Genomic DNA, 57,671 nt, shown 5'->3' with positions numbered 1-57,671 from the left:
CCAACGGCATTAAGCTTTGCCGAAGTTAATAGCACCAATACTGGTGCATGGTCTGTCCATAATCGATTATTAGGTTTAATAAATTGCTGGAAGGTTAAAAGCTGCTCTTCCGAAGCAGCAATATAAAAACGCCATGGCTGCAGGTTGCTTGCTGAAGGAGCCCAACGTGCCGCTTCCAGAATACGGTTTAAATCCGCTTTTGTAACCTTCTGCTCTGTATAAGAGCGCGGTGACCAGCGGTTCAAAAACAGCGGGCTAACAGCATGCTCCGATTTGCGATTCAATTCAACAATCTCAAAAAGCTTTTCTGTTGGATCAAATGTTTGATATGAGGAATTACTCATTACTATCTCCTACCTTCCTAATGACTGAAAGGCCTCCCATAAGCAGGAAAGCCTCTATTATTTAAATCAAATTACTTTAAAATCCAAGCATTTAAATCAAAATCATTTTCTGCTAATTTTTCTTCAATTAGAAATTTCTTAGTGCCCTCGAGCAATTGAATCCCAGCATCTGAAAAGGGTTCTTCGGCAATTGAGCTTATCGGGCTTGCTTGTCTGACAGTTTCCTCTGGCAGTTTGCCTAAGCTTGTAGCAAATTTATAATAGTCGTCTTCTTTTGTTTTTAAATCGGCTAATGACTGCTTGCGTAGATCATTCCACAGCTTAGGGAATCCTGGGAATTTGCTTAAATAATCTTCCGTTACGACCGTTGTACTGGTTCCGACAAGATTAGCATGATCCGCTTCATGGTCCAGAACAGGGTAGCCTTGTGCAATAAGCTTGACTGCATTCGCTGATGCAACTGTCGTTGCTTCAATATCACCTTTAACTAGAGCTGCTTCAGCATCTGGAGCCAGCAAATGAATTAATTTCACATCAACATTTTGTTCCTTTAGTAATCCTGCAGCATAACGGTGCATATAAGAGCCTTTTTGTGTTGCTACTTTTTTGCCTTTTAACTCAGCAATGGTTTTTACGCCACCTTTTTTACCTATAATATAAGCGTCTAAGACCACAACTTGCTGTGCAATTAGCCTTGTTTTGGCTCCATTTGAACGAGCAAGTATGGCTGGCGTATCACCTAATAATCCAACATCCAGTCTGCCGCTAATCAAGGATTCCGTTAAATCCGGGCCATTCGGAAAGCCTGTAAAGGTAATCTCGGTAATGCCTTGTTTTTTTAATTCATCGGAAATAATACCACTTTTAAAGCCCCAGCCTTCAGCTAAGCTTGGCAAGTTAACTGAGCTTGCGCCAATATAACCAATGTGTAAAGCTTTTGGTATGTCCGTTTTTGCAGGTGCAGCAGAATCTTGTGTTGCTGCTGATGCCGCTGGTGCAGCCGAATCAGCCGAATCAGCCGTATCCGTAGTATCTTTGTTGCCGCAAGCTTGAATAAGCAATAAAGCTACTAATCCGATTGATAAACTAAGAATTTTAAACCGACTTACCCCTTTTTTTGCTTGAACATGTTTCATTTTAAATTACCCCTCTCATGGTGTATCCCATTTTTTACTATTACATTAACTTGGCTAATTTGTAGAAATCATCGGAAATCGAAACGGGCTTTCTACCGCGTCCCCAGCCTACTTTTTCTCTATAGCCGCCTAATAGCCCTAGCTCTTCTAAATCGGTTTCGTTTAATTCCACATTACTTTCCAGATTAGGCGCTACATAAAGTGCATCTGCTGGACAATATAATTCACACATAAAACAGGTTTGGCAATCCGATTGACGAGCAATTACCGGAATGCCGCCCTCTATGCGGTCAAACACATTTGTTGGACAGACCGATACACAAATGTTGCATTCGATACATTTGGTTTCGCTGACGAGTTGAATCATTGGGTAACAGCCTCCTTCTGGGCTGGAATAGGTTTAACCCAAACCTTGTCTAAACCTCCACTCAGCAAACGGCTCTTCTGCTGTCCATCCTGCTGCGGAAAATCCTCGCGTTTATGCATGCCTCTGGTTTCTGTACGCGCAAGCGCAGAGCTATACATCCAACGGGCAGTTGCCGTCATTGCAGCAGCTTCGCGAGATTTAACAGCTTCAGCTTGCGTAGGTGCAGCATCATTGCGGATATCCTGCCAAACCTGATCCAGCCGTTGAAGCGAGATTTTTAATTTCTCTTCCGTGCGGAACAAATTAATTTCATAGGGTGTCGCTTCATCTTGGACAGCACGTGTATATTCGGCTGCTTTCGACGGAGCTTCCTGCGCGCCTGATTTACCTAGATTAGTAGATGAAAGTCCTTTTACATTTCTAGTTGCCGCTTGTTCACCAAGCTTACGGGCATAATTAGCTGCCGCTTCGCCAGACCATGAGCCTGAAGACATCGCCCATGCAGCATTATGACTGCCGCCACCTGTAAAACCACCACAAATCATTTCGCGAGTAGCCGCATCGCCTGCTGCATACAAGCCAGGAACCTTAGTAGCGCAGGTTTCGTCTGTAATATGGATACCACCTGTACCTCTAACCGTCCCCTCTAAACGCAAAGTTACTGGAAACATTTGAGTGAATGGATCAATCCCTAGTCTATCAAAAGGTAAAAAGAAATTCGTTTGCGCTGTTCGCAATAAAGGTTTCAGCTCATCTGTTGCTTTATCCAGTTTGCAATAAACGGGCTCCGACAATAACGTTCTTGCAATCACGGAACGGCCTTTCGTTGAACCCGCCCCCTCGATAACCGTTCCATCCTTATAATAAAAGGAAGCATATCGATAATAGGCTGTTTTTGTAACCGATGAGAAGGTTGGCGCAATAGCATAGGCATTAGAAAATTCCATACCTGACATATCTGCACCAGCTTCAGCCGCCATCAAGTAGCCATCACCTGTTAATACATTGCAGCCGAGCGCTTTACTTAAGAAGGCACAGCCGCCGGTAGCAATTATTACGGCTCCTGCTGTAACCCTCCACGTATTACCGGTTTGGGTTTGCACCCCTGACGCTCCTCCAACTCCATGATCATCTGCCAGCAATTCCAATGCAGGACTGTGATCCAGAATCGTAACCCCGGCTTTTTTAACCAATTGACGCATCAGCTTCATATATTCGGGTCCTTGAAGGCCACGACGATATTGGTTCCCTTCATCATCTAATGGAAATGGATACCCCCAATCAGCAAGCTTATTCATATTGCCATAGGTACGATCCAGCACACGATCCATCCACGCTTTATCGGCCAATTGCCCGCCTAAATCATAACGGCTATTCTTAGCTTCATCCCGCTCTTGCTTATCCGGCTTCACATACCATACCCCTGTTCCGGATGGTGCAGTAGCACCGCTTGAGCCACAATATCCTTTATCAACTAATACAACCTTGGTGCCTGAAGCTGCAGCTGTAATAGCCGCCCATGTACCCGCAGGTCCTCCCCCAATAATCAATACATCTGCCTCAAGTTGAATGCTGGTTCCTAATAAATGACTCATTTAAATGACCTCCTAGTGATTTACTTTAGCCTTGAAAGCTATCCTGCCATTTAAGAAATCTACGCTCTGCTACTCGGACAATCCAATCTGTCAATCCACCGACAACTGCAAAAATCAAGATCCCTACGAAAATAATAGGTACATCCGAATCTTGTTTGGCCTGGAGGATAAGAAAGCCTACACCCGATTGCGAGCCTATTAGTTCAGCAACAACTAAACCGATCCATGCGATTCCCATGGATATCCGTACTCCCAAGAAGATATTGGGCAACGAAGCGGGCAGAATCAAACGAGTGATTTGTTTAAAGCGATTGAACTGCAGCACCTTAGCTACCTCAAACAGCTTATTATCCACATTTCGGATCCCCAAGAATGCATTCACGTATAAAGGGAAAAAGCATCCATTTGCAATAATCACTACCTTTGAGGTTTCATCAAAACCAAACCAGAGGATAATTAGCGGCGCAGTGGCCAGATACGGAATTAATCTCAGGACTTGAATGGTTGGATCGAGAATTCTTTCCGTTTGACGGAATAAGCCGACTAGAAGCCCAAACAACAAACCAAGGCTGCCCCCAACTAAAAATCCACTACCAGCACGAATTAAACTAATTCGCACATGAATCCACAGCTCCCCGCTCAAGAGCAATTTTTTAAATGCTGCAGCTATTACTAGCGGTGTTGGCAGGAATAGCTCCGAAATTAAACCGAATTCACCTAAAACCTGCCACACCACCAAGACGAAAAGGGGTAAAATAGCACCGACCAATAAAGAAGAAATGTGATTATTTAACTTAAACTTTGTTAAAACTCGCTTCGAAGCTTTTGTGGAATGCAGCCGCTGTGCAATAGCTTCCGTTTGGATACTCATCGAATCTCACTCCTTACTAAATTCCCGAGCTGTCTATCAATTCAAGCTCTTCAATTTTCTCGAATTCGTTCAAAATCTTAAATCTGAATTCCTGAAAAGACACATTTGACCTTTTGCGCGGATAAGGCAAATCAATTGGAAATATACGTCGTATCGAGCCAGGTCTAGGCTTTAGCACCACCACACGATTAGCTAGATAAATAGCTTCATCGATATCATGTGTTACAAAAATCATCGTCGTTTTGTTCTTCTGCCAAATATCCAATAATACATCCTGCATATGCGATCTTGTGAATGCATCAAGGGCGCCAAAAGGCTCGTCGAGCAGCAGCACCTTCGGGTTTCTCAATAATGCACGTGCAATGGCAACTCGCTGAGCCATCCCGCCAGAGAGCTCTCGGGGATAAGATTTTTCAAAGCCTTTCAGCTTAACCAGCTCTATCAACTCATCGACTTTTTGCCGAATCTGCGGATTTCTTAACGATAAATCTGCTGCTATATTCTTTTCTACAGTCAACCATGGGAATAACCGCGGCTCTTGAAATATAAAGCCTTTATCAATCCCAGGTCCTGCCACTTGTTGATTCTCCAATTTGACACTGCCGCTATGCTGTATATCTAAACCTGCAATTATTTTTAGGAGCGTGCTTTTCCCACATCCACTAGGTCCAATCACCGTAATAAACTCGCCTGCATTAATGTTTAGATTTATTCCTTCTAAGGCTTGCACATTTCCATTTGAGGTTTCAAATTTTCGATTTAATTGGCTGATTTCTAATAATAAAGCGCTCATGAATATCCCCCCAGCTTGTATTTATTGGCCTCGGTAATTATCCTGCCAGCTTAATAATTTTCTTTCTAATAAGCGAACCGCAGTATCCGTAATAATTCCAACGATTGCAAACATCAGAATCCCCACAAAAACCACAGGTGTTTTACCAAACTGCCTTGCGTCTGACATTAGATAACCAATTCCTTCAGAAGCACCAATCAGCTCAGCAACGACTAAACCCAGCCAAGCGACACCCAATGAAATTCGTACACCTAACAGAATATTAGGTAAAGCTGCCGGAATTATTAAGCGGATAATTTGCTTGAACTTACTGAACTCTAGAATTTTTGCAACTTCAAAGAATTTATTATCTACATTACGGATGCCAATAAAGGTATTAATGTACAGGGGGAAAAAGGCGCCTTTTGCAATCAGATAAATTTTTGAAGCTTCTCCAAATCCAAACCAGAGGATAAACAATGGAGCTACAGCCATCGCTGGAATCATTCGGATCATTTGGATCGAAGGATTTAGCGACTTTTCAGTTCTTTTAAACAAACCAACAAATAATCCAAAGGCAAGACCCAAACTGCCGCCTAACGCAAACCCTCCAATAACTCGAATTACACTAATTTGCAAATGTTCGAATAATTCCCCTGAAACGATCAGCTTTTTCAAAGCTTTAAAGATTGTATACGGTGTTGGAAACAATAAATTTGAAATATACCCCAAATCCCCCAGCACTTGCCACGTTAGCAGAACAGCGAATGGAAAGATCGCACCTAAGATCCATGGCATAAATAGCTTTTTAAAAATAGAGTTCTTGTTCAAAAGCATTTTTCCAACTTGGGCTGTTTGTATTTCGGATGATTGAATACTCATTTGCTTAAGCTCCCCCTTCTAACCCATCAAAAAGAGACATTCTCTTAGTAACAGAAAATGTCTCCGTTCAAACGGTCGACTGTTGTCTTTATGCAATTTTCCCTGTAAAAAAAGGATCAGATTCCAGCTTAAATGCTGAAATCCAATCCTCTAGTTATCTAGTCGGTTAATGGCGCGTTATCATACTATTTAATTCCAATAAGTTTACTTGGTTATTATATTAACTCGACTAGTGTGATCTTGTCAATCTATATTTGCCAAAAAATTATAGGTTTTCGCTAAAGCGTCTTCTAGATATGGAGTTGTTCCCGCAAAAGGATGTACAGCACCGAAAGTGTGCGTACCACCTGGAATGCTTAGGTGTGTTTGCTGAGGCGCAGCTTCACGCAATTTACTTGCGCCGTATAACAAGCGATTGAAATCCTTATCTCCTTGAAGAATTAGCGCAGGAATAGCCAAATTTGCAAAACGGCCAATGATATCAAAGCGTTGGCGATTCTCTGCTAAATCATTGAAAAAGGCTGCGGTTATCGGCATTTGTTGCTTGGTTCGGGCATTCTCCGTATACGCAATTCCTTTCTCTCTGACCTCAGCCTCGAAGACATCATCGAATAAATTCGGATTGGCACTGCCATTCCAAGTCACGACTGCTTTAATTTCAGGATGGTCTAACGCATAAATTAAGCTGTTTGCACCGCCTCGACTATGTCCCAGCAAATAAATGCATTGCTTATCTGCACCAGCCGATTGTGGTAAGCTCCCCTCAGTAATCTGCTCCACGATCGCATCTATGTCCCGCTGATCTTGTGAATATGTATTGTCGGCAAACTTAGCTAACTCATCAAAATCCGTTACGTTTACTCCATTGCGCGAGAAATTAAAATGAACCGTATAAAAACCACGCTCTGCAAACCAATCGGTAATATAGGGAAAAAAGCCCCAATCTTTAAAAGCCTTGAAGCCATGACTGACGAGCAAGATTGGTTTTTGCTGATTATCCTGTAAGGCTTTCGTTTCTCCACGAACCGTTAAATCATCTCCAAGCTTAATTTCAAAATGCTCCGTTATCACGTTTATTAGGCTCATTTGCGAAAACTCCCCTTTAATTTAGTATGGTAGTTATATACTAAACTTACCAAGGGAATCGTGCAACTCATCCAAATTTATCAATAAATTTCTAACGAGAATCCGCTAATTTTTCCGCTATATCCTGAGCAATTAATCTGCCATGAAAACGACCGGTTTCAATAAACACTTCATTCGCATTTTCACCTGAGGCTATAACGCCAGCAATGTATAATCCCTTGACATTGGTTTCCATAGTTTCCGGATTATGCTCAGGCTTGTCTCCCCCAGGCTGCATGCGGACTCCCGCCTCTTCCAAGAGCTTTCGGTTAGGACGAAAGCCTGTGAGCGCCAGCACAAAATCATTTTCAAGGGTTACTGTTTCAGTATCCGTTTGGATGGTTATACTGCGAGGGTCGATTTGCTTGACGTTGGCTTGAAACAACATTCGGATTGTGCCTTTTTTCACCAAGCTTTCATAATGGGGTCGTACCCATGGCTTAATGCTAGTAGAAATACCTTCTCCGCGATAGATGACCGTCACTTCCGCCCCCACCCGATTAAGCTCTAAAGCTGCATCTACAGCAGAGTTGCTCCCGCCAATAATCGCAACCTTCATCCCTGTATAGGGATGGGCTTCACGGAAGTAATGAGTCACCTTACTAAGACTTTCTCCGGGTATATTCAATAAATTCGGCTGTTCAAAATACCCTAAGGCTATCACAACATGACGAGCTTCATAGCTGCTGGTTTCTTGAAAACGATTAAGGGTTTGCACCTCAAAATGGTCACCGAGCTGATTAATCGCGATTACCGCTTCATAAGGTTGAATGGCAAGCTTATAATGTTTAGCAACATTGCGATAATAAACCAAGGCTTCAGTGCGTGTTGGCTTCTCATTAGGTGTAGTAAACGGGATATTCCCAATCTCCAGTAATTCAGGCGTACTGAAAAAGGACATATAGGTCGGATACATATAAATCGAGTGAACGATCGAGTTCTTCTCAATAATCAGCGATTGGAGCTGTATTAACTGCAATTCAATAGCGGCGGATATCCCACACGGACCCGCCCCGACAATGATAACGTCCCTCATGATAGACTCCTATACTCGTACTTGTTGAAATGTTAGTTTATTATATATTAATACTAGTCAATCGGGTTTAAATCATAATTGGGCTTGGATTGGGTATTAACATGATTATGCGCTAGCCTTGCACAGCTTGCCGAAACTAAGGCACAAACGGTATCATCCATAAATGTATTGCATTTGCCGTTTGAGTGATCGCGATCAAGCTCACCAATGATGCCAGGCTTGGATTTATCCAAATAACCAAAATTCGTAATGGCAATCATCCCATACATCATTGAAATTGATATGTTCACGGCCTCGTCTACACCGTATAAGCCCTCATCATTAGCAACTATTGCTTGAAATTGCGCACCAAACTCGTTTTGCTCCACGCCTTCATCGATTTGTGCACAAAGCTGAATTGTATGAAAGGTTTGCTGTTTGCGAAGCACGCCTAATACATGACCTTTACAATCCTCAAAAGTCAGCTCCGAATTATAAGGCTTTTGGAGAATGAAAACCATATCAACAAGATGATTCAAGGTCACACCGCGACGTAATAGAATAGCGAGGTTCTCTTCAGTATAATCTTGAACGATGCCAGTTACCAAGACCTCTGCGGTACAAGCAATTAATGCACAAACCCCTTTGGCAATAAAGCTTTTTGGGTGCTTTTGCGGGAAAAAGCTGCGAAAGGTGCAATCCACATAACCAAAAAAACTAACAGCGCCAGAGCTATACATATGACAGATATTCAATGCAATCGTCCGATGCTGGTTATAGGAAGGATGTTTCATGCTTTCCTGTAAAACCTCATCCACTTCTGCTTTCTTTTCCAGCTCCATTAAGGTTAATAATACCGAATATGTCTCGGTTTTTTTAAGCACAGCATTCAAGGCTAGTTCAACATCGGTTAATTCTACAGGGATTGTTTTGACACTATGCAGCAATTGAATGACCGCCAGCATGATCTCTTGTTTGGGGTAAAACGTATATAATTCCGCAAGTAAATCGGAAAAAGTATGCTCTTTGTCAGCTAAAAATGATTTCATTTCCTTCAGCTCCTCTAGGGGTTCTTCCTAACACCTTTCATTATAGCACAAAGGATATCCGCGCTAAATGTCGAAGAAAGTAGTATACTTACAAATCCATCATTGATTTTTAGGAGGTTTTTATATTGCGTAAAATGGCTCGAGTCAAGCATTTAACAATTGGTTTTGTCTGCGGTGCGCTCTTTTTCTCTGGAATGACCTATGCAGCAACTTCAGTTGGAATTGACGTTTATTTTCGTCCTGTTCAATATTTCTTCGATGGCGTGAAGAAAACGCCGACCGATGGCACACAAGGCTTCCTATACAAGGATAAGCTATATGTTCCTCTACGATTTCTTTCTGAATCATTGGATAAGCCAGTCTACTGGGACGAGCCCAATACCTCTGTCTATGTTGGCTTAAAGCCTGAGAACACAGGGGCATCGAAACCACAAACACCCATGGGTAATATTCAAGTCTTCCCAGCCAATAATCCATGGAATACAGATATCTCTAAGCTGCCTGTTCATACTAAATCTGTTGATTACCTCGGCTCCATCGGCTTAACAACAGGACTGCATGCCGATTTCGGAACGGTCTGGGATGGTGCGCCAATTGGTATTCCTTATACAATCGTCGGCAAAGATCAGCCCAAAGTCAAAATCCAATTTACCGATTATGGGGACGAAAGTGATCCTGGCCCCTATCCGATTCCGTTGAATGCCCCAATTGAAGGCGGACCTAATGGGGATGGCGACAGGCATGTGATTGTTGTTGATCGCGATAATCAATTGCTATATGAGCTCTATAATGCTCACCCGACAGCAACAGGATGGACAGCGTCTAATGGAGCTAAATGGGATTTGAAGTCGAATGCTTTAAGGACCAAATATTGGACCTCCGCAGATGCAGCAGGCTTGCCCATCTTCCCTGGACTCGTACGTTATGATGAGGCTGCATCAGGCGAAATCAATCATGCTATTCGCTTTACAGTTAGCAAAACCCAGAAAGCATTTATCCTGCCAGCGACACATTATGCATCCAGTGATACTAAAGCAAGCCTGCCGCCAATGGGTCTAAGAATACGCTTGAAAGCAGATTTCGATATCACGAAATATTCCAAAATCAATCAAGCTATCCTCCGTGCCATGAAAACCTATGGGATGATTGTCGCAGATAATGGCAGCAATTGGTATGTAAGCGGCGCACCCGATAAACGTTGGGATGATGATGACCTTCACGAGCTGGGCAAAGTAAAAGGCTCCGATTTCGAAGCCGTGCTTACTGGAGAAATTGTGAAATGAGCTTTATTCGATGCTTAATAGAGCACGGTAAAGGATTGGATCCCAGGTAACCTTGGCTCCCAAGGTTTCTGCAACAAATCGCAGTGGAATATATATATGCCCTTCGCGAATTGTCGGTGCCACATCCAAGGTTACAGGCAAGCCATTTACTTCCGCTATTCGATCATCTGGGCGAAGCACGAGTGTTGTTTCGCCCTTTTTAGCGGTTAGCACGCGTTTAGCTTCATCCCATTTGAATTCTGCTTGAATGCGTTCAAAAATCCCGCGAAACGGTACCATCGTTTTTTCCTTATATACATAGCCGCGAAATTCGTCAATGAATTGGCCATTTACCGTAACTTGAACCTGCGGCTCCTTATAACGCCTAACAACCAAAGCATTACTTAACAAGCGACTTGGCGTGCGCTTCATCGAACCTTCGTAATAAAGCGCAGAGCTTGCGCCTCCGTCCATATTCATCGCATCTGTTAAGCCTAGCTTCAATAACACATTCGCCATATCTGAAGCAGTTGCTGCTGAAATTGTACCTAGCACAAGTTTTTTACTTTTATCTACTCCTACAAAGCTGCGCGCGTTGGCGTTTGTGGTTATCTTAGGATCGGTAAAACCATCTCGTTTATAATCGATATCGACTTTTCCATTGGTTAAAAGCTTAGGTCCCACGCCAATAGCAGCCTCCCAGTTTTCGCTGCTGAGTGTTTCATTGGCTTTTTTTACAGTAGCTTCGAGCTCAGCCTTATCACCAACATGGAGCTTCGATACAATATATTTAAGATTGGAGTCCGTATTCCCGACGAATATAACTTGCCCATTGGTAGGAATTGCAGCTGTATTAGTCGTAATTTGCTTGATCACTTGATCCGCAATCACGATTTTGGTTCCTTTGGTGAAAGCTACTGACTTGCCGAATTCAGTTGTATATAAATTGACTTGATCCAATACAGCAGCACCGTAATATTTATTCACTCCCCATGGAGAAAATGTATATTGGGTTCCATCTGAATGTGTGATATGGATCTTCATCTCTGTTTTGAGATATTCAATTTGTGGAAGCTTGTCTATCCCAACTGATAATGATTGATTCGCACCAGAATGAATAATCTCACCCGAGCCAACCAATAAACCATTGGGATATCTAATTGTCGCATTCTCTTCATATGCGTCAAAAAATGTACCGTTTATCCCTGCAACTGCATCATTGCTACTAAGCATTGAAGCGAAATCCTCGACATGCCCGACTCCAGCATCAGCAACAACTGGCATCACACGTAAATAAGGATCTTTAAGATCGACTGTAACCATTTGAACCGTAAAAGCCTTACCTTGATAGGTAACAGACTGAGATTTATAACTAACTGAACTGCTGGCGCTGATGGTGGTTGGTATGGAAGCTCCAAGCCCGACAGAAAACCCAAGGATCGTTATGCCAACAATCCGTTTAGCACCCCTGATCCTCGTATTGAGCTGCATGATGCTTACCTCCCCATTTCTTGCTCTATCAGCTCGCTTGTTGTTTTCAATTTAGCAAACCGTCCGCCAATAATAGCATTATGATGCTGAATAATTTGACCGGCTGTGAGGATCCTGCCATCAAAAGTACTATGCGCATCTTGGACCAGAACATTCTGATAGCCCATACTAAAAGCTCTTCTGCAGCTAGTATCCAGACAAAATTCGGTTTGCATGCCTGCTATTATTAAATGCTCAATCTCAAGCTTCTGCAGCTCTTCATGTAATGGAGTGAGATGAAACGCATCCCAGGTTGTTTTCTGAATAATAAGCTCATCTGCTCTCGGCGACAGCATTGGGTAGATCTCCCAGGTTGAACTCCCTCGATAGAATTCATCGGTTTCATCGGAGCTTGTATGTTGAATAAAAATCACTGGGATTTGGGATGAACGAGCTTTCTCTACAAGCTGCAATAAATTGGCCAGAATTTGTTGCTCATTGAATAGCTTGAAATTCTCGTACGTAAACATTGCCGTTTGGACATCAATAATTAATAAAGCGGTTTTCTGCATCACGCTATCATCTCCTTACATCACAATTTCTTTAATATCGGTATAAATTTTCGCAAAAAGATCGGCGTCCTTGGATTTCATCTGACGAATTAAGCGCAGATTTGGACAGACTATACCAACCATACCACCGGCTGCTTTAATAGCAAGGATATAATCTGTAAAGCTCTTTAATTCTAAATCGGTTAAAGTTTCCAGTTCAAAATGAAACACGACCTTTAAAGGTTTAATGAATAAAAAGCCCTGCATCGCTGTATTAATCGAACTCATTGAAACCTCATCCAAATTAGGATATACGGTAATGATAAAAATCCCATTTTTATTATCAATCACAAACGGCTGATCGAACTTGCTGGCTGCCAAGAGCTTCCCGTCCTCGATTGAATCTCCTTCGCGTTTATCCTGAGGCAAATCAAGTACAGTATTAATAGTCATCAGCATTTTCTCCAAAGTGATTGGCTTGAGGATATAATGCATGGCGCCATTCTGAATAGCTTCGAAAACCATACTTTTCTGATCCAAGGCGCTGATCATGACGACTTTGGCATTGGGATAGGTAGCAATAATCTTCTTCAGCGAATCCAAGCCGCTCATAATCGGCATCGTAATATCCATCGTTACTAAATCGGGTAAATGCTTGGCATATTCCCGGTAGCCTTCCATTCCATTAGAAGCCTCCGCAACCACTTCATGTCCCGCTTCAGCCAAGAGCACTCTTAAATTTCTCCGCATAAGAATTGAATCATCTACAATAAGAATAGTAGCCATTAGTTAACCTCTTTTCATAATTACAAAGCTGATTTGCATGCTCCCAAATTCACATTCCATTATACATGACCAAATTTCTGCATCTGTATATTTAATCGATGCGCCTTCCGTATAAATCGTAACAGGTGGATCCATGATCATAAAATCAGAGAAATATTGAAACAGCTTAATCGAATTGCCCAGTATTATATTCGAGGTTTCAGCAAGCGCATCCTCCACATAGGTATCTAGCTCATCCCCAGTTAATGGATCCAGTACAATACCTCTAACCATCTCTCTGGATAACGCTTCATCAACAGTCATCACGAAGATACCTTCAACTGCTCCTTTGAACCCGACAAAGGAAGTTACCTTTTTCAGGGATAGCTTCTCCCCAGTTAGACGATCAAAGCTAGGTTGTGACTTTAGGCTCAAATGTGCGAATTGCTCAAAATATTGCAAAGTGGTCTCAATACAAGGCTGCAGCGTTTGCGGAAAATCAATTTCCTGAACGGAGCTAAGCTCCTCATAAGGCACATAAAAACGGAAGCTTGTCCCTTTACCTACCTCTGTAATAACCTCGATACTTCCACCAAGCTTTAATACTTCTGCTTTCACAGAAGATAATCCGATGCCTCTTCCTGAGATATCACTAACTAAATCCTTGGTCGAAAATTGATCGTGAAAAATAATTTCAATGATTTGCTTTTCGCTCATAGCTTCCATTTCTTCAAGTGTATAAATCGCCTTTTCTAAAGCTCTAAGACGAATAACCTCAGGATCAATCCCTTTACCATCATCAGAAAGCTCTATACAAACTTGACTTTGCTCAATCTGGATAATGCAACGAATGCTGCCGCTTTCTGCCTTGCCTAACTCAACCCGCTCTTCTGGTTCTTCAATCGCATGATCGATCATATTACGGAAAACATGAATCAAGCTGCGGCTGAAATCATAATAGAGCTCTGTGTCCGCGAAAAACTCGCCACCGACAATTTCTATGGGCTCAACGAATTTCTCCATCCGCTCTGCAAGGCCACCGATGTATTCGGGATAAGTTTTTAATAAATCGCGGAATGATTTAAATCTGAGCTTGCGCAGATCAGGAATAAGGATTTTGCATTCATTGGGTGAAAGAATCGTCAGCATTTTGCGTTCGATTTCCATAATCTTCGATTTATCAACCATTAATAAATCGTCCTGATGGAAGAACGATTCTCCAAGGATGGAGTGCAAGATTGCCATATCAGCTTCCAACCATCCACTGATGCCAATTCCTTGAATTTCTGCTTCGAGACCAGCTTGACTTAAATCGTCCGAAATTTTGAGCAGCTCTGAGAAATGAGATTCCGCTTCATGCAATTTTTGGACTACGTTGGTTAAGCCAAACTGTGAAAAACTGCCTTTATAGGTGTGAATATCGCGATAAATGGCCAGCAGCTTAGACTTCACAGCTTCATTCTTAAACAGAATATCCTGAAGCTCTATCTCTGTGAACAGCTTGAAATTACGTACACAATCCGTGAAATCACCATAGCTGACAATAACTTTAACGACCATTTTGAGAATATTGCGCTCTGCTTCCATTTGGCTTTGCAGTTCACGTTTTTCCGAGATATCGGTTAGGATGACCATTATGGATTCAGAAGCTAGCATGTCATTACTGGCGATCATTTTAAAATCCAAGCGGATATGCTTCTGTCCTAATACTATTTCTTCTGGCAACAACGGAAAATAAATGTTGCGTTTGGCTTTATCTGTTTCACTAAACAGCTTATGCAGCAAATTATCAATGAAACGTTTTTGCTCCACATCCCCTTCAGTAATTAGACTTGCAAAAGATAAACCCTCAATCTCTTGCTCAAAAAGATGTTTGCACTCCCGGCTATACTCTGGATCTACCAGTAAACTGCTGCTGAAAGTAAGAAAACCTTGTCCCGCATTATCCAGCAGATTACGAATCGAATTCCCGCTTCTAATCAACTGCTGCTGAGCTTCCTGCAGCTTCAACTTAGATTGGTTTAACTCTTCATTCTGAGCTTCAAGCTCTTCATTCTGGTCTTCCAATTCATTCTTCTGATCCTGCAGCTTTTCGCTGTAGTCCTTCATTTTGTTCATAATTAAATTAGAGGTATCTGCTAAGGTTTCAATTTCACGCAAAGGTTTAACTAAGACAATTTGACTGTCCATCGAAGTTGATTCATTAGCTATTTCGATCATTCTTCCGGTCAATTGCTCCAAAGGCTTTAATAAAGGCTTTGACATTAGCTTACTAATAAACCGCGAGATAATTAAACATACCACCATGAGAATAAGGAAAAGTATCGAAAGGCCAATAAATATAATAACCATAAATTGAGGTGCGATCATAGAAGAAACCTGGCCAACTTCCAGCTTATTTTGATCATATAATGGATTTGTGGATTTAATTGTAAAGCGCTTGAGCAGCCAGTCAAATATAAAATTACTTTCCATATCACTTAGCTTTTCATCATTTGCATACAATACTCGATCACCCATTTGAATACGAAGCAGGATAAAGTCAAGATCAAAATCGAGGCTGGTTGAAATTGATTTTTTGGCTTCTGCATCTTTATTTTCCACCATTTTATTCAGCGCTTCAACCGGGATATAGCTCTCCAGCTTAGTAATATGATCCATGCTTTGCACCCACGCTTTAGCTTGTGCCGCTTGCGGGTTAAATTCCACTAAACTAGCAATTTGCTGTTCATGAAGGAAGCTCTCTGAATTCATTTCCCGTGTTATCGTATTGCTAATAATATTGGAGAAGAAGCCTGAAACCGGCTGTAAGAAAATGTTGAGCCCAATTACAATGGTAATGCTAAATAAAAAAATACTGAGAAATGATGCAGCATACACGGTACGTGAAATCCGTTTCTTCAAAGTACGTTTATTTACTCTGTGACTCATCCTATTCACCTGCCTTTAGATTTCTCAGCGCTTCTTGACATCGATCTATATAGAGATTGACTAGTATATCTTCAGGACAAAGGTCTTTAAGCTCGATTAACTTAGCTTGTGCCTCTGAAATTCTCTGCTCATGATAGCAAGCAACTGCTTGTTCGAATAACACCTTATGTATTTGTTTATAGTATCTTGTGTCAGGTGCGTCGGCTTCAAAAACCTCATAAACGTTAAGCGGTTGAGCTTTACCTTTAACCTCGACTTTATCTATCCAGCGAACCGTCTTTCGATTGGCTTCTCGCAGCTGATTGTAGGTAGATTCACTTATGAGAATGGATGTGTTATAGACTTTATTCAAATCTTCGATTCGCGAGGCAACATTCACGGCATCACTGATGACGGTCCCCTCCATGCGGTTTACTCCACCTACAATACCCAACATTAAACTGCCAGTATTAATCCCAACACCAATTCGGATCGAATCAAATCCAGCGAGCTCTCGACTTGTATTATAGAGCTTTAACTCAGCTATCATCTCGCCTGCCGCTTTAATGGAAGCATCCGGATCTTGATGAAACAAGGCCATAATGCCATCTCCGATAAATTTATCAATAAAGCCATAGTTCCGTTGAATGATAGGCTCCATACGCATAAAATAGGAATTCAACAATTGGAAATTTTCCTCTGGGGATATGCTTTCAGACAAGGTTGTGAAGCTGCGAATATCGGCGAACATCACAGACATTTCCGTTTTTACGTGATCACCGTGCTGAACTTGGATAATACTCTGCTTCTGTAAAAAACGAATGAAATCATGCGGCACGAAGCGCTCATAAGCTTGGGTTAATTTAATTTGTTGGAGCTTGGCGAAACGTTCCTCTTCAAAGCCTTTTTCGAGATGATCGACATTCTTAAGCATTTGGTGGTTAATCTGCAGTACTTTGTCAAAAGCAGCAGAAATACTAGGTTCAGCTTTGAGGAATATAGGCTGGGGCACATTATCTACGATAAAGCCTTCTGAAATATCCTCTAAAGTTGCCAGGAAATGCTGCAGAGGTTGCTCGATTCTTTGTTGATAGATCCGATAGACAACAACAGCATAGATACCTGCCAACCCTATCCAAACAAGTCCCCCGATTATTAATCGAACGGATAATTCAGCTAAGGTAACCATGCTGTTTAATAGGTAATAATTAATTAACAAGGCTGGAATTAACACCATAACAACTAGTAAAATCAATAAAAACCGCAGCAGCTGTAGCTTCGGTTTATTCATAGGTAATCGTTATCCCACTGAAATGTTGAGTTAAGCTAACTTGCAGCTCTTGGCTTCGCGCGATTAATTGCACGACTCCTTCAGCTTGGCGAATTGTTTTGATAATTTCTGTTAATTCAGCAAGTATCGATTGCTCGAGGAATGGAGCTTCATTGAAGTCAAAAGCAATATGTAAGGGTTTAATAAATAGCAAGCCCTGCAGTGCTGATTTAATCGGCTGTAATCCTTCGGCAGACAGCTTCTGCGGGATGGCAACTACAAACATCCCATTGCGATTGGATATCGAGACAGGCTGATCTGGATTAGCACTTGGCATTGGTTCAGACGTGGATTCTGCTGCTAAGACCTTTTCTACTACATTCAATAGCTTGTCCGCAGTGATTGGCTTAATAATATAATGCTTCGCCCCATGCTCCAGTGCTTCAAACAACATGCTTCGTTGGTCAAACGCAGAGATTACAATGATACAAGCATCCGCATAATCGGCTCTAATTTTCTTTACTGCTTCTAAACCATTCATAATGGGCATGGTTACATCCATAGTTACTAGATCAGGAAGCAATCGCACATAGGTTTGGTAAGCTTCTTCTCCGTTAACCGCTTCAGCTATAACCTCATAACCAGCTTGGGTGAGAATCGAACGTAAATTCTTGCGCATTACCGTGGAATCATCCACTATCATTATTCGCTTCATTGCTTAATTGATTCTCCCTATTTCAGACTATATATACGTTTAAACAACTCTAGCAGAAGCTAATATTATAGCATTTAATGCCAAAAAAGGCACTTCATAAGAAGTGCCTTTTCGACAAATTACACTAAATTTCTCGCTTTATTTTGTAACTTCAACCTTAATCGAGAGAATCTTCACATCATAAGTTGGATCACTCATCTCACCATATGCGCTTTCTTGGACAGGTGTTTTTGCAATGGTTTGCAGAACATCCATTCCTTTAGAAACCTTGCCAAAAATCGAGTAATTGGGCAACTCATTTAGCTGTGCACAATCTGCTCCCGTACAAATGAAGAATTGACTGCCATTCGTATCTGGTCCGGCGTTAGCCATTGCAAGGGTACCAGGCTCATATTTATGTCCATTCTTCAATTCATCTTTAAATGTATACCCAGGTCCTCCTGCTCCCGTACCTTCAGGATCCCCGGCTTGCACCATAAAGCTCTCCATAATCCGATGAAACAGAATATCATTATAAAAACCACTATTGGACAGTACAAAGAAATTATTAACCGTTAATGGAGCATCCTTGGCGAATAGATCAATTGTAATCGTGCCTTTTGATGTAATCATTGTCGCTTTGTATTTTTTTTTCGGATCAATCACCATAGCTGGTGCTTCCGTATAGGTTGGTCTACCCACGTAAACCGTTTCTGATTTACTGTCATAGCTAACTGGTTTACCCATTGATTCACCAACAAATCTAAGTGGAACATATGTTGTCCCTTCATAGATAAAACCTTTGCCTACTGTAGGCGCTTGTTCAACCCCATCAATTATGTATTTAAGATTATTATAGAAAACCTCAATTTTCGTACCTGCCGCTGCATATACCACAGATGAACAAGCCAATACCCCAATCAGTAACCCAATTACTAAACCTTTTAATTTATCTTTCACAATACTCCGCCTCCACTATCTATTATGATGTACACGTATTATTTCGTCATTCCCTACACAAATGTTAATAGTTTTTCGAATATCTCATAGATTTTAAACATATATTCCTCTAAAAGGAGGTCGTAGCCTGATGATTATTAAAGCAAGTGTTGCTATTATCGCCATAGCATTCGTTGTATTGGTTGTTTATCTAATTCGTATTCTTATTAAAGGCATGGGTTCGCTCGAAGAAACGAATAAAACCTTGTCCGAGGTCAGGAACGCCATTCATGGACTTACCCAAGAATCCAAGCAGCTTATTCATACTGCCAATCAAATCACAACCGATGTGAAGGGTAAAATAAAAACCGTTGAACCTATCTTTGAATCCGCTCATGAGGTTGGAGAAGCGCTACATAGTGTTACGAGAACAGTTAAACAAGCTGCTTCCGTAATTGGTGATGCCCTCCATCCCACGATTGAAAGCGAGCCAAGAAGACCCTTGCAAATAAAATTAAAATAAGAGCAGGAGGTGAAAAAAATTGCCAACTATACTCGTGCAAATTGCTTATCTGATTATCTTTATCTGGTCAGTCATGATGCTGGTTCAGGATTTACAGGTATCTCGCAAGGCTTGGATCACTGTTTTACTTCATGCGGCTGTAGCTATTGTATCGCTTGATTTCTTTCTGGCCATAACTGACTTCTAGATGAAGTTTGGCACAATAAACAAGCTGAAGCCTAATCTTCAGCTTGTTTTCTTTTTTTTGCAGCTTTGTTGATAGAGGTTAAGCCAATGATCCATCTCAATGGATGCCGTAATCACTTCCGTGTTCAAAAAATTATATTGATGTTTTTCCACGATGCGAATTAATTCCATTCGCTGTTTTTCTATTGTATACTCTATTAATCCAATAGACGCATGACTTAATTTATTTAAGCTCATATCGATAAATCCTCCTAAGCAAAGAATATTAATAACCAAATTCAACTATTATATATCATTCGTAGGTAGTAGTAGAATTATGTCGTAGAGTTGTCGATTTGTGTCATATAAATTCCAAATCTTAAGATTCAGGTACAAATTGAATGACAATCTCGATAATTTCGGATCGACTTCCTAATCGAATAGGTGGTCCCCAGCTTCCAAATCCGGAAGAAACTATCGTATGCATATTTCCTTTTTTTAAGTAACCCCAATCAAGCTCGTACAATCTTTTCGTAATCCAATGAAAAGGCGTCATTTGCCCCCGATGAGTATGGCCGGATAACTGTAAATCGATTCCTTGTGCTGCTGCCTGATCCAGATGATAGGGCTGATGATCCATCATAATTAAAGGAAAGGCTTTATCTACTCCTTCAAGCAATTTATCCACCCCATCTCGACCATAGGCAGAACGATCCTTTCTCCCAATCACATAGAAGCTATCCGCTATCATTACAGAACGATCCATTAAAACTTCAATGTCGATCGCCTTCATTTGTTTAACGAACTCTTCAATTTTACCACCGATATACTCATGATTCCCGAGAATAGCATAAGTGCCAAGCGGAGCTTTCAGCTCTTGCATTTGTTCGGACATGCGATGTCTAATAAACGGTTCAATGTCGTCATCCAATATATCACCAGGCAAAAGAATTAGATCTGGCTTTAATGCCTTTACCTGATCAACCAAACGCTGCAAATGTTTATTCCGCACAATAGAGCCCAAATGTAAATCGGAGGCTGCAGCAATTCTGAGCTGCTTCATCTCTCCAGCTGCTTTGGGAATCAAAATTTCATATTTACGAACAATTGGATTCCATGCATTCCAGGAGCCGCGGAGAATAATCAGCGTGATTACTACTAATAGGCTAATACCTAACCAAGGGATATAAGTATCAACTTCAACACCGCCTAAATGTAAAATCCAAGCGATAAGATCAACTAGCGGCAGGAGAAGCAGACTATATGTCATGATGGCAAACCAATAAGAACCCATAACCTTGAGCAGCTGGGAAAAGGCCTTAGGCATCCCTCTTGCCCCTAATCTGGCAATGATATAGGAATAGGCAATAAACCAGAAACAAAGCCAATAAATCCAGCTTAAATGAACATCGAACAACTGATTGATAAATAACCTGCTTTGCGAGCCAATATAATAATTAATCGCTGTAAAAATAACTAAAATCGTAAGAATAATCCCGATAATACGCGGTTTCATTTAAACACTCCTAATCGGAAGAATAATAGTAAAGGTCGTTCCTACGCCAGGAGTTGATTTAAACTGGATTTTGCCATTATGATTCTCAACAATCCGATAACAAATCGACAATCCCAAGCCTAACCCATTGTCTTTAGTCGTAAAAAACGGTGTGAAAATATCTTTCATTTGCTCATCCGTTATCCCCGTCCCAATATCACTAATACTTATTACAATAATATTGGGATCAAGAGAATCATAGGAAAGGCCAATCTCAACCTCTCCTCCGCTAGGCATAGCTTCAAAGGCATTTTGAATCAAATTAATCAACACTTGCTTCATTTGAACAGCATCGATATAAATCATGATTAGCGGATTGCATAGATTGACAGTAAGGAGCATATTCTTCAAATTGCCTTGAATCGTCATAAACTGTACAGTATCTAGAATAAATGCTTGCAGCTGAATGACTTTCTTTTCAGGAAAGCTTGGTTTAGCCATCAGCACAAAATCAGACACCATTTTATTCAAATCACGCAATTCACTAAATACAATTTCTAAATACTGTGAATCCTGAATTTGAGTTGATTTCCTTTCCCTAATAAGCTGGATAAATCCCATTATGGTTGTAAGCGGATTGCGAATTTCATGGGCAATTCCTGCTGCCAGCTTACCAACTGCCGAGAATTTCTCGTAGGTTATGATCTGCTTTTCAAGCTCAAAACGCTCTGTAATGTCCCTAATCTGCAAATAAGCTCCTTTAATCTCTGCTCGATCATTGCGGATGGGGATCGCGTCCAGTAAACAAATCATTCGTTCATTATCTACTAAAGTAAACGTACATTCGACATTCGCCAAGTGGCATCCTGAGCTTAAAACCTTCTGCATATATTCTGCAAATATTTCAAAAATCAAAATGGAGCTGCCTATAACTTCTTCCCGCTTAGCACCTGTAATTCGTTCAATTAAAGGGTTGAACTCAATAATAATCCCTTTGTCATCTGAAATAATAATGCCATTATTAACCGAGTTGATCAGAATTTCATTCAATAAATCCTGATGTCTATTCTTACGCCTTAGAACTATCTCACGCTCCATTGAATCTACCATATTGGATAACAGCGGCAATACGAATTGACTATGAAATTCCAGCAAAGTTAATATATTAACCGTGCCGCCTAATTGATCTATATTATCAAAAGAAAAGGGAATGCTGTAGCAAGCCGACAAATGCAGATGTTCGTGAAAATGATTTTCACCTAGCAGCTCTACGGGCTTTTTCTGCTCCAATGCCAAATAAGTTGAATTCGTACCCATATCAATCTCATTCATTTGAATGCCTTCTTGGATCCCTAAATGATGAATCATCTCTCTAATCGCTTTATTTCCGACAAAGCAAATGACATATCCACGATCATCCGTTAATGCGATAAGTATCGGGGTTTTTTCGAGAAGCTTGGTTGTTTTTGCACCAAAATAATCCAAAACCGAGATAACCTCACTATAATCCTGCTGCATTTTCTGTAATTCACTTGCGCTTAAGCGGTTTTTGATAGTTGGGATTACATGGGGCTGCAGGCCATTTTCGAAACATCTTTTTTTCGAATCTATGATGTATTGTGCTTCCATATTGAATTTCCTCACTTTTGATTAAATCGCTTTTATACGCTTAACATGCCATTTGTACCTTTTTAACAGTAATATTAGCATACCACAAGAAAGCAAAAAAAGCCTTGAAGGCGTGTAATCCTCCAAGGCTGTCTCCCTATTACTTTAAGCGCCAAGCAATCTCATTCCATCTTAACTCGTTCCGGAAGGAATGCAGCTTAGTATCCTTATCGATGATGATACATTCAATCCCAGCCATTTCAGACCAATCGACCAATTGTTCAACTGAAACCACATAAGAGAATACCGTGTGATGGGCACCACCTGCATAAATCCAAGCTTCAGCGGAATCACGCAAAGAAGGCTGCGGCCTCCAAAGCACACGAGCGACCGGAAGCTTCGGCATATCCTGCTGAGGCTCTACTGCATCGACAACATTAACTATCAAGCGGAAACGGTTGCCCATATCCACTAACGAAGCAACTACTGCAGCGCCAGCACCACAATCAAACACCATTCTTGCTGGATCCGCTTTACCGCCGATTCCTAACGGATGAACTTCAATTTTCGGTTTGTTCGAAGCAATCGTCGGGCAAATCTCAAGCATATGCGCTCCAAGCACTAATTCATTGCCAGGCTCAAGATGGTAAGTGTAATCCTCCATGAAAGAAGTCCCTTTGCCGCCTGCGAGAATTTTCATTACCCTTGTAAAAGCAGCTGTTTTCCAATCCCCTTCGCCGCCAAAGCCGTAGCCCGCTTCCATTAAACGTTGTACAGCTAAGCCAGGAAGCTGTTTAATCCCATGAAGATCCTCGAATGTCGTTGTAAAAGCACCAAAATCTCCCGCTTCTAGGAAAGCTCTCATCCCAAGCTCAATCCGTGCTTGTTCTTTAATCGAGTCCTGAACGGAACCCGCTTTAAGACCTTCAGCTGTAATTTCATATTGGACCGCATATTCGGCGAACAATTGATCGACCTCAGCCTCTGTGACTTTAGCGATATATTCAACTAAATCTCCTACACCATAACCATTGATTTCCCAACCAAATTTAATTTGCGCTTCCACTTTATCGCCTTCGGTTACAGCAACCTGACGCATGTTATCGCCAAAACGCGCTACTTTCAGCTGACGCCCTTCTGTAAAAGCAATTGCGGTGCTCATCCAATCTGCTATACGTTTACGAGTGGCTTGATCCTCCCAGTAGCCTGTGATTACTTTACGAGCAACACCCATTCTTGCTCCAATAAACCCATGCTCTCTATCACCATGAGCGGATTGATTAGTATTCATGAAATCCATATCGATTGTTTCCCAAGGAATATCGCGATTAAATTGGGTGTGAAAGTGTAGCAACGGTTTGTTCAATATCGATAAACCAGCAATCCACATTTTGGAGGGTGAGAAAGTGTGCATCCAAGTAATAATTCCTGCGCATGAATCATCCGAATTAGCTTCAATTACAAGCTTGCGAATAGCATCAGGACCCGTTAAAACAGGCTTAAATATAACGGAAAAAGGAATTATAGCATCTTGATTTAAGCCATTTGTGATAAGTGTAGAATGCTGAGCTACTTCTTCTAAAGTTTCGGGGCCATACAAATGCTGACTACCGGTAACGAACCAAAACTGATACGGTTTAATGGCTAACATGAAATTTCCTCCTAATGTTGGTTTTTCTGATATTTTAAGAAAGCGCAGCTTCTTTAATGGCTTTAAGTCGTTTCATAACATCGTTTTCACCACGGCCAAAATAATCATGCAGCTTGCTGTATTCTTGATATAGCTTTTCATAAACAGCTACATTCTCAGGGATTGGCTTGAAGGATTCATCACGCACACGAGCCATTTTCTCAGCGGCCTCGACGATTGAAGCAAACCCGCCTTGCTTCGCCCCTGCGGCAACCGCACCGAACATTGCGGCTCCAAGTGCTGGCGTTTGTGTAGAATCTGCGATTTTAATTTCACGATTGGTTACATCCGCATAAATTTGCATCAACAAGCGGTTGCGCTGCGGCAAGCCTCCGCATGCATATAATTCATTAACCTCGACACCATTTCCGTGAAAAGCATCCACAATTTTGCGTGTCCCGAAAGCTGTTGCTTCAAGTAAAGTACGATAGATTTGTTCAGGCTTAGTCAATAAAGTGAACCCAACCATTAAGCCAGTAAGATCTGTATCAACAAGTACGGAACGGTTTCCGTTCCACCAATCCAGCGCTAGCAATCCTGTTTCGCCTGGTTTGTAGGCTGCTGCTTTCTGCTCTAGCCATTCATGAACACCGATACCTGCTGTTGCCGCTGCTTCCGTTACATAAGCAGGAACAGCTTCATCCACATACCATGCAAAAATATCACCAACTGCGGATTGTCCAGCTTCATATCCCAGGTAACCTGGAATAATCCCATCTTCGACAACACCGCACATACCTTCGACTTGTTTCTCTTCTGAGCCTAAGAGCATATGACAGATTGACGTGCCCATAGCCATAACCAGTTTACCTGGTGTTACAACGCCAACCGCTGGAACAGCAGCATGTGCATCTACATTCCCAACTGCAATGGCCGTTCCTTCCTTAAGCCCAAGAATCGCAGCCATTTCTGCTGTCAATCCGCCTGCTTTCGTGCCTAGAGGAACAACATCCCCACGCAATTTAGTCGTTGTTAAATTTTCTAAACGCGGATCCAAAGCCTTGAAAAATTCTTGGCTTGGGTAGCCTTTTTGCTTATGCCAAATCGCTTTATAGCCTGCGGTACAGCTATTGCGCAGCTTAGCGCCGGTTAGCGAGAATATAACCCAGTCCGTTGCTTCAAGAAACATATCTGTCCGATCGTATATGTCCGGTGCTTCATTTAAAATCTGCCATATCTTAGCGATCATCCACTCTGAAGAGATTTTACCGCCATACATCGGCAAGAAAGCTTCTCCACGTTTAGCCGCAATTTCATTGATCATATTAGCTTCGTCTTGGGCAGCATGATGCTTCCAGAGCTTTACCCAAGCATGTGGGTTATCTTTAAGCTCCTCGTCAAAGCATAATGGAGCCCCATTTGCATCAATCGGCAGCATGGTACAAGCTGTAAAATCAATCCCAAGTCCAATAACATCCGCTGGATCGATGCCTGCTTCTTTAATAACAGCGGGTACGGAGCGCCTCAGTACTTCAATGTAATCGGCTGGATGCTGCAAAGCCCAATCCGGTTCTAATTTGCGGCCTGAACCTGGCAAGGTTTCATCGATAACATTATGGGGATAAGGTGTCACATGTGTAGCAACCTCATCTCCATTAGATAAATCCACTAACAAGGCACGTCCAGATTCCGTTCCATAATCCACACCTATTGCATATTTTTTAGCCATTCGGTTTACTTCCCTTCTGATCATTTATTTTAAATCAATTAATTCTGTCCGTAATAAGCTGTAGCACCGTGTTTTCTTAAGAAATGCCGATCTAATAATGTTTGATCCATGGCTTCAACTGTGGGCTGCAAAGCGAACGTACGGTAAGCTATCTTGGCAACTTCCTCGAGTACTACGGCATTATGCAAGGCATTATGCGGATCCACTCCCCAGCTGAATGGAGCATGGCAATTCACCAATACGCCAGGAACCTGAGCTGGATTCAGCTCCTTAAAGGTTTCAATGATCACATTTCCTGTTTCCAATTCATAAGCGCCTTTAATTTCTGCTTCTGTCATTAATCGTGTACAAGGCACTTCCCCATAAAAGTAATCCGCATGCGTCGTTCCTAATGCAGGAATAGCTCTGCCTGCTTGTGCCCAGCTTGTAGCCCACGGAGAATGTGTATGTACAATTCCGCCAATACTTGGAAAAGCTTTATAAAGTGCAAGATGAGTGGGTGTATCCGATGAGGGTTTAAGCTTGCCTTCAACAATGTTGCCTTCAAGATCGACTACGACTAAATCCTCTAATTTCAGCTCCTCATAAGGGACTCCGCTTGGCTTGATCACAACTAAATTCTTCTCACGATCAATTCCACTAACATTTCCCCATGTAAACGTCACCAACCGATACTTCGGCAAATCCAGGTTGGCTTCCAATACCGCTTGTTTTAGTTTCTTTAACATTAGTTATCCTCTCTTTTCCTTGAATTGAGATCCTATCTAAACAACATTATACACATGTACGTACAAGTTTTCTATAATCAATTATATTTTCTAGTTGAGCTGCGAATTACGAGCTCTGGGACGAATATACGTTGCAATGGAGAACGATTCATCGGCTTTTGTTCAATCATCGCAATTAATAAATCTGCTGCAGCAACACCCATCTCTGTTTTGGGATGTGTCAGAGTCGTCAACTTAACTTCTGTTGCTGTTGCAAGTGCAGAGTCATCGAAACCAACCATCGAGAGATCTTCCGGCACACTTAAACCAAGCTTGCGAACCACCTCTAATAGGTTTACGGCAAGCCCGTCGTTATAACAGACTAAAGCAGTCGGCCTATCTTCAAGCTGACCCAATAATTGCATGGCTGCATCATGGGTTTTGGTTTGCTTCTCTTCGGTAGAATAACCAATTACCATTTCCGGTAAAAGTGGGATTTGATATTGATGATGCGCCCGGATAAACCCTTTAAGGCGATTGACACCTTGCAAATCATCGGTTTTAAAAAACCCGGCAATTCGGCTATGGCCAAGCTGGATTAAATGCTCAGCAGCAAGAAACCCGCCATTCTCATCATCGATTCGCACATAGGCACAATCCATCTCAGGATAACGCTCGTTGATCATTATATAAGGGATTTTCTGATAATCCAACGATAAATAGTAGCTTAAATTAGGGTTGCCTTCTGCGCTTTTGGTGGGCTCAATGATAAGGCCGCTTAGCGGCTGACTCATCATCGAAATGAGACATTCCTTCTCCTTCTGCTTATCATTATCCGTGCTGGAGAGGACCAAACGGTAGCCTTTATCACGCAATACCGCCTCAGCTCCACGCACAATTAACGGAAAAATATAATCGGAAATATACGTGGTCACTACGCCAATAGTTTGGATCGACTGAGTCTTCTGTGTTTGGGGATTGGAGACAAAGGTGCCTTTACCCTGCATGCGAAACAACCAGCCATCCTGCTCCAGCTCGCCAAAGGTTTGACGAACCGTTTGCCTGCTCATCCCGAACTGTTCGGCAATTTCATTCTCGGAAGGCATTTGTTCATTAGGCTTTAACTGACCAGAATGCAACCAAGAAAGAATTTCTTGTTTCAGCTGCAGGTATTTGGGCATCTGTTTATCTTTCATGGTTCACCTCAATCCAATTTTGCTTGCAATAGTCTGTTTATTATAGCATTCCCCAAACTTGTATGTACATATATTCTATTTCAACAAAAAGAACCCCTTGCGGAGTTCGATTTGGTCCATATCCGATTAACAGACACACATTTACTCTTAAACACTCTGTTCCTAATAAGTTACTCTTCTAAAGCTGCTTTTGCCGCGTCAACCAACTGATCGAAAAACTCATCGCTCTCATCGAGCTGTTCTTCTACCGCAAAAATCTCTTCCTCGCTGCCTGATGCATTCAAGAAATGCAGCCCATAGCTCCACTCCTTGGTATTCTTGCTATAAAGTGTGATTTCATAAGCTTCTTTATGAGATTCAACTAGAAACTCGACATTACCCACAAACCCATTTTCCTTGCTATGCGTCATTGCAGCCTTTTGAATAATTATTTTCATCTACATGACCTCCCTTTATTAATATTATTCTCTAGATACATAAACAGTGGGCACAAAGCCAGTCTTTCCGGTACCAATGATTTCAACTTTAGCCCGAACAAAGCTTTTGCTGATTAAAGTTATTTTAGTCCCCTTTGTTGCTAAATAGACCTTGCCCAGCTTAATCATCCGCTTTAGAGTAGCTGCATCATTCGTTGCAATAAGGGCTTGCATGGTATTGAAATCTTCATTATCCTCGCTTAGGCTCACAAAAGCATCCTCGTTAATTATACCATCATCACCTAAACTAAGCTGTGATTTAGCGTAAGCACCTAAAGGCTTTGCAGCATCACGTTCTTCTTGCTCCGCTTGAACCTTCTGCATATGTGGGACAATCTTTAACGAAAGTAGGATAAAAAAGCTAGCAACCACCACATAAAATATATATTTGGAATGGCGTTTTGTTTTTCTAATATAGGCAGTTAAAGCCATAATTGAAAAAATGATTAGCGCAGCATAACTTACTATAGCAACTGCCGTCCACATATCTAATACCTCGCTTTAATCTAAACTCATATTCATTTAATTATACCCTCGGACGAGCTCGATTGGTCGGGAGCGCATGCAAGGGATCATCTGGCCAATAATGCTTGGGATAACGACCTTTAAGATCCTTTTTCACTTCAAAATAAGCATTTCTCCAAAAGCTTGCTAAATCTCGTGTCACTTGGACTGGCCGCTGTGCTGGAGATAGCAGATGGAGGGTCAACACCATTCTCCCTCTAGCAATGCGCGGCGTTTCTGCTTGTCCGAACATTTCCTGCAGACGAACGGCTACAAAAGGTGCAGTTGGGTCCTGATAATCAATCGGAATATGCGATCCGCTTGGAACAGTCAGATGCGTTGGTGCAAAAGCATCTAATTCTCTTCTTTGATCCCATGATAACATACTCTGGATAATATCAAATAGCTGAAGTTTCTGAAGATCGTCACGGTTTCTCTTCCCTTGCAAATGTGGAGCAAGCCATTCATCCAACGATTTAAGCAAAGCAAGCTCGGACACCTCAGGCCAGTCTGGGTCACTAAGGTACATACATTCTATTCGCTGCTGTAACTGGCGGGCTGCTCTTGTCCATGGCAGAATGCCCAGCCCTTCCTCTACTATGCCACAAATCAAGGCATTAGTCATCGTTTCGATTGGTGGCTTATGCATAGGGTCATCTCTGAATATAATCGCGCCTAAACGTGTAATCTTTCTAGCTTTTACAGACAGTGCATCATGGTCCCAGCTAATAGGGGTATCCAGTTCAAATTGATCTTGAAAATGCTGCTCCAGATCTCGGAATGATAAATCAGCAGCAAGTAGTATTCGACTTTCAACGCCTTTATCATCCAATTCAGCAGCAACCAAATAATCTGCGTTGGATAGCTGCTGCATTTCGGCTAGGTAGGCTCCACGACCGTTTCGCAGAAGATACCTACCTGCCGCTTTACGCGCAGCAATTCGGTCTGGATATGCAAAAGCAAGCAGAATACCGATTGCTTCCAGATCATCTTGCTTGGCTGAATTCAGAGAATAACCTCTTGTTGTTTTCCAATGCTGGATTTCAATTAGCACTTGTCGACAAAGATTTGTATTAAGATTATACCCAAAAGCTGTTTCAAACGATTTACCTTCCCTTGCGTAACGACGAATGATCTCAACTCGAAGCCTCAAATCTATATTAAAAACATCGGAGTCTTTTTGAATAATATCACGTTCATTTAGCAAGGCAGCCAGTTCACAGGCTAACCCGCCAAGCTTAAGCTCATCAGCACGAACTATCATATGGGCTAATCTTGGATGTAGACCGATTTCCGCCAATTGGCGTCCATGCGCGGTTATCCGCTCTTCGCTATTCAACGCCCCCAGCTGCCGCAGCAGCTCAGTTGCTTGTTGATAGGCTGCCTTGGGCGGAGCATCCAGCCATTGCAGCTCCTGAGGGCTTGATACACCCCAAACCGCAAGCTCTAGCACCAGTGGAGCGAGATCTGCTTCTAGGATCTCAGGAGTACCCTGCAGCGCCAATCGATGGTCATCTTGCTCTGTCCACAGCCGGATGCATAAGCCGGGTCCAAGACGTCCTGCTCGACCGCGTCTTTGATCAGCTGATGCTTTAGAAATCGGGATGGTCTCTAATCGCGACATACCCGTGCGAGGTGAGAAGCGTGGGACTCGCATTAAACCGCAATCAATCACAATCCGAACTCCTTCAACCGTTAGACTCGTTTCCGCGATTGAAGTCGTTAGCACTATCTTACGTATACCTGCTATAGCAGGCGCAATAGCACGATCCTGAGCTTCGGGAGATAAAGTCCCATGAAGCGGATAAATCCGCGCTCCCTTGTCTAAACCGAAGCTGTTTAACAAGCTCTCTACTCTTCTGATTTCACCCACACCAGGTAGAAAAACCATTAAATCTCCTTGTTCCTCTTTAAGTGCTTGGAACACACATTTCGCTACGGCTTGCTCTATACGCCCTTCCACACTCCGCGGCAAATAGCGGGTTTCAATTGGAAAGACTCGGCCCTCGCTTCTCAAGATAGGAGCATCATTCAATAAAGCAGCTACTGATTGATCATCTAAGGTTGCAGACATCACAAGAATCCTTAATTCCTCGCGAAACATGGCTTGTGATTGAAGACATAAGGCTAGTCCAAGATCAGCATGCAAATTGCGCTCATGAAACTCATCAAAAATCACAAGCCCAATCCCACTTAAGCTTGGATCTGTTTGCAGCATTCGTGTAAGGATGCCTTCTGTTATCACTTCAATCCGTGTATGCGCGCTGATACAGGTATCCCGCTTAACGCGGTAGCCCACGGTTTCACCAGCTTGCTGGCCAAGAGCAGCTGCCATGAAACGAGCGGCACTGCGTGTCGCTAATCGTCTTGGCTCGACCATCACGATTCGTTTATGCTCATCCAGCCAAGGTTCATCCATTAAGGCAAGTGGTATTCGTGTTGTTTTCCCCGCTCCAGGGGCGGCTACTAGTACTGCAGAATTCCGTGAGCGGAGTGTGTCCTTTAATGCAGGAAGCAGTGAATCAATCGGCAGCATTAGGTAAAGTCTCCTTAGGGGTAGATCAAATCTGGAATATACTTGCGCATATGAAGCTTGGTTTTATACAGCTGTTGCTTCGCATTAGCTAAGTGCTGATTATCCAATTGAGCCATCGGGATAATTTGAAAACCTTTATATTTTTTTGAATACGTAAAGGTTGGCGTAAAAGTAGGCTGAACCAAGTCAATAGTCGACTTGTCTCCTACCTGGGTTTTAACTATCGTTATGGTTCCCATTCCGCCAATCCACTGTAGTAATTCACTTTGTGCGGAAATGAAATTACCTAATGAATACATAACAAAGGTTTTATGGCCACTTGCGTTTTTGATCCAAGCAGATGGCTGCAGCACATGGGGATGCGTACCGATAATGATATCGACTCCCCAATCTGCCAGCAGCTTAGCAATCCGTAATTGCTCCGCATTGGGTTCGATTTGGTACTCAATTCCCCAGTGCAGCGAAACTACTGTAACATCCCCAAGCTTTTTGGCACGTTCAATATCTTTTTTCATCAGATCCTCTTGAATCAAATTCACCAGATAGGGCTTGTCCTTCGGTACAGGAATACCATTGGTTCCATAGGTGTAGGCTAAGAAAGAAAATGTAATATCGTTTTGCGTCATCGTGCGAATCGTATCTCTGTCTGCCTGTGACTTATAAGCACCCGTGTGCGGCATGCCAATTTTATCCCAATAAGCCAGAGCGCTTAATATCCCCTTTTCTTTCTTATCCATCGTGTGATTATTAGCCATGGTAACGAAATCTACACCAGCATCCTTAAGCGCATCACCGATCTCATGAGGGCTGTTAAACATCGGGTACGAGGATAATCCCAGCTCGGTGCCGCCAGTCATCGATTCTTGATTAGCTACTAAAATATCTGGTTTCTGGAGAATATCCTTCACTAAAGTAAACATTTTATTGAAAGAATAGCTTCCATCTGGCTTCTTAGCATCCTCATAAACTCTATTATGTATCAAAATATCACCTACTGCCCCTAAAGTGACCTGAGTAACAATCGGTGCTGGAGTGGCTGAAGGCAGCGGAATTGCAGTTGGCTCTACGCTAAGCTCTTGACTATTATCTGTAGGATTAGGACTAAGACTAGGGACCGAAAGCTTGTTCTGTTCTGTACAGCCGCTTCCCCATAGTAGAATTGAAATCAGGCTGAGCACTATTATGTTTTTCATGCGAGTATCTCCTTATCATTGCAAAGCAATTGCCTGCTGAGACTGCTCAGCAGGCAACTCCCTTACTTTACTTTTCTTAGTCTCTAGTAATCGTGATTGTTTTTGTAACGTCTTCCCATTTAACCTCTGCACCTAATGCTTTGGCAATAAATTTAAGCGGTACATAGGTTGTGCCGTCGCGATTGCGAACAGCGCCTTCTAAATTAAAGGTATCCCCGTTCCAAATAGCTTTTTTACTTTGCAGGGTTAGAATAATTTTGTTTCCGCTAGCAGCGTCATTAACTGTAACCTGCTGTGTCGCTGGATCAAAAGTCACATCCGCATCCAATTGCTCGGAAATGAACCTTGCTGGAACCATTGTCACATTATTATCAATATAAGGCAGCATGCTGTATGGTTCGTATTCCGAATAACTCATATTCAGGACAATTGATTTTTTGGTGATCTGTAGATCATCTTTAAGTAAAAGATAAAGTGCTGAATCCTTGTCGAGAATCGCTAACATTTCAGCTGGCTTTGTAATGCTATCCATAGTGAAGCTATCTGTCGTATCGATTACATCTGCAATTACCGGTTCATTGATATTCCAATGCTCACTTTCCATAGTAAGCTTAACGGACTCAATCCCTTCGTTCTCCTCAGCTGGAGGCGTGAAGTTCAATTCCGTCTTCGTTTTACGCAGCTTACCTGAATTATCGATATACAAATCAGCTTTGACATATGATTTATCACTGAATACGTCTTTAACCAGCGGATCTTTAATCTCATCGACTGTTTGTAAACCAACCATTGCTAAAACTAGCAATTGCTTAACTTCCGTATGAATCAATTCAATTCCCATTGCGCGGTCTTTAAGCACCGACTCTAAACCTTTCAATATTGGACTTAAGAACGAATCATACCCAAGTGAATCCTCATAATTGGCTTCAGGATCCTCATAATTGGCTTCAGGATCTTCCAAGTCAGGGTTATCGGATGATGTTGCCTCCGAATCTGCTATAGCATCAGCTTCTGCCTTAGCTTTAGCTTCAGCTTCTTTTTTATCCATATCATCAAAGACTGCGATTAGAACAGGTTGAACTACATCATAGAACTGTGACACAAACTCGCGTAAGCCTTTATCATCTTGTAACAGGTTTAAGACGAACTTTTTAACTAAAGGTATAATTTGGCTGCCATCGATTTTGGCTTGCACGTGGTTCAAAGATAGGCTTTCTCCATATACGGTTTCCGTAACATTATCAAGTGTTATTCCTTCTGGGTTGGGCAAACCATTTACTAAAAAATTCAATGCTGCTTTATGCAAATTAACATCCTTGGTTATCTTGCTTGTGAATTGCTCAATAATATCTTTTTCAATACCTAAGGAAAGCAAGTCTGCTGAATCTATTGCCTTGCCAGCCAAATCCAAGACTAGCGGTTTTTTGGCACCTTCTAATTTTAATACTAATAAGGTTGGTGATACAAAAGCTTCAAAAGGAATCGTCCGATTCAGTACTTCAAGACTACCTCTCACAGAGATTTTTTCGAGGCTTTCTTGTTTAACTTGATCTAAATTTAGCTTCAAATGACTAAACAACTTAAGCACGGCTGATTCTTCATCAGACTTTGAGGTCTTGCTGTCATCCGTAATTAAATCCAGAGTAAGCGATTGTTTCGACATCTGTGAGTTAGCAAGCATCGCATCGACGATTGATTTGCTTAAATCTAAACTTCCCAAAGCCTGACAGCCTACAAGGACAACCAGTGCGATAACCAAAGAGAAGCTTATCAATTTTTTCCAAGCACGTTTTTTCATTTCTTACACTCCTTTATTCTATATATTTTATACACAACAAAAAAACCTAGCATCCCAAACATTCGACGTTAGGTAATGTTTTCCTGCTTCTCCTTATGAAGTTAAAGCTTCAACCTCTGATGTGCAAAATTTGCAGCGATTTGCTTTTAGAGGAATTTCGGATAAACATTGTGGACATTCCTTCGTATTAATTGGGGCTGCTTCTACCTTTTTCTTGAATCTTGCTAGCTGACGGACTACCATAAAAATCACAAAAGCAACAATAATAAAATCCAAGAAAGTCGACATAAATTTGCCATAATATAGAATCGGGGCACTTGCCTTCACTGCTTCATCTATATTTTTGAAATGCCTACCGTCTAAAGATATGAATAAATCAGCAAAATTAACACTCCCGAGCAAAAGTCCTAAAAATGGCATAATTAAATCATTAACGATGGAAGTAATCACTTTACTGAATGCAGCCCCAATAATCACCCCGACTGCCAAATCCACCATATTCCCCTTAAATGCAAAACTTTTAAAATCCTTCAGCATTTCCGTCCACTCTCCTTAATTAACTATTTAGAATGTTTCAAAGCTTAGAGATTGGTGTAAATGAACTCAAGAGTTTTATATCCGCAATATGGAGGTGCTAGCATGATTTATTCAAAAATATTAGTCGCTTATGATGGCTCGCTTGAATCCGAAGAAGCCATGAAGCATGCCATTTTGCTCTGCGAATATTTTCCTGGCGCAACTTTATTAGTCTTGCATACTTTTATGCTGCCGACATTTATGCTAGGTGAAGCCATGATTGCTTCATCTGCAGAAGCAAATGCTGAGGCTTACGCTCATGCAGAGGCCATTGTTGATAATGCTAGAGTATTAATTGCTTCAACTCCCAATGCATCCGTGGAATTGATCCTAGGAAAAGCCGGAGAAACGATTGTTGCACAATCCAAAGATAGATTCTTCGATTTAATCGTTATTGGAAGTAGAGGCATTGGCGGCATGCGTGAATTAATGTTAGGCAGTGTTAGTCATTATGTAGTCCAGCATGCGCTCATTCCCGTTCTAGTCGTTAAATAAATTAAATCCTCTGGCAGAATTTACTGCGAATTCCAAAGCTATAAGCGGTATCCACTAATGTAATTAAAGCAGGAAATAAGGGCAATCCCATCGAGTCTGCCATCGATTTAAAGGTTGCTCCCGCCACGCCTTCGCGAATTAATATACAACTGCAAGATTAATAGAGTTGGTACTGAAAACTGGCTTCAATATAATTAGCTTAATCGTATATACTATTTTTCTCTGCTTGTGTTAATCGGCGTCCTTTGACATCTACTACGAGCTTACCGTTGTTAATCCCCCAAATACGTGTAGCATATTTTTCGGCTAATTCCACACCATGCAAGCTGCAAATGACGGTTACGTTGGTTTTTTCACACAATTGCTTTAAATCCATCATTACCTTCTGTGCATTCTCCGGATCTAATCCCGAAATAGGCTCATCTGCAACGACAATTTCTGCTCCTTGGACAAGCGCTTTAGCTATGGCAACACGTTGAGTTTCACCACCACTAAGCAAGTTGGTTTTCTGCAAGGATAGATCCATTAAACCAACTTTTTCTAAATAATCCATAGCCATAACATGTTCATCCAAGGCAACTTTTCCTGTAAGCTTGCGCCACCAAGGTGTATCATAAAAACGACCTGACAATACATTTTTTAATGCTGATTTATTGGGATTTAGTGTCGGTTTTTCTTCCACATAAGCCCATTTTTTCTTATACTTAAGCTTTTGCCAAGCATTAAGCGCGACAATATCCTTCCCCTCATAAAAAAAATGACCCGCAGCCCATTTCTCTTGCAGAGTGATACAGCGAAGTAATGTCGTTTTCCCGCTTCCGCTGCCGCCAATCACAGCAATGAACTCACCGCGACCTACATCAAATTGAATACCGGAGAGGATTTCTGTATCTTTATCAACTTTATAGACTAAATTACGAACCGTGATTAACAAATTAATTGACCTCCTATGACTTATTAAAACTTAACAATTATATATTCAGCTGAAATCCTGTTGTAGCAAGCTTAACATGATCTGGCAATTCATAAAGCTCGGTGATATCAATGCCGTGTGACATGTGGGTAAAGTATACCTTTTTGGGCTTTGTATCCACAATCAGCTCTAATGCTTCTTTTATATCATAGACAGAGCGAGTTTCAAAATCAAACGGCTCATAATAAAAGCTTGTCCCAAGAATAAGTAAAGCTAAATCATATAACGGTGCTTTTTGTTCTCCTTGCAAATTAATCGAATCCGGACAATAGACCCATTGGTGATCCTCATTGCTAAACCGATAGGCAAACGCATATCCATTCTTACCATGACTAACCTTCCAAGGCTTGATTTGCCAACCCTTAAAGGCAAGCCCATCATCAATTGCATGAAATTCCAAATTAGCCTGCAGCCAAGGAAAAGCTTTAAGTATCGTAGCAAGCACTTCCTGTGGCGCATAAATATGTCCTTTAATAGCTAACCAGCGACATGCATCTGCCCATTGAGGTAAACCGGCTATATGATCGTAATGTGCATGTGTAATTAGAACATGCTCTAGCTGTTTAATCTCCATTAGCTCCATTTGGTGCAGCCAATCAGGACCACAGTCAACCAGTAATAAATCCTTTACTGACTCTGAAGATATTTCCAATAGGATAGATGATCGCCAACGCTTATTTAAGCCGTTGCTTCTAGCTTCCTCACAAATGGTACAGCTGCAATAAACTCTTGGTACTCCCATGGAGTCTCCTGTACCAAGGAATGTAATTGACGTAGACAAAAGCCTTCTCTCCTAACTTGGTTACATAAGGTAATATGGGAAAAGTATAGCATGAATCCAAGCTGTTTTGAAAATGAAAAATGATAAAATACGCCATCTCTAGCCTATTTTTTATTAATAGCCTTAACTAATTTTTTTGCCGCTTTCTGTACGGAGCCTTTAGCATGATTGCTGTAGTCATTCCCATACATTAATAGTTCAACACCATGTGTCGGTGCTGTGATCACTACTTTGGTCATGGCATTCAATGCGCGTGCTAAATGCTTTTCCCCATACAAGGTGACCGCTTCTATAATTATTGGCATTACTTGGGAAGCAGCGTGTTCACTAACCGTTGCTACATTTCCTAAACAGTCAATAACGTAGTCCCTAACTATAGTGCTTGAATCATTATGTAGAATAGTCGTAAATATATTCAAAAGCTGAAGAATTGCATCTGCATTAAGCTCTGCGGTCAGTGCTATTGCATGCATGGCTTCCCATCTAACTCGAGTTGCCTTATGGTTTAACAGCAACGCCAAAGCTCCTGCAAATGGCACAACAACCCGTGGATTAAACTCAGCAACTTTAGTAAAAACCTCCGCACAATCCCCAATAACAGCTGGATCCTCAGAAGTAAGCCCTTCCAAGATCTGAACAAGAAGCTTAGGGTTTTCTAAACATAAAGCCGCAACTCTCCGATTTGCTTCCTCTGTACGGTCACCGCTTTGGGAAGATAACTGGCTAATTAAATCCATGACTGCTCACCCTCTCTTTTTTACTGCTAACGGGTAATAATAAATGGCTTACCGGTTAGCAGTGTGTCCCTAATTAAATAATTAAAGGACGCTTCGAAAGTTACGAAACGCCCCACATTTAAATGATGTTAATTTAAAACAGCCGTCATATGAGCTACTGTAATAGCATAATGCGAAGTATTCCAGCCATTCTCTTTATTCTTTACATAAATAATTTGAGGTGAAGCATGTTTAACGGCTACATCTTCGGCAATTTGATTCGAAACGGGTCTGGATTCAATCACTTTAACTAACAAATAATCGACATCTTCGTTTGGAGTCTTGCTTAAATATTTCTCGAACTCATCCAATGCATTAGCGCTAACCGGACAAGTTGTACTATGCTTAAGAATGACAAACGGCTTTTCTGCTGAATTGGCATATGCTTCATTCCATTGCTCTAATGTATCAATTTCTTTCCATGCTGCCATATTGATCTCTCCTCATTTTTAATGGTATAAGCTTATTTTATCATACTTGGTTTTTAAAAGCATTTCTTGCCGCAGTTATTCGAGTTGTCACATATACACCGCTTAGAATGAGCAAAGCCCCTACGACATGATAGAGCTGAATTCGCTCTCCTGTGAACAGTGTAGCAAAAATGGCGCTGAACAAAGGTATAAAATTGAGGAAGCTTGCACACCTCGAAGGACCGATTAACGCTACGGCTTTATTCCAGCAAGAGAATGCAACCAACGAGGCAAAAATACCTATATACAAGACGCCTGCCAATGTATGCCATGAACCACTCAAAGTAGGATGAGAAAGGCTCAGTTCTACAATTGAGAACGGGATTAGAACAATAACACTTAACAATACCGTAATTAACAGCATTTCTTTTGCAATAAATTTGCCCGTTGTTTTACGAACTCCAATGGAATACATGGCCCAGAGAAACACCGCTAACAGCATCCACAAATCCCCGCGATTAAAGGACAAACTTACAATACTTCTCCAAGAGCCATGACCAATTATCCATAAGACTCCGACTAATGAAATAACAATTCCCAAGCCTCTTAACCCTGAAAAGGATTCACCTAAAAAGAACATCGACAATAATACAATAATAATCGGAGTAGCGGCATTCATTAATGAGGCATTGATAGAATCCGTGTATTGTACAGCTATATAAACAAAGGTATTAAAGCCTGCCACCCCTGTTAAACTTAAGAATAGGACTGTTTTCCAATTATCCAAATAAATTTTTCTACGCTGCCATACCGTTCTCCCCCAAAAAGGAGTGATGCACAATAACGCGATCCCCCAACGAAACAGTGCCAGTGTTAACGGTGGAATTTCAGTCACAAGGGCTTTACCTACAACAAAATTGCCACCCCATAGGCAAGTAGCTACTAATAGAAGGACATAAGGTGAATTCCATTTCATCCGGCTAACTTCCCCTCTATCTTTCATAAGTAGCTCAATGTTTTATATTCTAAGCGATGCAGCCGAATATGAACAGTCCCATATGCATCTACATGGGAGTTGTGTATAATAGAACAGACTTAATTTGACTACGGGAGATGTTACAATGAACACAACAACGTACAAAATGATAGCTATTGATGTGGACGATACTTTGCTGAATGATGAAATGCAGATCTCAGAGGGTACCAAATTAGCGATAGCTGCTGCGAGGGATCAAGGGGTTCTCGTTACACTGGCAACTGGTAGAATGTTTGCTTCCGCCCAGAAAATTGCTAAACAGCTAGGGTTTAATGTTCCTATTATCACTTATCAAGGTTCCTTGGTTAAAAATCTTTTTGATGAAGAAGTCTTATATGAGCGATCGGTTCCTGCCGAAGCTGTGCAATTCCTATATGATTATGCGGAGCGCAATGATCTTCATATTCAGGTTTACCATGAGGACAAGCTTTATGTGAAAGTAGACAATCAGAAAATTAAAGAGTATGCCGCAATGTCGAACATTCCTTATATCGTTGCAGAAGACTTTAACTTCTTCCTGGACAAGCCTTTAACAAAAATGCTATACATCGATGATCCCGCTAAGCTGGATGAAATTGCTATTGATCTACAGAAACAGATTGGCTCTATTGTGCATATTACGAAATCCAAAGCCAACTTTCTTGAATTCCTTCATCCTGAAGGAACCAAAGGGCACGCTGTCAAAAGCCTAGCAGCTCATTATGGTTATGACATCTCCGAGGTGATTGCCATTGGGGACAGCTGGAACGATCATGAAATGCTTGAGGTTGCTGGATTAGGCGTCGCGATGGATAATGCCATAGATGCGTTAAAGCAAATTGCTGATTTCGTTACGCTTAGCAACAATGATGACGGAGTTAAGCATGTCATTGATAAGTTTATTTTAAAGCTTAGCTAATATGAAAAGGACCTTCAAACGAAGGTCCTTTATTTATTGGGTTGTTCTTTGCCAAGCACAAAACGCCACATAAACTCCTGACCTTTTGATATTCCTATTCGCGAGGTTTTGATTATCGATCGATTGTGATTATTTTTTTCTAAAACTAGCTCATCTGTGGGTTGAAGCAAATCATACCCATTGAAGCCCATATTGATATTTAAAGCTTGAGTTAATTTGGCTGGCCCATTAATAAGATCACGTTCTGCAGCCTTCGGTCGATTAGCACGGATAATATCGTAACCTTCCATAACTTCAGCAGCTCGCAGTAATATCGCCCCTACTTCGCCTTCACGATGAGACACAATATTCATGCAAAAGTGCATCCCATAAATAAAATAAACATACACCACCCCCACATCACCAAACATCAGCTGATTACGTGGGGTTAACCCTCGATAAGAGTGACTTGCCGGATCTTCACTGCCTTTATAAGCCTCGGTTTCTGTGATTCTCAGACGAATTCTTCCTAGTGGTGTTTGTCGAACAAGGTGATAGCCAAGTATTTGTTCAGCTACCTTGACTGGGTCCTGTTCCAAGAATGCTTTAAGCAATATAATCCTCCTAGTGATATCTCAGCGCGTGAATCTCTGGATTAGATAAATATCTGAATTCGGTTTCTGTCCATTTATTATCACATCATTTGTTGAAGTTCCTCGTCTCTCATCTGTCCAAGCAATATAATCCCCATAAACAACTGAACCGCTCTAATCTACTTTTTGTTTAGTCAAAAGTTCACTTTTGTTCGTTGTTAGGTCGTAAGCATATACATCTGCATTGTAACCAGCTTTTCCGGAATTATAATCATCCCAAACTACCCGATTGCCAGAAATGTGCGGTCTTGCTTCCTTTAGCAGGCCTGTCGCAATAGGCTTGGTTTCTTTTGTAGAAATATCATATAGATAAATGTCCGTATTGTTTTTCGGTGTATTGTCCCCAGCACGGATGCCTTTATTCGAGACATTGCGGCCGTCCTCCCATTCGGCTCATTCCGCAAGTCCGACCACACCACAGAATCTCCAAATATATCAAATCCAATTGTGGTTGTGGCTATCGGGATAACTGCAATTTCCTGATTATTATTCAGATCAATCACTTTTAAGCTATCCTCACTTGGTTGTCTAACCGCTTGTTTTTCGCCACATCCTGATAGGATAATAATCACAAAAGATAAACCGATCATTATCCGGACTTTTCGCTGAAAATTTACAAGCTTCATAGATTAACATCCCCTTTTGCATAAAAAGTAAAATTTTAACTATTACTACCTAAACGAACCTTAGCAAATATTGTTGCATATAGCAAAAAATAAACTCCACAACATATCGTTGCAGAGCTAACGGTTTATTAAATAATTAAGTTCATATCACCAAATTCATGCCAATAATAGCCCATCTCAATCGCTTCATGATAGCCGTTCATCAGTAGATCCTGTTGAACAAAAGCCGTTAAAAGCTGGAGATGGCTCGTTTTGGGTTCATGAAAGCCTGTAATTAATCCATCGACTATCTGCAAAGGAAAACGATCATGCACATACAAGTTGGTCCAACCCGCTTGTGCTACTGAGCCTCCAGCTGGATCAATAGCTGTTTCTAGAGTGCGCACAACTGTGGTACCTACTGCAATAATACGTCCTCCCGCTGCCTTCGTTTTGCGCACAAGCTCAGCTGTTTCTACGGGCATATTATATTGCTCATAATTATGAAAAGGCTCTTGGTGCCATTTATCGTCCATAAAATAACTCAAGCCTGTATGCAGCTGAATATAGGCTATTTGAATGCCGGTACGCTGCAAATCAAACAATAACTCCCAGCTAAATGCCCTGCCTGCGGAAGGCATCTCAACCGATCCAGGGTCTGAGGCAAAGACAGTTTGATAATAATCCAGCGCCCAAGGAACATCAATGTATTCGTAACGGACCGGCTGCCCTAATAGGTAGATCTGCTCGATTAGAGCGGCTCCTTTTAAATTAAAATGCAAGGTATTAAAAGGGTTAGTTATGGAGGAACCCGCTACCTCAGCTGACAATAACGCCGAGAATTGTAGAACATCGCCCATTTCAGCATTGGACTCCAAGAGCAGCGCTTCCCATTCCTGCTCATTCTGACGATGAGCCAATCTAACCTCCAGCTGATCTGACAGCAGCAGCCCCTTACGCCACAAGCTCGCTTTTAATATCGCTGGAATCGTCCGACTGGAGTTTAACACTAGGAGATCGCCTTTTTGCAGAAATTGCTTCAAGTGATTGAAAGTTGAATGTTTTGTTTCACCCGTTTTTTTATCCAATACCATCAGCTTAACATGATCACGTCTAACACCTCTTCGTTCAGGCGGCATAGTGGCATTAAGTACATTTGGAAAATCAAATGATTGCGTTGTAGACTCCATTAGCTGATCCCCTCCCTAACAAACTCCTGTGCGCGAAATCGTTGGCCATGGACAGATGAGGCAGCTTCAGATGCTAAATATAAGAATACATCGACAACAGCTTCTGGCTCTGCAAGCTCATAATCGCAATCTGGAATGGCCAGCGCATGCATGGATGTATTCATTTCACCGGGATCGACCATATTCACACGTACCGCTGACTCGCTGACTTCGTCCGCCCAGATTTGAGTTAACCCTTCCACGGCAAATTTTGATATCCCATATGCACCCCAGCCCGCGTAACCCACATTTCCGGCTTCAGATGTAAGATTAATAATTGAACCTTGATTATGCTGCAGCATGCTTGCAATTACTCTTCGTGTAACCAGGAACATTCCGACTGTATTGACCTGCAGCACTTCGATAAAATCTTCTTCCGGATAATCAAGTAAATAGGGCATCGGACTTGGACCCAGAATGGATGCATTATTAATCAAGACATCAATTTTTCCAAAATGGGCTTCCGCTGAACCAACAAGACACTCCACATCCTTGGCAATGGCAATATTTGCAACGATTGACAGCACCTCAGCACCTAGAGCTTTTGCTTCTAATGCAACTTCATTTAATTGCGGTTCATTCCTTGCGCAGAGAACAAGCTTATCTCCACCTTTGGCAAAAGCTAATGCTAGTGCTTTGCCCAAACCTTTGGAAGCTCCAGTGATCATAACGACCCGTTTAGTTTGATTTGTCATGGTTACACATCCTTTTCATACTTTATATACTTTTATGTATAATATGTATTTAATATAGCATGAATGAATTGAACATGCACCTATTTATTTACAAAACACAAAAAAAAGGCGACTAGTCCGTAGCCGCCAAATCTGTTTTTCATATGATATTTTATATTCAGTTTTGCATTCGTTGCTTTACAATACGAATGCGCGACTGATGATGACCAAGAGAATGAATAAAACCAAGATACTCCCAGCTGAGGTTCCTCCGCCACACACTGCTGCCGCCGCATAAACAGGTGCTGGTTTCATAGGACCGCAATGCATTGGGCTGTAACCCATTGTATGCGCTGGTGCAGTATACGCAGGCGCTGCATTATTGGCCCACGCATTTGCTGCCATCTCCGCATTCGGCATGCCGTATGAAGGCATCCCCATGCCTCCATAAGCTCCCGCTGTTGCGACAGGTGGCATATTATTGTTGTAATTTGTCATTTATCCATCATCTCCTCTTTCAACTTTAATAGCGAATACAATGCTATTCTATGTCAAATGCGGATAGACGATTGTGTGCATGCCTACTAGGTCACAAATAGTTGTGGACTTATCCCATTTATTCCTTATGTAGCTCCTGTAGCGCAGGCTCTAGCTCTTTGAACTGGAATACATAGTCGTGCTCAAGAAGAACCTGTGGCAGCACTCTCTGACCCTCTAAAACCAATACAGACATCTCCCCAAACATAAGCTTTAGCACAAAGCTTGGAACTGGGAAGAGATGAGGCCGATGCCAAACCCTGGCGATCGTTTTGCCGAATTGCTCCATAGTTACTGGATGAGGCGAGACCGCATTCACTGCACCTGATATATGATCAGAGGTTAGACAATAATCAAAAAGGCGCACCATATCCGTAATGTGGATCCATGATACCCATTGCGTGCCCTTGCCTACTCTGCCCCCAATCCCAAAGCGATAAGGCATGACCATAGTGGGGAGTGCTCCTCCATCCAAACTTAATACTAAACCCGTTCTTAGTCTCACTACACGTGCGCCTTTAAGCTGCTCTGCTGCTTTTTCCCATTCGCGAACAACCTCAGATAGAAAATCGGTCGACTTAGATTTACTCTCTTCTGTAAATGTTTTTGTATCCGATGTTCCATAGATCCCAATTGCTGAACTATGGATGATAACTCTCGGCTTAACCTCCAGCTTTTCCATTAGCTTAGCTATATGGTGAATAATCGTAATTCGCGACTCGATAATCCGTGATTTAGCTGATTTGGTCCAGCGCTGGTTGATGCTCTCTCCTGCCAAGTTAATCCATGCATCTAGCTTCTCTATGCGGCTGCTATCTTGGTCCAATTCAGCCCAGGTTACACAGACTACCTTCTCTTGAGTTATTTTGGGGGAACGTGAAATCAAGAGAACTTCATATTGCTTCGTTAACAAATAGTTGATTAAATGAGTCCCAATGAAACCACTGCCACCTGAAATCGCAATTTTCATTTCATCATCATCCTCGCTTTCATAACCTATTCATGCAAACGCAACGATCTTTTAGGCAGCTTCCATTTATAGAAAACGGACAGCATCCGCATAACAATAACAGCTCCGAACAAAATAGTCAGCTGAACAGTTCCATTCACCCACCCCAGACCAATAAATAAACCAGCTAGAATTGCCCATACGGCATAAATTTCATCCCGGAGAACCAAAGGTTTACGTCCTGCCAGCACATCCCGGATAATTCCACCGCCAATTCCCGTCATCATGGCTGCAACTAAAACTGCACTAAGCGGATGCCCCATCTGTGAGGCATATAAAGCTCCCTGAATCGCGAAAGCTGCCAGTCCAATCGCATCAAAAAACGATTCCCAAGCCTTCCACCATTTAATCCAGATAATCGGAAGACAAAAAGCGACTGTTATGGCAATTAATGCTGTTCCCAGTAAATCCCCTTGCTCCCAAAGAGTTGATATGGGTCTGCCAATCAATAAATTTCTCACAACCCCTCCACCAAAAGCCGTAACCAAGCCTAATACATAAACACCTAAGATATCGTATTCTTCCTCCATCGCCACAATAGCTCCGCTAAGCGCGAAGGCAATTGTACCAATTATTCCTAACAGCTCCCAATCCAACTTGTGCAGCCCCTTATCCTCTTTTAATAAACTTTTATTGAAACAGCTTGTTGTGTTATAGTATCATCATATTGCAAAAGATAAAGCCACATCCATATTAATCGACAAAAGGGGAATATTCATGAGTGTCCATACGGCAATAACCGCCCATTCCAAAAAACAACATGATCATATTGAAGCTTTTCTACAGCTAGACCAGCTTCGTGAACAGGCTATTGATCAAGCCCTTCAGCAATGCATCAAGAAGGAATCCTTCAGCATTACAGAAATCAATCAAATCAGCCGTCAAATAAATGAACATGCCTTGAAAGGAATATCTCCCGTTCGCAAGCTCGTCACAGAGCAAATGATTCAAGATTATGCGGATCGGACCAAACAGCAATAACAGCTTAATTCAAAAATGAGCCGTCCCTTTGAATAATCGAAGGCGGCTCATTTTAATTATTTGAAGTAATCCTGTTCTAGACTTTCCAATTCCAACAAGCATTTTTGGGCAAACAGAATATCATTCTCCAATGATTTCTTATCCTTTTCTAATGCTCTCCGCAGCGAATCGCCATATTCAGGAACAGCTTGACGATATACTGAAATCGTATCAAAAGGCATCAAAGCAATTTCTTGGTTAGCCAGCGCACGTCTTTGATGAAAAAAACCAACGTTAGCTTGATTCGGATTATGAAGATCACCTTGAGTCGGGTGCTTAACCACCGCTAATACCTTCACCGCTGCTTTCATACCTGAAACGTCAACCACTTCTCCAATATACTCACCTGTTTTATACGCCGCAATCACGTGTTCACCTACAAGGTACATATTTTACCTCCTCCGAGTTAGCATAAACTTATTTATACACCAAACCCATCAATTACAGCCGTGTCCAGCTTTTCGTCCTCGTCCACAGTACCCGCTTCAACTTCAATTTTTTGGGCAACCGTATCTCTAACTACTCCCATAACAAGCTGGAGCAGATAATTGATATCGCTTTGTGATTGCTGAAATTCGCTTACAATCGGAATTTGATCCAATTCTTCCTGTAAAAGAACGATTTCCGCTTCAATTTTATCGACCATTTTCTGATTGCGGAACGATTCAAAAGCTACAATTTCCTTTTGCTTCTTCTTAATGATATTAATTAACCCTTGAACATGCTCATTGGTATTGATTTGCTTTTCTGATTTCTGGTAAAACTCAACCTCTGAAGAAGTAGAAATTAATGCAGCAAGCTCTAAAGCTTTTGCCATTATATCATCACGTACGATTAATTCTGTAGAATTATATTGATCCATTACTAGCTTTGTTTGTTCATGACCACATTCACTCATTCTCACACTCTCCACCCTTATTATTAGACCACACTATGAATGACTTCATTGACGATCTCGCCTTTGATAATCCATGTCTGAGCCTCTGTAACCTTCACGGTTACTTCTCGTCCGATTAAATCCTTAGAGCCTGTAAAATGCACCATTTTATTCGTCCGTGTCCGGCCAGACAATACATCAGGATTATTCTTACTTTCCCCTTCGACCATCACTTCAACAAGCTGACCACGCAGCTTCTCGTTGCTTTTCTTGCTTAATTCATTCATCGCATTGTTTAGGCGCTGCAAGCGAGCTTTTTTCTCTAGCTCTGGAACATTGTCTTCCATTTCAGCAGCAGGTGTACCCGAACGAGGTGAATAATTATAAGTAAAAGCAAAATCAAAGCCAATCTCATTAACTAGAGACAAAGTTTCTGCAAACTGCTCTTCGGTTTCACCCGGGAAACCAACAATAATATCCGTTGTCAGTACAACTTCTGGGATAGCGATTTTAATTTTAGCTACGAGTTTAATATATTCCTCACGGCTATATTTACGGCTCATTCGCTTCAATACTTCCGTGCTGCCTGATTGTACCGGAAGATGAATGTGCTCCATCAAATTACCACGTTTACTCAAGACTTCAATCAAATCATCGTCAAAATCCCGTGGGTGAGAAGTAGTGAAACGCACACGAGGGATATCTATTTTATGAACATCATTCATTAGATTTGCAAAAGTATACTTGATATCAATAAAATCCTTACCATATGCATTAACATTCTGTCCAAGCAGCATGATTTCCTTAAAGCCCTGTCTAGCTAAATCCCGTACCTCGGCAATAACATCCTCAGGTCTTCTGCTCCGCTCTTTACCTCTGGTGTAAGGAACAATGCAATAGGTGCAGAATTTATCGCAGCCATACATAATATTAACCCAAGCCTTCATACCCTCGCGCTTTTTCGGAAGATTCTCAATAATATCGCCTTCCTTGGACCATACATCAACAACCATTTCCTTGCACATATAAGCTTCTTCAAGCAGGTGCGGCAGACGATGGATATTATGAGTTCCAAATATTAAATCTACAAAGGCGTGCTTCTGCATAATTCGACTGACAACTGCTTCTTCCTGTGACATACAGCCACAAACGCCCAAAATTAAATTTGGGTTTTCCAGCTTTAATGCCTTCAGATGTCCAAGCTCGCCAAAAACCTTATCCTCCGCATTCTCACGAACCGCACAGGTATTTAACAAGATAACATCGGCAATAAGCTTGTCTTCTGTTCGCTCATAACCCATTGCTTCGAAAATACCCATCATTGTTTCCGTATCATGTTCATTCATTTGACAGCCATAGGTCATTATGTGATAGAACTTTCCCTTGCCTAAATGGAGTAATTCCTCCGGGATACCCTTATCGTATATGACTTCAATGGCTTCTTTACCACGTTTCTTTTCTTCTTTATAGCTTGGCTCTGATTTTAAATTAATAATCCGGCCTTTTATTTTAATCTTCTTTCCATTCTCGTCTTCACTGATTAACTTAGCATCCGAGAAGTCAAAATACTTGGAATAGTCTTTTTGTTCAGCCAATTTTGGCACCTGCCTTCTATACATGGATAAACGACTATGCCGTCTTTTAAGACGGCGTTTGTCCGGAAATATAAGAGCTGTATATAGGTGAAACTTATACTTTTTTATATTTTAAAAAACAAACCTATAATTGTAATAACACCTAGACATTTTATCACAAAATAGATTTGTTATCCAACGAGTAAGGTTGTATTTTATTTCTATTATACTTATTAATCTATAATCTCTGCATATTCATCTGTTTTTACACCAGCAGCATTCGCTTCATCCGTATCTATGTGTAGATCCAGCGCAAATTGATCCGATACCCGCGCCAAAACATTTTCGAGAATTAAAGGACGTTCCCCGTTAAGCTTTACTTTTAACATTTGTTGATCAACAATTCCCCAAGCCTCAGCATCTGAAGAATGAAAATGGATATGGCGAGCCGCAACAATCACACCTTGCTGCAATTCGACCTCTCCAGCAGGGCCGATTATCTTAATACCTGGCGTGCCCACTATATCACCGGATTGCCTTAAAGGTGGATTCAGCCCTAATGCAAAGCTATCAGTGCGTGAAATTTCAAGCTGGGTCTCACTTCTTGCTGGACCAAGAATACGAATTTTATCCATACGCCCTTTCGATCCTTGCACGGAAACAACCTCTTCAGCGGCAAACTGGCCAGGCTGAGAAAGCGCCTTAAATTCATGAAGCACATAACCTTGTCCAAATAGAATTTCAATATGAGCTCGGGACAAATGAATATGACGTGCGGATACACCTATATGAACTTTTTTCATGTTAGTTCCTCCTAAGAAAACATTATCTGAGTTTGCTTGCATCGTACCTGATTTCGAGTAACTTATCAAGGATAAACGGCTACGCTGATCTTCCGATGGAAGACGGTGCGTTTGTCGGGAATTATAAGATCAGTATAAGCATAAAAAATTATACTTTCTTATAATTCAAGAAAAAAGGCATATGGCGTATGCCATATGCCTTAAACAGGCAAGCTTATTTAAATTCTTGGACAAGCTTGTCGAACTCTTCTTCAGTAATTTTGATATCCTGACCAGCCAAAGATTCTTGCTTAAAGCCATAAACCAATTCTTCATAATTCTTTTTAACTTTATCTTGATAGATAAGACCAGTAAGCATACCATTGGTCTCCATTAGCTTAGTCATCGCCATAACACGGTTGGAAGGATCATAATCCGGAAATTCTTCCAAATCAACAATGTTTTCTTTAAACCAATCGTAAGTGTTTACTTTGTTAAAAGTTACACATGGACTGAACACGTTGATCAAAGAAAAGCCTTTGTGATTAAGTCCTTGCTCGATAAGTGACGTTAATTGCTTCAAGTTGCTTGAGAACGATTGAGCAATGAACGTAGCTCCTGCGGATAAAGCAATTTCCAAAGGTGCAAGCGCTGATTCAATTGAACCACCTGGTGCATTTTTAGGTGTTTTGAAGCCTTCTGCACTTCTTGGAGATGGTTGGCCTTTAGTTAAGCCATATATTTGGTTATCCATTACGATATACGTGATATCGATGTTTCTGCGAATGGAATGTACAGTGTGACCCATTCCGATTGCAAAGCCATCACCGTCGCCGCCTGAAGCGATAACAGTTAATTCGCGATTAGCCATTTTTAAGCCTTGTGCAATTGGCAATGATCTGCCGTGAACGCCATGAAAGCCATAAGCATTGATATAACCAGAAATTCTTCCTGAACATCCAATACCAGAAACGATAGCCAAATTCTCAGGCTCAAGTCCTACATTAGCTGCCGCTCTTTGAATCGCTGCTTGTACGGAGAAATCTCCACAGCCAGGGCACCAATTGGGTTTTACATTATTTCTAAAATCTTTTAACGTTGCCATTGGATCAGCTCCTTACACTCTTTATAGATTTCGGATGGCAAGAAAGGATTCCCATCATATTTAAGATGACTATGAATTTTTTCACTTGAACCCACATGCAATTTAATTAAAGCAGCTAATTGACCTGTTGCATTATTCTCAACTACAATCAATTTCTTTGCTTTGCTTGTATAAGCCTTAAGCTGCTCTGCTGGGAAAGGATGCAATAAACGCACGGTTACATGGTTTGTTTTGATGCCATCAGCTTCTAAACGCACTCTTGCTTCGTCAATCGTACCACCCGTTGAACCCATACCAATAATTAGATAATCCGGCTCTTCATGAGGTGCATCTGCTTTAATTGCGTTTGTAACCTGCAAATTATCCAGCTTGCCTAAACGTTTGTCCATCATTTTCTTACGATTGATCGTGCTTTCTGAAGGACGTCCTTCTTGATCATGTTCCACTCCAGTTACATGATGAATACCATGCTTAGTACCTGGGAAAACACGCGGCGATTGACCATCTTCCGTAAACTCATAACGCTTAAATAATTTGTTAGGCTCTTGCTCTTCAGGGCTTGTTACGATCTTTCCACGATTAATAACAATTTTGTTATAATCTAAAATCTCAGCAGATTGCTTACCTAAGCTAAGCTGTAAATCTGTCATAATAATTACTGGGCATTGATATATTTCAGCCAAGTTGAAAGCTTCAATTGTATCGTAGAAGCATTCTTCAATTGTGCTTGGCGAGATTACGATTTTGGGGATTTCACCATGTGTACCATAAATCATGGCATTAACATCGCTTTGCTCTTGTTTGGTTGGCAAGCCTGTTGATGGGCCGCCACGTTGAGTATCGACAATAACAACTGGAGTCTCTGTCATACCTGCTAAGCCTATAGCTTCCATCATCAAGCTCAGTCCAGGACCTGCAGAAGCAGTCATAGTACGAACACCGCCATAGTTAGCGCCGATTGCCATGGTAACTGCGGCGATCTCATCTTCAGTTTGAATAACAGTTCCACCAAATTTAGGCAGAGCTTTGATTAAGTATTCCATAATTTCTGAAGCAGGTGTAATAGGGTATGCTGGCATAAATCTACAGCCCGCAGCAACAGCACCCAATCCAATTGCATCATTTCCGATCATGAATAGCTTTTGCAGACCGTCTGCTGGCTCTAATTGAAACTGGTCTAAAGGCCCACCTGCTTCAGTTAATACAAATTCAGCTCCGCGCGCAACAGCCAATACATTCTTCTCGACAACCGCTGCACCTTTACGTCCAAACTCTTCTTCTACTGCTTTATTAAATACCTCCATCGGCAAGCCGAGCAATGCCCACGATGCTCCGGAAGCAACCATGTTCTTCATAAGGGATGTACCCAGTTCTTCAGCAATACCTGTAATGGGAACCGCGAATAATCTTGCAGCAACACCTTCTGGTACAACGGGACTAAACTTAGCGTCGGCAACAATTACACCGTGTTTAGTAAGCTCATGTGCATTTAAATCAATCGTTTCCTGATCAAAAGCAACCAGAATGTCCAAATCATCAGAAATGGCACGAATTGGCTTCGTGCTGATACGAATCTTATTATTAGTATGTCCACCTTTAATACGGGAGGAGAAATGTCGATATCCATATAAGTAATATCCAAGACGGTTCAATGCTGTTGAAAAAATACGATCTGTACTTTCAACACCCTCGCCCTGCTGCCCACCGATTTTCCACGATAACTGACTAATCACTAAATGCCAACTCCTTTAATTTTGAGAGCGTAATCTATACTTAAATCTTATGGCTTTAACCGCTAAAATGCAAGGTTTTACGCCGTTTAGAAAGATAGCTATTTTAGATTAAAACTATATCAAAAAGAGATCAATCATGCTTTTTAACATCTACTTTTGGGATGTAAGCTATTTTTTAAAAAGTTTAGCCAATTCCTATAAACAAGTTTATCTACCAAATCAGCTGGATATTTTTTGCAAAGCTCATTAATTAATTGGTCATACTGGCCAACATGCTCTAAATGGGGGATAAATGTCTCAATGCCATCAAAATCAGAGCCAAAGCCAAGATGATCTTCACCGCCTAAGGAGCAAACATGATCAATATGCCGTAATAAATCGCTAATTTGCGGATCATTTGATTTCACAAAATAAGGGACAAAGGTCAAGCCAATTGCGCCTTGCTTCGTGATAATCGCTTTTATTTGCTCGTTCGATAAATTGCGCGGATGTGGGCAAAGCTCAAATGTATTGGAATGAGAAGCAAGCACAGGCGCTTGCGACAGCTCCATCAGCTGCCAGAATCCTGCCTCTGCTAAATGAGATACATCTAATAGGATGCCCAATTTATTGCATTCTTTAACAAACCTCTGCCCTTTTATTGAAAATCCTCCATTTCGGGTTTCCATTACGCCATCTGCAGCCCAATTAGCATAGTTCCAGGTTATTCCGATACAACGGACTCCCAAGTAATAAGCGATCCGTAAATTCCGCAGACTGCCTCCTAAACCATCAGCACCTTCAAGTGTTAGGATCGCTCCGATCTTCTTATCCGTAATCGATTTCTCTAGATCTTCTCGACTTTTTATAAATGCAATCGCTGGATTAGCCGCTATTTTCTGATAGAACAAATCAATGCTTTCAAGAATGGGTTCAAACCGTGAACTATCTAGTTTTTCCGAAATATAGATTGCAAAGAATTGAATAGCCATATCTACCTGCTGAAGCCGCGGCAAATTTACAGCAATATCCGACTGAATTTGATTAAAATCAACGAATGGGTCTTGCAGCATTTTGCTTAATAGGTCGCAATGGCTATCAATTATTCTCATTTTCACGCCTCCACAATCCAAAAATATCCGCAAAAAAACCTGTCTACAAGGTAAACAGGCGTTAAAACAACAATAGGGTATTTAATTACCTAGGCTCAACAATCAATTTAATTGCCGTACGGTCTTCTCCATCAATAACAATATCCGTAAAGGCAGGAATACAGATCAGATCCACACCACTAGGAGCAACAAAACCTCTAGCAATTGCTACGGCTTTTACTGCTTGGTTTAAAGCCCCCGCACCAATTGCTTGAAGTTCGGCCGTTCCACGTTCACGCAACACCCCTGCTAGTGCACCTGCTACTGAATTAGGATTAGATTTCGCTGAAACTTTTAATACTTCCATGAAAAGTACCTCCTCAGGAATGTTGGGATAGACTCCAATACCCATAATATTCTAGAGAAGCAAATTTAATTCCTGCCCACCCGTGAAAAATAAACATTTATACGGTTAACGGGCAACAATTCCGGAACAGTAAAGTGATATTAAGTTGTTTTTAAGACATAATAAACTCGTCTTCAAACAATCTAACTAACTGGATGCTCTTGCTAAAACCGGTTTGTTCATCTACATCGATCAAAACCGCATGAAAATGCCATTTTCCTTCATCTACAACAAACCTAACAGGAAGCGAGGTTCTAAATCTCTGCAGCACAGCTGTCTTTTCCATACCTAGTACACCATCTCTTGGACCCACCATGCCTACATCCGTTACATAAGCCGTACCTTGAGGCAGCACTCGTTCATCATGGCTTTGGACATGTGTATGTGTCCCTACAACTACAGATACCTTGCCATCGAGATGCCACCCCATGGATATTTTCTCAGAAGTGGCTTCTGCATGAAAATCAACGAGAATAAACCGATCTCTATGATCCAACTGCTCTAGAATGTAGTCAACTGTTTGAAAAGGACAGTCCAGTGGCGGTAGAAAGGTTCTGCCTTGGATATTAATAATAACTAATTCCTTGCCATTGGCTTTAATTGTTGTCCAACCCAATCCTGGTGTACCTTCAGGAAAATTAGCCGGACGCACCATTCGTCTTTCATCATCAATAAAATCAAAGATTTCTTTTTGATCCCAAGTATGATTGCCCAAGGTAATGCCATGAATCCCCATATCAAACATTTCTTTTGCTATTTGCTTTGTAATTCCTCTTCCGGCTGCTGCATTTTCCCCATTCGCAATGATCATTGTAGGCTGATGCCTAGCTTTCAGAATGGGCAATACTTCTTTAAGTGCTTTTCTACCGACAGAACCAACAATATCCCCTATAAATAAAATTTTAATGGGTTAGACTCCCCTTTATAATTATTCTTCTTTACTACTTAACAGACAATTTGTTGCCCGTAAGCAGTATAATCCTTATCTCCCAAAAATTAAATAGCTATACGGCTAACGAGCAAGTTATTGCCCGTAAGCCGTAATCCACAAATTGAAAAAGTGGCTTAATTCAGCCACTTTTTCAACGAATCAGCTATTTATATTGGTTTAAACCTTTTACTTAGCGTATTCAACGGCTCTGGTCTCACGAATAACAGTGACTTTAATGTGACCTGGATAATTCAGTTCGCTCTCGATTGTTTTCGTAATATCACGAGCGAGACGGAATGCTTCGGTATCATCAATTTTATCCGGTTGAACCATAACACGAATTTCTCTGCCTGCTTGGATTGCATAAGATTTCTCAACACCATCGAAGGATTCGCAGATCTCTTCAAGCTTTTCAAGCCTTTTGATGTATGTCTCTAATGTTTCTCTACGCGCACCTGGACGAGCTGCTGATAAAGCGTCAGCTGCGCCTACAAGCATTGCAATTACCGATGTAGCTTCGACATCACCATGATGGGATGCAATACTGTTGATAACCACCGGATGTTCCTTGTACTTTTTACCTAATTCGACACCAATTTCAACATGGGAGCCTTCGACCTCATGATCTAATGCTTTTCCAATGTCATGTAGGAGACCGGCACGCTTCGCCAAAGTGATGTCTTCTCCTAATTCTCCAGCCATAAGACCGGTTAAATAGGCTACTTCCATGGAATGCTTCAGTACATTTTGTCCATAGCTTGTACGGAACTTCAGTCTACCCATGATTTTAATTAAATCAGGATGTAAGCCATGTACTCCAGTTTCATAAGTAGCTTGTTCTCCATACTCACGAATTCTTTCATCGACTTCTTTACGTGATTTTTCGACCATTTCTTCAATGCGAGCCGGATGTATTCGACCATCTGCGACAAGCTTCTCTAAAGATGTTCGAGCAATTTCACGACGAATTGGATCAAATCCAGATAAAATTACTGCTTCAGGAGTATCATCAATAATTAAATCGATCCCTGTTAGAGTTTCAAGTGCACGGATATTACGACCTTCACGTCCAATGATGCGCCCCTTCATTTCGTCATTCGGCAAGGTTACAACAGATACTGTTGTTTCCGCCACATGATCGGCAGCACAGCGTTGAATAGCAAGAGTGATAATTTCACGTGCTTTCTTGTCGCCTTCTTCTTTAGCTTGCTGCTCAATTTCTTTAATCAGCTTCGAGGTTTCTTGTCTAACTTCTTGTTCAACACTCGTTAGAATAATTGCTTTCGCCTCTTCGGTGCTTAAAGCTGAAATCCGTTCCAATTCAGCAACTTGCGTTTTGTAAAGCTGATCAATCTGAGCTTGTGTATCTTCAATTCTCTTTTCTTTATTAACCACTTGCTCTTCTTTACGCTCTAAGGATTCTAGCTTTTTATCCAACGATTCCTCTTTTTGCAAGAGACGTCTTTCTTGTCGTTGAATCTCATTGCGGCGTTCACGTATGTCTTTCTCAGCTTCAGTACGGAGTCTGTGAACTTCGTCTTTGGCTTCAACAACGGTTTCTTTTTTAAGTGATTCCGCTTCTTTTTTAGCGCCTTCCATAATTTGCACAGCGGCCTGTTCAGCACTCGAGATTTTCGCTTCTGCGAGAGATTTGCGGATAAAATACCCAATCCCTGCGCCAAGAAGAAGACCAACAACGAGTGCGATAAAGGCCAGGACGTAGTTCATACTGTTCACCTCCTCGTTGATTCTCCAAGGGATTAGCTTGGGTTAAATTCAGTTTTAAACTGCTCAATACTTACATTCGTTTTCAATAACATTGCATTGCTTACATTTTCAGATGAATAAAAGTAAAAATTGGCGTTTTTTTACTTTGCGGAAACATATCCACTATTCAAATAAATAGCCAGATATGAACCTAAGTACATACATACTCATGATCATTTTAGCTTTTAATGAAGAAACTTGTCAAGCTATTGTAAATTCCGTTTATTGGCTTCTTAGATTATCCGTTGCTTTGTTAAGTTTAATGTCATTAATTATTTCTCTAGTTAACTTCCTCAACTAGATCATATCCAGCTCATCCAATGATTCCCCTGTTACTTGCTTCAGTACAGTATTGACCATTGTACTAGGATACCCCCTTCGCAGCATAAAGCTTGCTAATTTATGTTTGCGTTCAAAGGGCTCCCCTTTTATAGTAGCCCATTTCTTCTTAGCAGTATCATATGCAGCTTGAAACTCTGCCTCTTCATCAACGTTAGATAAGGCTTCTTGTATGTGTTCTTTCGATAGGCCTTTTTGTTGCAGCTCTTGCTGAACCCAACGTCTGCCTTTCTTCTGTGAGAATAGCCGATGCTCGGTCCACATATGAGCAAATTGCTCGTCATCAATAATCTTCTGCTCTAAGAGCTTCTGTATGGTTCGGCTAACAGCGTCTTCCCCGTAGCCTTTTTCCGCGAGCTTAAACTCGATTTCTTTACGTGATCTTGGACGTCGTCCAACGAATCTTAGCGCTTCCATGAATGCTTTGTGGTATTCATCTTCCGTAATAATCATTTCAATTCTTGCTGCATTTACATATTCGCCTTTTAACAAACGATGTTTAACAAGCATATCCTCATGCACCGAAAAAGCAAACAGCTCATTTAAAAATATATTATACCGATACCTGCTTCGCTTTTGTTTCTCTACTGAAGTGATCAATACAATGGTTTCTTCATCTTCCTCTTCCACGATATGCCCCCCTTTACTTATATAATGAGAAACGCACCTCATTGAAATCATAAGGTGCGACATTTTAGTTGTTATTCAAAATCCAAATCTTCTGCATCATCATCAGCAGTTGCACTGGTTACCGCAGGTACCGTTATAGTTGCTTCTCTAATTTTCTTCTCAATAATATCCGTTACCTTGTGGTTGTCCTTCAAATACTGCTTAGCATTCTCACGGCCTTGACCTAATC

At 41.4% G+C, this 57,671-nt stretch carries 60 protein-coding genes (2 of these 60 only partly in view); 6 read left to right on the top strand and 54 right to left on the bottom strand.

The window, feature by feature from the left end; all coding sequences use genetic code 11:
• The 10 genes from EHS13_RS16500 to EHS13_RS16455 all read right to left on the bottom strand — a co-directional run.
• A protein-coding gene (locus EHS13_RS16500; RefSeq protein WP_155701391.1) for a nitroreductase family protein crosses the window boundary here: on the bottom strand, positions 1-344 show its 5' portion. It extends 307 nt beyond the left edge of the window; only the first 344 of its 651 coding nucleotides appear in the window; the start codon lies at positions 342-344; its stop codon lies off the left edge, out of view.
• A 71-nt stretch (positions 345-415) separates the two neighbouring features.
• Complete coding sequence (locus EHS13_RS16495) at positions 416-1,480, bottom strand: ABC transporter substrate-binding protein (protein WP_155701390.1); 1,065 nt, start codon at positions 1,478-1,480, stop codon at positions 416-418.
• 40 nt (positions 1,481-1,520) lie between these two features.
• Positions 1,521-1,847, bottom strand: coding sequence for a 4Fe-4S dicluster domain-containing protein (locus EHS13_RS16490; RefSeq protein WP_155701389.1), 327 nt, complete (start codon positions 1,845-1,847; stop codon positions 1,521-1,523).
• Positions 1,844-3,442 carry an FAD-dependent oxidoreductase gene (locus tag EHS13_RS16485; protein ID WP_155701388.1) on the bottom strand — a complete coding sequence of 533 codons (1,599 nt, stop codon included), beginning with the start codon at positions 3,440-3,442 and terminating at the stop codon, positions 1,844-1,846. The genes EHS13_RS16490 and EHS13_RS16485 overlap by 4 nt, the downstream gene beginning before the upstream one ends.
• A gap of 25 nt (positions 3,443-3,467) precedes the next feature.
• Positions 3,468-4,307, bottom strand: coding sequence for an ABC transporter permease (locus EHS13_RS16480; protein WP_405083585.1), 840 nt, complete (start codon positions 4,305-4,307; stop codon positions 3,468-3,470).
• 22 nt (positions 4,308-4,329) lie between these two features.
• Complete coding sequence (locus EHS13_RS16475; protein WP_155701386.1) at positions 4,330-5,106, bottom strand: ABC transporter ATP-binding protein; 777 nt, start codon at positions 5,104-5,106, stop codon at positions 4,330-4,332.
• A 21-nt stretch (positions 5,107-5,127) separates the two neighbouring features.
• Positions 5,128-5,922 carry an ABC transporter permease gene (locus EHS13_RS16470; protein ID WP_405083584.1) on the bottom strand — a complete coding sequence of 265 codons (795 nt, stop codon included), beginning with the start codon at positions 5,920-5,922 and terminating at the stop codon, positions 5,128-5,130.
• 288 nt (positions 5,923-6,210) lie between these two features.
• Complete coding sequence (locus tag EHS13_RS16465; RefSeq protein WP_155701384.1) at positions 6,211-7,053, bottom strand: alpha/beta hydrolase family protein; 843 nt, start codon at positions 7,051-7,053, stop codon at positions 6,211-6,213.
• A 91-nt stretch (positions 7,054-7,144) separates the two neighbouring features.
• Positions 7,145-8,128 (bottom strand): YpdA family putative bacillithiol disulfide reductase, encoded by a 984-nt coding sequence (locus tag EHS13_RS16460; RefSeq protein ID WP_155701383.1) that lies wholly within the window; start codon positions 8,126-8,128, stop codon positions 7,145-7,147.
• Positions 8,129-8,181: 53 nt separating this feature from the next.
• Complete coding sequence (locus tag EHS13_RS16455; RefSeq protein WP_155701382.1) at positions 8,182-9,156, bottom strand: phosphatidylglycerophosphatase A family protein; 975 nt, start codon at positions 9,154-9,156, stop codon at positions 8,182-8,184.
• A 125-nt stretch (positions 9,157-9,281) separates the two neighbouring features.
• Between EHS13_RS16455 and EHS13_RS16450 the strand changes: the two genes are divergently transcribed.
• Positions 9,282-10,439 carry a stalk domain-containing protein gene (locus EHS13_RS16450; protein ID WP_155701381.1) on the top strand — a complete coding sequence of 386 codons (1,158 nt, stop codon included), beginning with the start codon at positions 9,282-9,284 and terminating at the stop codon, positions 10,437-10,439.
• 3 nt (positions 10,440-10,442) lie between these two features.
• On the opposite strand, the gene EHS13_RS16445 is transcribed toward EHS13_RS16450, so the two are convergent.
• From EHS13_RS16445 to EHS13_RS16415, 7 genes are all read right to left on the bottom strand, one after another.
• Positions 10,443-11,909 carry a stalk domain-containing protein gene (locus EHS13_RS16445; protein ID WP_155701380.1) on the bottom strand — a complete coding sequence of 489 codons (1,467 nt, stop codon included), beginning with the start codon at positions 11,907-11,909 and terminating at the stop codon, positions 10,443-10,445.
• 5 nt (positions 11,910-11,914) lie between these two features.
• The gene (locus EHS13_RS16440) at positions 11,915-12,460 is read right to left on the bottom strand and encodes a cysteine hydrolase family protein (RefSeq protein WP_155705392.1); all 546 of its coding nucleotides are present in this window, start codon (positions 12,458-12,460) and stop codon (positions 11,915-11,917) included.
• A 15-nt stretch (positions 12,461-12,475) separates the two neighbouring features.
• Positions 12,476-13,225, bottom strand: a complete 750-nt coding sequence (locus EHS13_RS16435; protein ID WP_155701379.1) for a response regulator — start codon at positions 13,223-13,225, stop codon at positions 12,476-12,478.
• A gap of 3 nt (positions 13,226-13,228) precedes the next feature.
• Positions 13,229-16,135 (bottom strand): ATP-binding protein, encoded by a 2,907-nt coding sequence (locus EHS13_RS16430; protein WP_155701378.1) that lies wholly within the window; start codon positions 16,133-16,135, stop codon positions 13,229-13,231.
• 1 nt (position 16,136) lies between these two features.
• Positions 16,137-17,405: an adenylate/guanylate cyclase domain-containing protein gene (locus EHS13_RS16425; protein ID WP_155701377.1), complete on the bottom strand. Its 1,269-nt coding sequence runs from the start codon at positions 17,403-17,405 to the stop codon at positions 16,137-16,139.
• Positions 17,398-18,099, bottom strand: coding sequence for a response regulator (locus EHS13_RS37365; RefSeq protein WP_155701376.1), 702 nt, complete (start codon positions 18,097-18,099; stop codon positions 17,398-17,400). Before EHS13_RS37365 ends, EHS13_RS16425 begins: the two co-directional genes overlap by 8 nt.
• 138 nt (positions 18,100-18,237) lie before the next feature.
• Positions 18,238-19,038 carry a peptidylprolyl isomerase gene (locus tag EHS13_RS16415; protein ID WP_193571508.1) on the bottom strand — a complete coding sequence of 267 codons (801 nt, stop codon included), beginning with the start codon at positions 19,036-19,038 and terminating at the stop codon, positions 18,238-18,240.
• Between the two features lie 130 nt (positions 19,039-19,168).
• Here EHS13_RS16415 and EHS13_RS16410 point away from each other — a divergent pair, with 130 nt between their 5' ends.
• Positions 19,169-19,540 carry a DUF948 domain-containing protein gene (locus tag EHS13_RS16410; protein WP_155701374.1) on the top strand — a complete coding sequence of 124 codons (372 nt, stop codon included), beginning with the start codon at positions 19,169-19,171 and terminating at the stop codon, positions 19,538-19,540.
• 19 nt (positions 19,541-19,559) lie between these two features.
• Positions 19,560-19,727 (top strand): hypothetical protein, encoded by a 168-nt coding sequence (locus tag EHS13_RS16405; RefSeq protein ID WP_155701373.1) that lies wholly within the window; start codon positions 19,560-19,562, stop codon positions 19,725-19,727.
• 38 nt (positions 19,728-19,765) lie between these two features.
• Here the strand turns inward: EHS13_RS16405 and EHS13_RS16400 are convergent, their stop codons facing one another.
• The 13 genes from EHS13_RS16400 to mscL form a co-directional block, all read right to left on the bottom strand.
• A complete protein-coding gene (locus EHS13_RS16400) occupies positions 19,766-19,963 on the bottom strand; it encodes an aspartyl-phosphate phosphatase Spo0E family protein (RefSeq protein WP_155701372.1) in 198 nt (65 codons plus the stop codon).
• A 121-nt stretch (positions 19,964-20,084) separates the two neighbouring features.
• Positions 20,085-21,221 carry a metallophosphoesterase gene (locus EHS13_RS16395; RefSeq protein ID WP_155701371.1) on the bottom strand — a complete coding sequence of 379 codons (1,137 nt, stop codon included), beginning with the start codon at positions 21,219-21,221 and terminating at the stop codon, positions 20,085-20,087.
• Positions 21,222-22,829: an ATP-binding protein gene (locus tag EHS13_RS16390; protein ID WP_155701370.1), complete on the bottom strand. Its 1,608-nt coding sequence runs from the start codon at positions 22,827-22,829 to the stop codon at positions 21,222-21,224.
• Positions 22,830-22,968: 139 nt separating this feature from the next.
• A complete protein-coding gene (gene araA, locus EHS13_RS16385) occupies positions 22,969-24,459 on the bottom strand; it encodes an L-arabinose isomerase (protein ID WP_155701369.1) in 1,491 nt (496 codons plus the stop codon).
• 34 nt (positions 24,460-24,493) lie between these two features.
• Positions 24,494-26,167, bottom strand: coding sequence for a ribulokinase (locus EHS13_RS16380; RefSeq protein ID WP_155701368.1), 1,674 nt, complete (start codon positions 26,165-26,167; stop codon positions 24,494-24,496).
• A gap of 38 nt (positions 26,168-26,205) precedes the next feature.
• Complete coding sequence (araD, locus tag EHS13_RS16375; protein WP_155701367.1) at positions 26,206-26,895, bottom strand: L-ribulose-5-phosphate 4-epimerase; 690 nt, start codon at positions 26,893-26,895, stop codon at positions 26,206-26,208.
• A gap of 77 nt (positions 26,896-26,972) precedes the next feature.
• Positions 26,973-28,070 carry a GntR family transcriptional regulator gene (locus tag EHS13_RS16370; protein ID WP_155701366.1) on the bottom strand — a complete coding sequence of 366 codons (1,098 nt, stop codon included), beginning with the start codon at positions 28,068-28,070 and terminating at the stop codon, positions 26,973-26,975.
• 170 nt (positions 28,071-28,240) lie between these two features.
• Positions 28,241-28,507: a hypothetical protein gene (locus tag EHS13_RS16365; protein WP_155701365.1), complete on the bottom strand. Its 267-nt coding sequence runs from the start codon at positions 28,505-28,507 to the stop codon at positions 28,241-28,243.
• Positions 28,508-28,531: 24 nt separating this feature from the next.
• Positions 28,532-29,032, bottom strand: coding sequence for a hypothetical protein (locus tag EHS13_RS16360; RefSeq protein ID WP_155701364.1), 501 nt, complete (start codon positions 29,030-29,032; stop codon positions 28,532-28,534).
• Positions 29,033-29,072: 40 nt separating this feature from the next.
• Positions 29,073-31,586 (bottom strand): ATP-dependent helicase HrpB, encoded by a 2,514-nt coding sequence (gene hrpB, locus EHS13_RS16355; RefSeq protein WP_155701363.1) that lies wholly within the window; start codon positions 31,584-31,586, stop codon positions 29,073-29,075.
• A 14-nt stretch (positions 31,587-31,600) separates the two neighbouring features.
• Positions 31,601-32,779, bottom strand: a complete 1,179-nt coding sequence (locus tag EHS13_RS16350) for a CapA family protein (protein ID WP_155701362.1) — start codon at positions 32,777-32,779, stop codon at positions 31,601-31,603.
• Between the two features lie 76 nt (positions 32,780-32,855).
• Complete coding sequence (locus tag EHS13_RS16345) at positions 32,856-34,577, bottom strand: copper amine oxidase N-terminal domain-containing protein (RefSeq protein ID WP_155701361.1); 1,722 nt, start codon at positions 34,575-34,577, stop codon at positions 32,856-32,858.
• Positions 34,578-34,670: 93 nt separating this feature from the next.
• On the bottom strand, positions 34,671-35,114 hold the full coding sequence (gene mscL / locus EHS13_RS16340; protein ID WP_155701360.1) for a large conductance mechanosensitive channel protein MscL: 444 nt from the start codon (positions 35,112-35,114) through the stop codon (positions 34,671-34,673).
• A 102-nt stretch (positions 35,115-35,216) separates the two neighbouring features.
• Here mscL and EHS13_RS16335 point away from each other — a divergent pair, with 102 nt between their 5' ends.
• Positions 35,217-35,648 carry a universal stress protein gene (locus EHS13_RS16335; RefSeq protein WP_162463135.1) on the top strand — a complete coding sequence of 144 codons (432 nt, stop codon included), beginning with the start codon at positions 35,217-35,219 and terminating at the stop codon, positions 35,646-35,648.
• 199 nt (positions 35,649-35,847) lie between these two features.
• Here EHS13_RS16335 and EHS13_RS16330 read toward each other — a convergent pair whose 3' ends face one another.
• The 5 genes from EHS13_RS16330 to EHS13_RS16310 all read right to left on the bottom strand — a co-directional run bounded on the left by EHS13_RS16330 (position 35,848) and on the right by EHS13_RS16310 (position 39,591).
• Positions 35,848-36,582 carry a phosphonate ABC transporter ATP-binding protein gene (locus EHS13_RS16330; protein ID WP_155701358.1) on the bottom strand — a complete coding sequence of 245 codons (735 nt, stop codon included), beginning with the start codon at positions 36,580-36,582 and terminating at the stop codon, positions 35,848-35,850.
• A 37-nt stretch (positions 36,583-36,619) separates the two neighbouring features.
• Complete coding sequence (locus EHS13_RS16325; protein WP_227013959.1) at positions 36,620-37,402, bottom strand: MBL fold metallo-hydrolase; 783 nt, start codon at positions 37,400-37,402, stop codon at positions 36,620-36,622.
• Between the two features lie 104 nt (positions 37,403-37,506).
• Positions 37,507-38,139: a hypothetical protein gene (locus EHS13_RS16320; protein ID WP_155701357.1), complete on the bottom strand. Its 633-nt coding sequence runs from the start codon at positions 38,137-38,139 to the stop codon at positions 37,507-37,509.
• Positions 38,140-38,267: 128 nt separating this feature from the next.
• Positions 38,268-38,609, bottom strand: coding sequence for a bacillithiol system redox-active protein YtxJ (gene ytxJ, locus EHS13_RS16315; RefSeq protein ID WP_155701356.1), 342 nt, complete (start codon positions 38,607-38,609; stop codon positions 38,268-38,270).
• A 40-nt stretch (positions 38,610-38,649) separates the two neighbouring features.
• Complete coding sequence (locus tag EHS13_RS16310) at positions 38,650-39,591, bottom strand: DMT family transporter (protein ID WP_227013958.1); 942 nt, start codon at positions 39,589-39,591, stop codon at positions 38,650-38,652.
• Between the two features lie 118 nt (positions 39,592-39,709).
• On the opposite strand from EHS13_RS16310, the gene EHS13_RS16305 reads away from it, so the two are divergent.
• Positions 39,710-40,522 carry a Cof-type HAD-IIB family hydrolase gene (locus EHS13_RS16305; RefSeq protein WP_155701355.1) on the top strand — a complete coding sequence of 271 codons (813 nt, stop codon included), beginning with the start codon at positions 39,710-39,712 and terminating at the stop codon, positions 40,520-40,522.
• A 29-nt stretch (positions 40,523-40,551) separates the two neighbouring features.
• On the opposite strand, the gene EHS13_RS16300 is transcribed toward EHS13_RS16305, so the two are convergent.
• The 7 genes from EHS13_RS16300 to EHS13_RS16270 all read right to left on the bottom strand — a co-directional run bounded on the left by EHS13_RS16300 (position 40,552) and on the right by EHS13_RS16270 (position 45,804).
• A complete protein-coding gene (locus tag EHS13_RS16300; protein ID WP_155701354.1) occupies positions 40,552-41,115 on the bottom strand; it encodes a DNA-3-methyladenine glycosylase in 564 nt (187 codons plus the stop codon).
• A 296-nt stretch (positions 41,116-41,411) separates the two neighbouring features.
• Positions 41,412-41,780, bottom strand: a complete 369-nt coding sequence (locus tag EHS13_RS16295; RefSeq protein WP_155701353.1) for a hypothetical protein — start codon at positions 41,778-41,780, stop codon at positions 41,412-41,414.
• A gap of 128 nt (positions 41,781-41,908) precedes the next feature.
• Positions 41,909-42,949 (bottom strand): S-adenosylmethionine:tRNA ribosyltransferase-isomerase, encoded by a 1,041-nt coding sequence (locus tag EHS13_RS16290; protein WP_155701352.1) that lies wholly within the window; start codon positions 42,947-42,949, stop codon positions 41,909-41,911.
• Positions 42,949-43,683 (bottom strand): SDR family oxidoreductase, encoded by a 735-nt coding sequence (locus EHS13_RS16285; protein WP_155701351.1) that lies wholly within the window; start codon positions 43,681-43,683, stop codon positions 42,949-42,951. Before EHS13_RS16285 ends, EHS13_RS16290 begins: the two co-directional genes overlap by 1 nt.
• Before the next feature lie 177 nt (positions 43,684-43,860).
• Positions 43,861-43,977 carry a sporulation protein YjcZ gene (locus EHS13_RS16280; RefSeq protein WP_155705389.1) on the bottom strand — a complete coding sequence of 39 codons (117 nt, stop codon included), beginning with the start codon at positions 43,975-43,977 and terminating at the stop codon, positions 43,861-43,863.
• Positions 43,978-44,278: 301 nt separating this feature from the next.
• Positions 44,279-45,169: a TIGR01777 family oxidoreductase gene (locus tag EHS13_RS16275; RefSeq protein WP_155701350.1), complete on the bottom strand. Its 891-nt coding sequence runs from the start codon at positions 45,167-45,169 to the stop codon at positions 44,279-44,281.
• Positions 45,170-45,195: 26 nt separating this feature from the next.
• Positions 45,196-45,804, bottom strand: coding sequence for a trimeric intracellular cation channel family protein (locus tag EHS13_RS16270; RefSeq protein ID WP_155701349.1), 609 nt, complete (start codon positions 45,802-45,804; stop codon positions 45,196-45,198).
• A gap of 121 nt (positions 45,805-45,925) precedes the next feature.
• Between EHS13_RS16270 and EHS13_RS16265 the strand changes: the two genes are divergently transcribed.
• Positions 45,926-46,189 (top strand): DUF2533 family protein, encoded by a 264-nt coding sequence (locus EHS13_RS16265; protein ID WP_155701348.1) that lies wholly within the window; start codon positions 45,926-45,928, stop codon positions 46,187-46,189.
• 56 nt (positions 46,190-46,245) lie between these two features.
• Here EHS13_RS16265 and kapB read toward each other — a convergent pair whose 3' ends face one another.
• The 12 genes from kapB to recA all read right to left on the bottom strand — a co-directional run.
• Positions 46,246-46,617 carry a kinase-associated lipoprotein KapB gene (gene kapB, locus EHS13_RS16260; RefSeq protein ID WP_155701347.1) on the bottom strand — a complete coding sequence of 124 codons (372 nt, stop codon included), beginning with the start codon at positions 46,615-46,617 and terminating at the stop codon, positions 46,246-46,248.
• Positions 46,618-46,649: 32 nt separating this feature from the next.
• Positions 46,650-47,126, bottom strand: coding sequence for a YlbF/YmcA family competence regulator (locus EHS13_RS16255; RefSeq protein ID WP_227013957.1), 477 nt, complete (start codon positions 47,124-47,126; stop codon positions 46,650-46,652).
• A 23-nt stretch (positions 47,127-47,149) separates the two neighbouring features.
• Positions 47,150-48,724 carry a tRNA (N6-isopentenyl adenosine(37)-C2)-methylthiotransferase MiaB gene (miaB, locus tag EHS13_RS16250; RefSeq protein ID WP_155701346.1) on the bottom strand — a complete coding sequence of 525 codons (1,575 nt, stop codon included), beginning with the start codon at positions 48,722-48,724 and terminating at the stop codon, positions 47,150-47,152.
• Between the two features lie 188 nt (positions 48,725-48,912).
• Entirely contained in the window at positions 48,913-49,482 is a 570-nt protein-coding gene (gene pduL, locus EHS13_RS16245) for a phosphate propanoyltransferase (protein WP_155701345.1), read from the bottom strand.
• Between the two features lie 214 nt (positions 49,483-49,696).
• Positions 49,697-50,566 carry a 2-oxoacid:ferredoxin oxidoreductase subunit beta gene (locus tag EHS13_RS16240; protein ID WP_155701344.1) on the bottom strand — a complete coding sequence of 290 codons (870 nt, stop codon included), beginning with the start codon at positions 50,564-50,566 and terminating at the stop codon, positions 49,697-49,699.
• A complete protein-coding gene (locus tag EHS13_RS16235; protein WP_155701343.1) occupies positions 50,554-52,299 on the bottom strand; it encodes a 2-oxoacid:acceptor oxidoreductase subunit alpha in 1,746 nt (581 codons plus the stop codon). Before EHS13_RS16235 ends, EHS13_RS16240 begins: the two co-directional genes overlap by 13 nt.
• A gap of 143 nt (positions 52,300-52,442) precedes the next feature.
• Positions 52,443-53,390, bottom strand: a complete 948-nt coding sequence (locus EHS13_RS16230) for a dipeptidase (RefSeq protein ID WP_155701342.1) — start codon at positions 53,388-53,390, stop codon at positions 52,443-52,445.
• 85 nt (positions 53,391-53,475) lie between these two features.
• Positions 53,476-53,736: a stage V sporulation protein S gene (locus tag EHS13_RS16225; RefSeq protein ID WP_155701341.1), complete on the bottom strand. Its 261-nt coding sequence runs from the start codon at positions 53,734-53,736 to the stop codon at positions 53,476-53,478.
• 151 nt (positions 53,737-53,887) lie between these two features.
• Positions 53,888-54,682 (bottom strand): TIGR00282 family metallophosphoesterase, encoded by a 795-nt coding sequence (locus tag EHS13_RS16220; RefSeq protein WP_155701340.1) that lies wholly within the window; start codon positions 54,680-54,682, stop codon positions 53,888-53,890.
• Between the two features lie 210 nt (positions 54,683-54,892).
• Complete coding sequence (rny, locus tag EHS13_RS16215) at positions 54,893-56,434, bottom strand: ribonuclease Y (RefSeq protein ID WP_155701339.1); 1,542 nt, start codon at positions 56,432-56,434, stop codon at positions 54,893-54,895.
• A gap of 336 nt (positions 56,435-56,770) precedes the next feature.
• Positions 56,771-57,442, bottom strand: coding sequence for a regulatory protein RecX (locus EHS13_RS16210; RefSeq protein WP_162463134.1), 672 nt, complete (start codon positions 57,440-57,442; stop codon positions 56,771-56,773).
• A 71-nt stretch (positions 57,443-57,513) separates the two neighbouring features.
• A protein-coding gene (recA, locus tag EHS13_RS16205) for a recombinase RecA (protein WP_227013955.1) crosses the window boundary here: on the bottom strand, positions 57,514-57,671 show its 3' end. It continues 886 nt past the right edge of the window; 158 of the gene's 1,044 nt are visible here — the last part of the coding sequence; its start codon lies off the right edge, out of view; the stop codon is at positions 57,514-57,516.

It is taken from the genome of Paenibacillus psychroresistens (assembly GCF_009728935.1).
GTDB lineage: Bacteria > Bacillota > Bacilli > Paenibacillales > NBRC-103111 > Paenibacillus_AC > Paenibacillus_AC psychroresistens.
Note: the sequence above shows the minus strand (reverse complement) of the source record. Positions and strands in the feature narration are given on the sequence as shown.

Coding starts and splice junctions, on each gene's coding strand:
- EHS13_RS16275 (WP_155701350.1), bottom strand. CDS start 45,169: ATGAAAATTGCGATTTCAGGTGGCAGTGGTTTCATTGGGACTCATTTA.
- pduL (WP_155701345.1), bottom strand. CDS start 49,482: ATGAAAAAAGTTCATATAGGTGTATCCGCACGTCATATTCATTTGTCC.
- EHS13_RS16495 (WP_155701390.1), bottom strand. CDS start 1,480: ATGAAACATGTTCAAGCAAAAAAAGGGGTAAGTCGGTTTAAAATTCTT.
- EHS13_RS16440 (WP_155705392.1), bottom strand. CDS start 12,460: ATGCAGAAAACCGCTTTATTAATTATTGATGTCCAAACGGCAATGTTT.
- EHS13_RS16280 (WP_155705389.1), bottom strand. CDS start 43,977: ATGAAACCAGCACCTGTTTATGCGGCGGCAGCAGTGTGTGGCGGAGGA.
- EHS13_RS16435 (WP_155701379.1), bottom strand. CDS start 13,225: ATGGCTACTATTCTTATTGTAGATGATTCAATTCTTATGCGGAGAAAT.
- mscL (WP_155701360.1), bottom strand. CDS start 35,114: ATGCTGAAGGATTTTAAAAGTTTTGCATTTAAGGGGAATATGGTGGAT.
- EHS13_RS16410 (WP_155701374.1), top strand. CDS start 19,169: ATGATTATTAAAGCAAGTGTTGCTATTATCGCCATAGCATTCGTTGTA.
- EHS13_RS16240 (WP_155701344.1), bottom strand. CDS start 50,566: ATGGCAACGTTAAAAGATTTTAGAAATAATGTAAAACCCAATTGGTGC.
- EHS13_RS16470 (WP_405083584.1), bottom strand. CDS start 5,922: ATGCTTTTGAACAAGAACTCTATTTTTAAAAAGCTATTTATGCCATGG.
- EHS13_RS16485 (WP_155701388.1), bottom strand. CDS start 3,442: ATGAGTCATTTATTAGGAACCAGCATTCAACTTGAGGCAGATGTATTG.
- EHS13_RS16365 (WP_155701365.1), bottom strand. CDS start 28,507: ATGAAAATAATTATTCAAAAGGCTGCAATGACGCATAGCAAGGAAAAT.
- araD (WP_155701367.1), bottom strand. CDS start 26,895: ATGTTAAAGAAACTAAAACAAGCGGTATTGGAAGCCAACCTGGATTTG.
- EHS13_RS16445 (WP_155701380.1), bottom strand. CDS start 11,909: ATGCAGCTCAATACGAGGATCAGGGGTGCTAAACGGATTGTTGGCATA.
- miaB (WP_155701346.1), bottom strand. CDS start 48,724: ATGTATAGAAGGCAGGTGCCAAAATTGGCTGAACAAAAAGACTATTCC.
- EHS13_RS16490 (WP_155701389.1), bottom strand. CDS start 1,847: ATGATTCAACTCGTCAGCGAAACCAAATGTATCGAATGCAACATTTGT.
- EHS13_RS16350 (WP_155701362.1), bottom strand. CDS start 32,779: ATGAAAAACATAATAGTGCTCAGCCTGATTTCAATTCTACTATGGGGA.
- EHS13_RS16425 (WP_155701377.1), bottom strand. CDS start 17,405: ATGAATAAACCGAAGCTACAGCTGCTGCGGTTTTTATTGATTTTACTA.
- EHS13_RS16390 (WP_155701370.1), bottom strand. CDS start 22,829: ATGGAAGCACAATACATCATAGATTCGAAAAAAAGATGTTTCGAAAAT.
- EHS13_RS16475 (WP_155701386.1), bottom strand. CDS start 5,106: ATGAGCGCTTTATTATTAGAAATCAGCCAATTAAATCGAAAATTTGAA.
- EHS13_RS16360 (WP_155701364.1), bottom strand. CDS start 29,032: ATGTGGACGGCAGTTGCTATAGTAAGTTATGCTGCGCTAATCATTTTT.
- EHS13_RS16455 (WP_155701382.1), bottom strand. CDS start 9,156: ATGAAATCATTTTTAGCTGACAAAGAGCATACTTTTTCCGATTTACTT.
- rny (WP_155701339.1), bottom strand. CDS start 56,434: ATGAACTACGTCCTGGCCTTTATCGCACTCGTTGTTGGTCTTCTTCTT.
- EHS13_RS16380 (WP_155701368.1), bottom strand. CDS start 26,167: ATGGCTAAAAAATATGCAATAGGTGTGGATTATGGAACGGAATCTGGA.
- EHS13_RS16370 (WP_155701366.1), bottom strand. CDS start 28,070: ATGAAAGATAAACAGATGCCCAAATACCTGCAGCTGAAACAAGAAATT.
- kapB (WP_155701347.1), bottom strand. CDS start 46,617: ATGTACCTTGTAGGTGAACACGTGATTGCGGCGTATAAAACAGGTGAG.
- EHS13_RS16400 (WP_155701372.1), bottom strand. CDS start 19,963: ATGAGCTTAAATAAATTAAGTCATGCGTCTATTGGATTAATAGAGTAT.
- EHS13_RS16345 (WP_155701361.1), bottom strand. CDS start 34,577: ATGAAAAAACGTGCTTGGAAAAAATTGATAAGCTTCTCTTTGGTTATC.
- EHS13_RS16225 (WP_155701341.1), bottom strand. CDS start 53,736: ATGGAAGTATTAAAAGTTTCAGCGAAATCTAATCCTAATTCAGTAGCA.
- EHS13_RS16295 (WP_155701353.1), bottom strand. CDS start 41,780: ATGAAGCTTGTAAATTTTCAGCGAAAAGTCCGGATAATGATCGGTTTA.
- EHS13_RS16230 (WP_155701342.1), bottom strand. CDS start 53,390: ATGAGAATAATTGATAGCCATTGCGACCTATTAAGCAAAATGCTGCAA.
- hrpB (WP_155701363.1), bottom strand. CDS start 31,586: ATGCTGCCGATTGATTCACTGCTTCCTGCATTAAAGGACACACTCCGC.
- ytxJ (WP_155701356.1), bottom strand. CDS start 38,609: ATGGCAGCATGGAAAGAAATTGATACATTAGAGCAATGGAATGAAGCA.
- EHS13_RS16465 (WP_155701384.1), bottom strand. CDS start 7,053: ATGAGCCTAATAAACGTGATAACGGAGCATTTTGAAATTAAGCTTGGA.
- EHS13_RS16335 (WP_162463135.1), top strand. CDS start 35,217: ATGATTTATTCAAAAATATTAGTCGCTTATGATGGCTCGCTTGAATCC.
- EHS13_RS16305 (WP_155701355.1), top strand. CDS start 39,710: ATGAACACAACAACGTACAAAATGATAGCTATTGATGTGGACGATACT.
- EHS13_RS16430 (WP_155701378.1), bottom strand. CDS start 16,135: ATGAGTCACAGAGTAAATAAACGTACTTTGAAGAAACGGATTTCACGT.
- EHS13_RS16290 (WP_155701352.1), bottom strand. CDS start 42,949: ATGGAGTCTACAACGCAATCATTTGATTTTCCAAATGTACTTAATGCC.
- EHS13_RS16310 (WP_227013958.1), bottom strand. CDS start 39,591: ATGAAAGATAGAGGGGAAGTTAGCCGGATGAAATGGAATTCACCTTAT.
- EHS13_RS16320 (WP_155701357.1), bottom strand. CDS start 38,139: ATGGATTTAATTAGCCAGTTATCTTCCCAAAGCGGTGACCGTACAGAG.
- EHS13_RS16395 (WP_155701371.1), bottom strand. CDS start 21,221: ATGAAACCGCGTATTATCGGGATTATTCTTACGATTTTAGTTATTTTT.
- EHS13_RS16285 (WP_155701351.1), bottom strand. CDS start 43,683: ATGACAAATCAAACTAAACGGGTCGTTATGATCACTGGAGCTTCCAAA.
- EHS13_RS16255 (WP_227013957.1), bottom strand. CDS start 47,126: ATGAGTGAATGTGGTCATGAACAAACAAAGCTAGTAATGGATCAATAT.
- araA (WP_155701369.1), bottom strand. CDS start 24,459: ATGTTAGCCATTAAACCGTATCAGTTTTGGTTCGTTACCGGTAGTCAG.
- EHS13_RS16265 (WP_155701348.1), top strand. CDS start 45,926: ATGAGTGTCCATACGGCAATAACCGCCCATTCCAAAAAACAACATGAT.
- EHS13_RS37365 (WP_155701376.1), bottom strand. CDS start 18,099: ATGAAGCGAATAATGATAGTGGATGATTCCACGGTAATGCGCAAGAAT.
- EHS13_RS16460 (WP_155701383.1), bottom strand. CDS start 8,128: ATGAGGGACGTTATCATTGTCGGGGCGGGTCCGTGTGGGATATCCGCC.